General features: G+C 50.5%; 55 protein-coding genes, 2 pseudogenes and 1 other annotated feature (2 of these 58 cut by a window edge). Of the genes and pseudogenes, 34 read left to right on the top strand and 23 right to left on the bottom strand.

Features of this window, described 5'->3' with window-relative positions; translation table 11 throughout:
- The 4 genes from trpCF to trpL all read right to left on the bottom strand — a co-directional run.
- Positions 1–905, bottom strand: the 5' portion of a protein-coding gene (trpCF, locus tag C1192_RS05795; protein ID WP_077784526.1) for a bifunctional indole-3-glycerol-phosphate synthase TrpC/phosphoribosylanthranilate isomerase TrpF. It extends 457 nt beyond the left edge of the window; the window shows 905 of its 1362 coding nt (coding positions 1–905); it begins with the start codon at positions 903–905; its stop codon lies beyond the left edge, outside the window.
- Positions 906–2501, bottom strand: coding sequence for a bifunctional anthranilate synthase glutamate amidotransferase component TrpG/anthranilate phosphoribosyltransferase TrpD (gene trpD / locus C1192_RS05790; protein ID WP_000763504.1), 1596 nt, complete (start codon positions 2499–2501; stop codon positions 906–908). It lies immediately after the preceding gene.
- Positions 2501–4063 carry an anthranilate synthase component I gene (trpE, locus tag C1192_RS05785; RefSeq protein ID WP_038354652.1) on the bottom strand — a complete coding sequence of 521 codons (1563 nt, stop codon included), beginning with the start codon at positions 4061–4063 and terminating at the stop codon, positions 2501–2503. Before trpE ends, trpD begins: the two co-directional genes overlap by 1 nt.
- A 21-nt stretch (positions 4064–4084) precedes the next feature.
- Positions 4085–4178, bottom strand: a sequence feature (Trp leader region).
- Positions 4155–4199, bottom strand: coding sequence for a trp operon leader peptide (gene trpL / locus C1192_RS05780; protein WP_001700591.1), 45 nt, complete (start codon positions 4197–4199; stop codon positions 4155–4157). (Overlaps the previous feature by 24 nt.)
- A 137-nt stretch (positions 4200–4336) precedes the next feature.
- Here trpL and rnm point away from each other — a divergent pair, with 137 nt between their 5' ends.
- From rnm to C1192_RS05750, 6 genes and pseudogenes are all read left to right on the top strand, one after another.
- Positions 4337–5218 carry an RNase RNM gene (gene rnm, locus C1192_RS05775; RefSeq protein ID WP_001285652.1) on the top strand — a complete coding sequence of 294 codons (882 nt, stop codon included), beginning with the start codon at positions 4337–4339 and terminating at the stop codon, positions 5216–5218.
- Entirely contained in the window at positions 5215–5835 is a 621-nt protein-coding gene (locus C1192_RS05770) for an L-threonylcarbamoyladenylate synthase (protein WP_001516499.1), read from the top strand. The genes rnm and C1192_RS05770 overlap by 4 nt, the downstream gene beginning before the upstream one ends.
- Before the next feature lie 27 nt (positions 5836–5862).
- Positions 5863–7764 (top strand): annotated as a pseudogene (locus tag C1192_RS05765) (DUF2207 domain-containing protein).
- Positions 7765–7976: 212 nt separating this feature from the next.
- Entirely contained in the window at positions 7977–8852 is an 876-nt protein-coding gene (gene rluB, locus C1192_RS05760) for a 23S rRNA pseudouridine(2605) synthase RluB (protein ID WP_001291217.1), read from the top strand.
- Positions 8853–9016: 164 nt separating this feature from the next.
- The gene (locus tag C1192_RS05755) at positions 9017–10039 is read left to right on the top strand and encodes a hypothetical protein (RefSeq protein ID WP_038354651.1); all 1023 of its coding nucleotides are present in this window, start codon (positions 9017–9019) and stop codon (positions 10037–10039) included.
- A 10-nt stretch (positions 10040–10049) separates the two neighbouring features.
- Positions 10050–10358, top strand: coding sequence for a hypothetical protein (locus C1192_RS05750; protein ID WP_001516496.1), 309 nt, complete (start codon positions 10050–10052; stop codon positions 10356–10358).
- A gap of 52 nt (positions 10359–10410) precedes the next feature.
- Here the strand turns inward: C1192_RS05750 and cobO are convergent, their stop codons facing one another.
- Together cobO and C1192_RS05740 are read right to left on the bottom strand one after the other, a co-directional pair.
- Positions 10411–11001: a cob(I)yrinic acid a,c-diamide adenosyltransferase gene (gene cobO / locus C1192_RS05745; RefSeq protein WP_001516495.1), complete on the bottom strand. Its 591-nt coding sequence runs from the start codon at positions 10999–11001 to the stop codon at positions 10411–10413.
- Positions 10998–11756, bottom strand: coding sequence for a YciK family oxidoreductase (locus C1192_RS05740; RefSeq protein ID WP_038354650.1), 759 nt, complete (start codon positions 11754–11756; stop codon positions 10998–11000). The genes cobO and C1192_RS05740 overlap by 4 nt, the downstream gene beginning before the upstream one ends.
- A 217-nt stretch (positions 11757–11973) precedes the next feature.
- On the opposite strand from C1192_RS05740, the gene sohB reads away from it, so the two are divergent.
- Complete coding sequence (sohB, locus tag C1192_RS05735; RefSeq protein ID WP_000422073.1) at positions 11974–13023, top strand: protease SohB; 1050 nt, start codon at positions 11974–11976, stop codon at positions 13021–13023.
- 57 nt (positions 13024–13080) lie between these two features.
- Here sohB and C1192_RS05730 read toward each other — a convergent pair whose 3' ends face one another.
- Together C1192_RS05730 and C1192_RS05725 are read right to left on the bottom strand one after the other, a co-directional pair.
- Complete coding sequence (locus C1192_RS05730; RefSeq protein WP_103194764.1) at positions 13081–14289, bottom strand: IS256-like element IS1414 family transposase; 1209 nt, start codon at positions 14287–14289, stop codon at positions 13081–13083.
- Positions 14290–14381: 92 nt separating this feature from the next.
- Complete coding sequence (locus tag C1192_RS05725; RefSeq protein ID WP_001031530.1) at positions 14382–14633, bottom strand: YciN family protein; 252 nt, start codon at positions 14631–14633, stop codon at positions 14382–14384.
- Positions 14634–15012: 379 nt separating this feature from the next.
- Between C1192_RS05725 and topA the strand changes: the two genes are divergently transcribed.
- The 7 genes from topA (at position 15013) to acnA (ending at position 24339) form a co-directional block, all read left to right on the top strand.
- Complete coding sequence (gene topA / locus C1192_RS05715) at positions 15013–17610, top strand: type I DNA topoisomerase (RefSeq protein WP_001516492.1); 2598 nt, start codon at positions 15013–15015, stop codon at positions 17608–17610.
- Positions 17611–17819: 209 nt separating this feature from the next.
- Positions 17820–18794 carry an HTH-type transcriptional regulator CysB gene (cysB, locus tag C1192_RS05705; protein ID WP_000776256.1) on the top strand — a complete coding sequence of 325 codons (975 nt, stop codon included), beginning with the start codon at positions 17820–17822 and terminating at the stop codon, positions 18792–18794.
- A gap of 316 nt (positions 18795–19110) precedes the next feature.
- Positions 19111–19251, top strand: a complete 141-nt coding sequence (locus tag C1192_RS05700; protein ID WP_077784537.1) for a YmiA family putative membrane protein — start codon at positions 19111–19113, stop codon at positions 19249–19251.
- A 2-nt stretch (positions 19252–19253) separates the two neighbouring features.
- Complete coding sequence (locus tag C1192_RS05695; RefSeq protein ID WP_052463018.1) at positions 19254–19424, top strand: YciX family protein; 171 nt, start codon at positions 19254–19256, stop codon at positions 19422–19424.
- Between the two features lie 116 nt (positions 19425–19540).
- Positions 19541–19636, top strand: a complete 96-nt coding sequence (gene ymiC / locus C1192_RS25075; RefSeq protein WP_122983110.1) for a small membrane protein YmiC — start codon at positions 19541–19543, stop codon at positions 19634–19636.
- Between the two features lie 447 nt (positions 19637–20083).
- Positions 20084–21436: a group II intron reverse transcriptase/maturase gene (gene ltrA, locus C1192_RS05690; protein WP_103194782.1), complete on the top strand. Its 1353-nt coding sequence runs from the start codon at positions 20084–20086 to the stop codon at positions 21434–21436.
- Positions 21437–21663: 227 nt separating this feature from the next.
- A complete protein-coding gene (gene acnA, locus C1192_RS05680) occupies positions 21664–24339 on the top strand; it encodes an aconitate hydratase AcnA (protein WP_038354526.1) in 2676 nt (891 codons plus the stop codon).
- A 63-nt stretch (positions 24340–24402) separates the two neighbouring features.
- On the opposite strand, the gene ribA is transcribed toward acnA, so the two are convergent.
- Complete coding sequence (gene ribA, locus C1192_RS05675; protein ID WP_001176295.1) at positions 24403–24993, bottom strand: GTP cyclohydrolase II; 591 nt, start codon at positions 24991–24993, stop codon at positions 24403–24405.
- Positions 24994–25162: 169 nt separating this feature from the next.
- Between ribA and pgpB the strand changes: the two genes are divergently transcribed.
- From pgpB to yciH, 5 genes are all read left to right on the top strand, one after another.
- Positions 25163–25927 (top strand): phosphatidylglycerophosphatase B, encoded by a 765-nt coding sequence (pgpB, locus tag C1192_RS05670; protein WP_016262051.1) that lies wholly within the window; start codon positions 25163–25165, stop codon positions 25925–25927.
- Between the two features lie 148 nt (positions 25928–26075).
- Complete coding sequence (gene lapA / locus C1192_RS05665) at positions 26076–26384, top strand: lipopolysaccharide assembly protein LapA (protein WP_000876278.1); 309 nt, start codon at positions 26076–26078, stop codon at positions 26382–26384.
- Between the two features lie 6 nt (positions 26385–26390).
- Entirely contained in the window at positions 26391–27560 is a 1170-nt protein-coding gene (gene lapB, locus C1192_RS05660) for a lipopolysaccharide assembly protein LapB (protein ID WP_000891363.1), read from the top strand.
- Positions 27561–27752: 192 nt separating this feature from the next.
- Positions 27753–28490 (top strand): orotidine-5'-phosphate decarboxylase, encoded by a 738-nt coding sequence (pyrF, locus tag C1192_RS05655; protein ID WP_000176253.1) that lies wholly within the window; start codon positions 27753–27755, stop codon positions 28488–28490.
- On the top strand, positions 28490–28816 hold the full coding sequence (gene yciH, locus C1192_RS05650; RefSeq protein ID WP_038354525.1) for a stress response translation initiation inhibitor YciH: 327 nt from the start codon (positions 28490–28492) through the stop codon (positions 28814–28816). Before pyrF ends, yciH begins: the two co-directional genes overlap by 1 nt.
- A 127-nt stretch (positions 28817–28943) precedes the next feature.
- On the opposite strand, the gene osmB is transcribed toward yciH, so the two are convergent.
- The 3 genes from osmB to C1192_RS05635 all read right to left on the bottom strand — a co-directional run bounded on the left by osmB (position 28944) and on the right by C1192_RS05635 (position 30442).
- Entirely contained in the window at positions 28944–29162 is a 219-nt protein-coding gene (gene osmB / locus C1192_RS05645) for an osmotically-inducible lipoprotein OsmB (RefSeq protein WP_000498252.1), read from the bottom strand.
- Positions 29163–29430: 268 nt separating this feature from the next.
- Positions 29431–30180 carry a DNA-binding transcriptional regulator YciT gene (yciT, locus tag C1192_RS05640; RefSeq protein WP_001088603.1) on the bottom strand — a complete coding sequence of 250 codons (750 nt, stop codon included), beginning with the start codon at positions 30178–30180 and terminating at the stop codon, positions 29431–29433.
- Positions 30181–30268: 88 nt separating this feature from the next.
- Positions 30269–30442, bottom strand: a complete 174-nt coding sequence (locus C1192_RS05635) for a YciZ family protein (protein ID WP_001288366.1) — start codon at positions 30440–30442, stop codon at positions 30269–30271.
- Positions 30443–30480: 38 nt separating this feature from the next.
- Between C1192_RS05635 and C1192_RS25470 the strand changes: the two genes are divergently transcribed.
- Positions 30481–30609, top strand: a complete 129-nt coding sequence (locus C1192_RS25470) for a hypothetical protein (protein WP_214678595.1) — start codon at positions 30481–30483, stop codon at positions 30607–30609.
- On the opposite strand, the gene pdeR is transcribed toward C1192_RS25470, so the two are convergent.
- The gene (pdeR, locus tag C1192_RS05630) at positions 30591–32576 is read right to left on the bottom strand and encodes a cyclic di-GMP phosphodiesterase (RefSeq protein WP_038354524.1); all 1986 of its coding nucleotides are present in this window, start codon (positions 32574–32576) and stop codon (positions 30591–30593) included. The two genes, C1192_RS25470 and pdeR, sit on opposite strands and share 19 nt — an antisense overlap.
- Positions 32577–32629: 53 nt before the next feature.
- Here pdeR and C1192_RS05625 point away from each other — a divergent pair.
- Positions 32630–32751 (top strand): annotated as a pseudogene (locus C1192_RS05625) (hypothetical protein).
- 62 nt (positions 32752–32813) lie between these two features.
- On the opposite strand, the gene rnb reads toward C1192_RS05625, so the two are convergent.
- The 3 genes from rnb to fabI form a co-directional block, all read right to left on the bottom strand.
- Positions 32814–34748, bottom strand: a complete 1935-nt coding sequence (gene rnb, locus C1192_RS05620; RefSeq protein WP_038354523.1) for an exoribonuclease II — start codon at positions 34746–34748, stop codon at positions 32814–32816.
- A gap of 67 nt (positions 34749–34815) precedes the next feature.
- Complete coding sequence (locus tag C1192_RS05615) at positions 34816–35955, bottom strand: CMD domain-containing protein (RefSeq protein ID WP_038354522.1); 1140 nt, start codon at positions 35953–35955, stop codon at positions 34816–34818.
- A 142-nt stretch (positions 35956–36097) separates the two neighbouring features.
- Positions 36098–36886: an enoyl-ACP reductase FabI gene (fabI, locus tag C1192_RS05610; protein WP_000506507.1), complete on the bottom strand. Its 789-nt coding sequence runs from the start codon at positions 36884–36886 to the stop codon at positions 36098–36100.
- A 423-nt stretch (positions 36887–37309) separates the two neighbouring features.
- Here fabI and C1192_RS05605 point away from each other — a divergent pair, with 423 nt between their 5' ends.
- The 5 genes from C1192_RS05605 to C1192_RS05585 all read left to right on the top strand — a co-directional run bounded on the left by C1192_RS05605 (position 37310) and on the right by C1192_RS05585 (position 44802).
- Positions 37310–37876 (top strand): TetR/AcrR family transcriptional regulator, encoded by a 567-nt coding sequence (locus tag C1192_RS05605; protein WP_000202112.1) that lies wholly within the window; start codon positions 37310–37312, stop codon positions 37874–37876.
- A 148-nt stretch (positions 37877–38024) separates the two neighbouring features.
- Positions 38025–39146: an efflux RND transporter periplasmic adaptor subunit gene (locus C1192_RS05600; protein ID WP_038354521.1), complete on the top strand. Its 1122-nt coding sequence runs from the start codon at positions 38025–38027 to the stop codon at positions 39144–39146.
- Positions 39146–42253: an efflux RND transporter permease subunit gene (locus C1192_RS05595; protein ID WP_038354520.1), complete on the top strand. Its 3108-nt coding sequence runs from the start codon at positions 39146–39148 to the stop codon at positions 42251–42253. Before C1192_RS05600 ends, C1192_RS05595 begins: the two co-directional genes overlap by 1 nt.
- A 3-nt stretch (positions 42254–42256) precedes the next feature.
- Positions 42257–43630, top strand: coding sequence for an efflux transporter outer membrane subunit (locus C1192_RS05590; RefSeq protein WP_000946209.1), 1374 nt, complete (start codon positions 42257–42259; stop codon positions 43628–43630).
- A gap of 8 nt (positions 43631–43638) precedes the next feature.
- A complete protein-coding gene (locus tag C1192_RS05585; protein WP_016248748.1) occupies positions 43639–44802 on the top strand; it encodes a multidrug effflux MFS transporter in 1164 nt (387 codons plus the stop codon).
- 61 nt (positions 44803–44863) lie between these two features.
- Here the strand turns inward: C1192_RS05585 and sapF are convergent, their stop codons facing one another.
- The 7 genes from sapF to pspF all read right to left on the bottom strand — a co-directional run bounded on the left by sapF (position 44864) and on the right by pspF (position 51896).
- Positions 44864–45670: a peptide ABC transporter ATP-binding protein SapF gene (gene sapF / locus C1192_RS05580; RefSeq protein ID WP_000573415.1), complete on the bottom strand. Its 807-nt coding sequence runs from the start codon at positions 45668–45670 to the stop codon at positions 44864–44866.
- A 1-nt stretch (position 45671) separates the two neighbouring features.
- Positions 45672–46664, bottom strand: a complete 993-nt coding sequence (gene sapD / locus C1192_RS05575; RefSeq protein ID WP_001128856.1) for a peptide ABC transporter ATP-binding protein SapD — start codon at positions 46662–46664, stop codon at positions 45672–45674.
- Entirely contained in the window at positions 46664–47554 is an 891-nt protein-coding gene (gene sapC / locus C1192_RS05570) for a peptide ABC transporter permease SapC (RefSeq protein ID WP_001146144.1), read from the bottom strand. The genes sapD and sapC overlap by 1 nt, the downstream gene beginning before the upstream one ends.
- Positions 47541–48506 carry a putrescine export ABC transporter permease SapB gene (gene sapB, locus C1192_RS05565; RefSeq protein WP_000583280.1) on the bottom strand — a complete coding sequence of 322 codons (966 nt, stop codon included), beginning with the start codon at positions 48504–48506 and terminating at the stop codon, positions 47541–47543. Before sapB ends, sapC begins: the two co-directional genes overlap by 14 nt.
- Positions 48503–50146: an ABC transporter substrate-binding protein SapA gene (gene sapA / locus C1192_RS05560; RefSeq protein ID WP_001250188.1), complete on the bottom strand. Its 1644-nt coding sequence runs from the start codon at positions 50144–50146 to the stop codon at positions 48503–48505. The genes sapB and sapA overlap by 4 nt, the downstream gene beginning before the upstream one ends.
- Positions 50147–50446: 300 nt before the next feature.
- Entirely contained in the window at positions 50447–50692 is a 246-nt protein-coding gene (locus C1192_RS05550; RefSeq protein WP_001015094.1) for a YmjA family protein, read from the bottom strand.
- Positions 50693–50918: 226 nt separating this feature from the next.
- Complete coding sequence (gene pspF, locus C1192_RS05545) at positions 50919–51896, bottom strand: phage shock protein operon transcriptional activator (protein ID WP_001516479.1); 978 nt, start codon at positions 51894–51896, stop codon at positions 50919–50921.
- Positions 51897–52061: 165 nt separating this feature from the next.
- Here pspF and pspA point away from each other — a divergent pair, with 165 nt between their 5' ends.
- The 8 genes from pspA to tyrR all read left to right on the top strand — a co-directional run.
- Positions 52062–52730: a phage shock protein PspA gene (pspA, locus tag C1192_RS05540; protein WP_000511027.1), complete on the top strand. Its 669-nt coding sequence runs from the start codon at positions 52062–52064 to the stop codon at positions 52728–52730.
- A 54-nt stretch (positions 52731–52784) separates the two neighbouring features.
- Positions 52785–53009 (top strand): envelope stress response membrane protein PspB, encoded by a 225-nt coding sequence (gene pspB / locus C1192_RS05535; RefSeq protein ID WP_001274965.1) that lies wholly within the window; start codon positions 52785–52787, stop codon positions 53007–53009.
- A complete protein-coding gene (pspC, locus tag C1192_RS05530) occupies positions 53009–53368 on the top strand; it encodes an envelope stress response membrane protein PspC (RefSeq protein WP_038354519.1) in 360 nt (119 codons plus the stop codon). Before pspB ends, pspC begins: the two co-directional genes overlap by 1 nt.
- Positions 53369–53376: 8 nt before the next feature.
- Positions 53377–53598, top strand: coding sequence for a phage shock protein PspD (pspD, locus tag C1192_RS05525; RefSeq protein ID WP_038354518.1), 222 nt, complete (start codon positions 53377–53379; stop codon positions 53596–53598).
- A 74-nt stretch (positions 53599–53672) separates the two neighbouring features.
- Positions 53673–53987 carry a thiosulfate sulfurtransferase PspE gene (pspE, locus tag C1192_RS05520; protein ID WP_038354517.1) on the top strand — a complete coding sequence of 105 codons (315 nt, stop codon included), beginning with the start codon at positions 53673–53675 and terminating at the stop codon, positions 53985–53987.
- Positions 53988–54106: 119 nt separating this feature from the next.
- Entirely contained in the window at positions 54107–55504 is a 1398-nt protein-coding gene (locus C1192_RS05515; RefSeq protein WP_038354516.1) for a YcjX family GTP-binding protein, read from the top strand.
- Positions 55501–56562, top strand: coding sequence for a YcjF family protein (locus tag C1192_RS05510; RefSeq protein WP_000138736.1), 1062 nt, complete (start codon positions 55501–55503; stop codon positions 56560–56562). Before C1192_RS05515 ends, C1192_RS05510 begins: the two co-directional genes overlap by 4 nt.
- Positions 56563–56709: 147 nt before the next feature.
- Positions 56710–57671, top strand: the 5' portion of a protein-coding gene (gene tyrR, locus C1192_RS05505; RefSeq protein WP_001516475.1) for a transcriptional regulator TyrR. The gene runs 580 nt beyond the window's last position; 962 of the gene's 1542 nt are visible here — the first part of the coding sequence; its start codon is at positions 56710–56712; its stop codon lies off the right edge, out of view.

Here is a 57671-nt window from a genome sequence, read left to right as displayed (position 1 = left end):
GCTATCACTTCCAGCGCCTGTTCAACGCTGATATAGCGCGGTGATGTGGCAACAAAAATCAATCCGCCGTAAATAGCACCAGCGTCATAAGCCGCTCTGGCATCTTGCCCACGAGTCAGGCCACACACTTTATTCTCACCCAGTAACACCCGACGCACGGCGGCGTTCAAATCGTCATGGGCCATCAGCGCCGAACCAATCAGAAAGCCGTTAGCAAAGTGGCTCAACTCGCGCACCTGAGCATAAGTATTGATTCCGGATTCACTGATCACCGTCACGTTGTGCCCCAGTTTCGGCGCAAGCTCACGGGTACGGTTGAGATCAATCGACAAATCACGCAGATCGCGGTTGTTGATGCCAACGACTTTTGCTCCCAGCACAATGGCGCGTTCCAGTTCCTCTTCATTACTGACTTCGGTCAGCACGCCCATACCCAGACTATGGGCGACGGCGGAGAGCTGGCGATACTGTTCATTGTCCAGCACTGAAAGCATTAATAAGCAGGCATCAGCCTGATAATAGCGAGCCAGATAGATCTGGTAAGGGTCGATAATAAAGTCTTTACATAAAATTGGCTGTGGTGCGATTTGGCTGACAATAGGGAGGAAATCAAAACTCCCCTCGAAATATTTTTCATCAGTCAGCACCGAAATTGCTGAAGCGTAATGTTTATAAATGGAGGCAATACGTGCAGGATCGAAATCATCACGGATCACACCTTTTGACGGCGATGCTTTTTTGCACTCCAGAATAAACGCGGTGCGTGCGCCCTGCAGCGCATCATAAAAATGTCGCGTGCTCGGCTGAATTTCATTCTGGAAACTGGCCAGCGGTTGTTGCTGTTTGCGGGCTTCTACCCAAATCGCCTTGTCTGCGACAATTTTCGCTAAAACGGTTTGCATCATTTACCCTCGTGCCGCCAGTGCGGTGACTCTGTCGTAAGCGGAACCACTGCGCAGTACCGCAAGAACGGTTTGCGCATTGGCTTGCAGATCTTCATGGCCATGCAGGCGCATTAACATGGCGACATTCGCCGCGACGGCTGCTTCATGAGCGGCGTCACCTTTACCTTGTAACAAGCGTGTTAAAATGTCACGGTTTTCTTCCGGAGTCCCACCAGCCAGTTGCTCCTGGTGGTAGGGCGTCAGGCCAAAATCTTCAGCAGTCAGTTGATAACTTTTGATTTCTCCATCGTGCAATTCCGCAACAATCGTTGGCGCGTGCAAAGAAACTTCATCCATTCCGCCGCTATGCACCACTGCTGCACGTTGATACCCCAGTACGCGCAGGGTTTCGGCAATAGGCAGTACCAGTTCCGGGCTATAAACACCTATTAACGCCAGCGGCGGATGCGCCGGGTTAATCAATGGCCCCAGCACGTTAAACAGGGTGCGGGTTTTCAGTTGCTGGCGAACTGGCATCGCGTGGCGAAAACCGCTGTGGTACTTCGGCGCGAAGAGGAAACAGACACCTAACTCGTCCAGCGCCTGGCGCGATTTATCGGCATTCATATCCAGGTTAATACCAAATGCTGCCAGCAGATCGGACGAACCGGATTTACTGGAAACGCTGCGGTTGCCGTGTTTCGCAACTTTCAGTCCACAAGCAGCAGCGACAAAAGCACTGGCGGTAGATATGTTGATGCTGTTGCTGCCGTCACCGCCGGTGCCGACGATATCGGCAAACAGATAATCAGGTCGCGGGAACGGCGCAGCATTTTCCAGCAGGGCAGTTGCCGCCCCGGCGATTTCATTCGGGTGCTCGCCGCGAATTTTCATGCTCACCAGCGCCGCCGCCAGTTGTTCGGACTTCAGTTCGCCGCGAACTACGGCTGAAAACAACAGGTGGCTCTCCTGCTGGCTAAGCGTCTGTGCCTGATACAGCTTTTCCAGAATCGGTTGCAGCGTGTTGGCCGGTTCCAGCTTCTGTTGCGCCCACGCCAGCGTTTGCTCCAGCAGTTGTGCGCCCTGGGTGGTGAGAATCGATTCCGGATGGAACTGGAAACCGCAAACGCGATCTGCATCATGACGCACCGCCATCACCATGCCATTAAAATGGGCGTTGATGGTTAAACCGGCCGGAATGTTACTGCCAACCAGCGAGTGATAACGCGCCACCGGCAGCGGGTTGCTTAACCCGGCAAACATCGCCTGACCATCATGTTCAATACTGGAAGCTTTGCCGTGGAGTATTTCCCCCGCCTGGCCGACATAACCGCCGTAAGCCTCGACAATCGCCTGATGACCGAGGCAAATACCGATAATCGGCAGCTTGCCACGCAGACGGGTGAGTAGCTCCGGCATACACCCGGCTTCACTCGGCACACCGGGGCCGGGTGAAAGCATCAGCACCGGATTGCTCATCGTCGCCAGACGTTCAATTAAGGTTTGCGCCGGAATATGGTTGCGGTAAATCACCACGTTATGACCATTGCTGCGCAACTGATCTGCCAGGTTGTAAGTAAAAGAGTCGATATTATCGAGCAGCAGAATGTCAGCCATCAGAAAATCTCCTGTGCATGATGCGCGGTGGCGATAGCGCGCAGTACAGCGCGGGCTTTATTACGGGTTTCGTCGGCTTCCGACTGCGGAACAGAATCAAGCACCACGCCAGCACCGGCTTGCACGGTAGCGACGCCGTTTTCCACCAGCGCCGAACGGATGACAATGCAGGTATCGAGATCGCCGTGCGCGGTGAAATAACCTACCGCGCCGCCGTAGCTGCCGCGTCGACGACCTTCTGCTTCGGCAATTAACTGCATGGCGCGCACTTTCGGCGCACCGCTTAACGTGCCCATATTCATACAGGCGCGGTAAGCGTGCAGGGCGTCAAGGTCGTGGCGCAGTTCACCGACCACGCGGGAGACGAGGTGCATCACGTAGGAATAACGGTCAACTTTGGTGAGGTCGGCTACGTAGCGGCTGCCGGGGGTGCAAATGCGCGCGAGGTCGTTACGGGCGAGATCCACCAGCATCAGATGCTCGGAAAGCTCTTTATGGTCGGTACGCATCGATAGTTCAATCCGGCTGTCGAGGTCTCTGTCCAGTGAACCATCGGCGCGACGACCGCGTGGGCGTGTTCCGGCAATCGGGTAGATTTCAATCTGACGACTGATGGCGTCGTATTTGAGTGAACTTTCCGGCGACGCGCCGAACAGAGTGAAATCATCATCCTGCATAAAAAACATGTACGGGCTGGGGTTACTCTTTTTCAGCACGTAATAAGCTGCCAGAGGTGACGGGCAGGGCAGTGAGAAACGGCGAGATGGCACGACCTGGAAAATCTCTCCGGCGCGAATCGCTTTTTGCAACGAACGCACGACCCCGCCGAACTCTTCATCGCTCTGATTACATTCACAACGCATATGCGGCACGGAAACCACTGGCAGTGGCGGCGCGATTTCGGTGAGTTGCTGGCGAAGTCCGTTCAGGCGAGCAGTGAGGCGCTGTTTTTCTTCTTCATTCTGACCAAAAAGGCTGGCCTGGATGCGTGTGCTTTTCTTCTGATGGTCAATCACCATCAGCGTTTCAGCAAGATAAAAACAGAAATCAGGGCAGTTATTTTCAGCCGCCAGTTGCGGTAAATCTTCAAATCCTGCGACCAGGTCGTAAGAGAACAGGCCGCCAAAGAACATCGCTTCTCGTTCTTCCTTCGGCACATTCACCAGATCCTGCAACAAACGAAAAGTGTCAAAAACCGAAAGGGAGCATAAACGGGCATCTTCATCCAAAAGAGTGCTGACGGGCGGAAAACGCAGCACGCGACAATCTGGCGATTGTTCATTTTCTACGCCAGCAGGCAGAGTGCTATCCAGCAATGCAAGCAGAGATGTCCCATTGTCAGTTAGCGCTTTAATTGTGACAGTGTCACCTAATGCGGTAATACGCAGCGCACTATCCACTAACAGCAGACTTTTCAGATCATCTTTGCTGTCAATATCTGCCGATTCCAGCAGCAGCGTAGCAGAGCGTGCTCCGCACAACTGGTGAAAAAGCGCGGTCGGATTATCGCGATAAGCACCTGCGCAGGTTAACAGTTCGAGAGTCGGTTTTTGTGTTTGCATTGTTATTCTCTAATTTTGTTCAAAAAAAAGCCCGCTCATTAGGCGGGCTGGGTATCTGGTTGCTTTACGCATGGTGAATACACTGCCCGTTTCAGGAAGTGCGCCACCAACCTTTCAGTACGAAAATCGCTTTCATTGTCGATACCCTTTTTACGTGAACTTGCGTACTAGTTAACTAGTTCGATGGTTAATTGTCAACAGCTCATTTCAGAATATTTGCCAGAACCGTTATGATGACGACGCAAAAAACATTATCCAAAATGGGAGTGCGCCTTGAGCGACACGAATTACGCAGTCATTTATGACCTGCACAGCCATACTACGGCTTCCGATGGCTGCCTGACACCGGAAGCGCTGGTACACCGTGCCGCAGAAATGCGCGTCGGCACCCTGGCGATCACCGACCATGACACCACGGCAGGGATCTCGCCAGCAAGAGAAGAAATTTCACGTTCGGGACTGGCACTGAATCTTATTCCTGGCGTGGAAATTTCCACCGTATGGGAAAATCATGAAATTCATATTGTCGGGTTGAATATTGATATTTCTCATCCGGCAATGTGTGAATTCCTGGCACAGCAAACTGAACGGCGTAATCAGCGGGCGCAGTTAATCGCAGAAAGGCTGGAAAAAGCGCAAATACCGGGCGCGCTGGAAGGGGCGCGAAGACTAGCGCAGGGCGGCGCGGTAACTCGCGGACATTTTGCTCGTTTTCTGGTCGAGTGTGGCAAAGCCAGTTCAATGGCGGACGTCTTTAAAAAATATCTGGCGCGCGGGAAAACCGGATACGTTCCGCCACAGTGGTGTACAATAGAACAAGCTATTGATGTCATTCATCATTCTGGCGGTAAGGCGGTGCTGGCTCATCCAGGGCGGTACAATCTTAGTGCTAAATGGCTGAAAAGATTGGTTGCGCATTTTGCCGAACATCACGGCGACGCGATGGAAGTCGCGCAATGCCAGCAATCGCCCAATGAACGCACCCAACTGGCGACACTTGTACGCCAGCACCATTTATGGGCATCACAAGGCTCTGATTTTCATCAGCCGTGCCCGTGGATTGAACTGGGGCGTAAACTCTGGCTGCCCGCAGGCGTTGAAGGCGTCTGGCAGCTTTGGGAACAGCCACAGAACAAGACAGAGAGGGAAGTATGAGTCAGTTTTTTTATATCCATCCAGATAATCCGCAACAGCGTCTGATCAACCAGGCGGTGGAGATTGTGCGTAAAGGTGGGGTGATTGTTTATCCTACCGATTCAGGCTACGCACTGGGCTGTAAAATTGAAGATAAAAACGCGATGGAGCGTATTTGTCGCATTCGCCAGTTGCCGGACGGTCACAACTTTACCCTGATGTGTCGTGATCTTTCCGAACTCTCGACCTATTCCTTTGTTGATAACGTCGCGTTTCGCCTGATGAAAAACAACACGCCAGGTAACTACACCTTCATCCTGAAGGGAACGAAAGAGGTGCCGCGCCGACTGTTGCAGGAAAAACGTAAAACCATTGGTATGCGCGTGCCATCTAACCCCATCGCCCAGGCATTACTTGAGGTGCTGGGTGAACCGATGCTTTCTACCTCGCTGATGCTACCTGGCAGTGAATTTACCGAATCCGATCCGGAAGAAATTAAAGATCGTCTGGAAAAACAGGTAGATTTGATTATTCACGGCGGCTACCTCGGACAGAAACCGACAACGGTTATCGATCTCACCGATGACACACCAGTCGTGGTGCGTGAAGGCGTAGGTGATGTGAAACCTTTCTTATAAGAAATTGCGTTCCACGGATGGAAGATTATGGCAGGGATATATCGCTGCATTTTGCTGTTGATAGTTGGGCTTTTTTTCTCTTCGTTGAGTTATGCGAAAAACACGGAGATCCCTTCATATGAAGAAGGGATCTCGCTCTTTGATGTTGAAGCCACTCTGCAACCGGATGGGGTGCTCGACATCAAAGAGAATATTTATTTTCAGGCGCGAAATCAGCAGATTAAGCACGGATTTTCTCGTGATTTACCACGACTATGGATGCAGTCTAATGGGGACGCTGCACTGCTGAACTATCGTATTGTTGCCGTTACCCGTGACGGCGTTCCTGAACCCTGGCATCTTGACTGGCATATTGGGTTAATGAGTATTGTCGTGGGCGATAAACAACGTTTCTTGCCTCAAGGCGACTATTATTATCAAATTCATTATCAGGTTAAAAATGCTTTCCTGCGTGAGGGAGATTCTGACCTGCTAATCTGGAACGTGACCGGTAGCAACTGGCCGTTTGAAATCTATAAGACCCGATTTTCACTCAAGTTCTCTAATATTGCGGGTAATCCATTTAGTGAAATCGATATCTTTACCGGAGATGAGGGCGACACATATCGAAATGGCCGCATCCTTGAGGACGGAAGAATTGAATCTCGCGATCCGTTTTATCGAGAAGACTTCACGGTTCTCTACCGTTGGCCTCATGCCTTGCTGGATAATGCCCCGGCACAACACACGACGAATATTTTTAGCCATCTTTTTGGACCCTCAACATCGTCTCTTATCATTTGGTTACCGTGTTTGCTCCTGGCGTGTGGATGGTTATATCTCTGGAAGCGCAGGCCGCAATTTACGCCGGTAGATGTGATTGAAACCGATGTCATTCCGCCAGATTACACGCCCGGAATGTTACGTCTCGATGCGAAGCTGGTTTACGACGATAAAGGTTTTTGTGCCGATATCGTAAATCTGATTGTGAAAGGAAAAATTCATCTGGAAGATCAGTATGACAAAAATCAGCAAACCCTGATCCATGTTAATGAAGGCGCCACCAGAAATAATGCGGTATTACTGCCCGCAGAGCAGTTATTACTGGAAGCGTTATTTCGTAAAGGCGATAAGGTCGTTCTCACGGGGAGGCGCAACAGCGTCTTACGCAGAGCATTTTTACGGATGCAGAAATTTTATCTGCCGCGTAAAAAGTCTTCCTTTTACCGACCTGATGCGTTTTTGTAATGGGGGGGAATGGCGATATTGGCGGTCATTCTCTACGGTAATCTGAGTCCCATAGGTTGGGCAGGAATGAGTCTGGTGGGCGATATGTTTATTATGATCTGCTGGCTTCTTCCTTTTTTATTTTGTTCCCTTGAGCTTTTGTTGGCCCGCGATGATGACAAGCCTTGCGTTAATCGTGTAATAATCACTTTGTTTTTACCACTGATTTGTTCAGGCGTGGCCTTCTATTCTCTCTACATCAATGTCGGAGATGTATTCTTTTACTGGTATATGCCAGCGGGTTATTTTAGCGCTGTTTTCCTGACCGGTTATCTCACTGGCATGGGGTATATTTTTCTGCCAAAGTTTACCCAAACTGGGCAGCAACGTTATGCCCACGGTGAAGCTATCGTTAACTATCTTGCGCGTAAAGAGGCGGCAACGCACAGTGGGCGGCGGCGGAAAGGGGAAACACGGAAACTGGATTACGCTTTGTTAGGTTGGGCTATATCGGCAAATTTGGGGAGGGAATGGGTGTTACGCATCGCCCCTTCGCTCTCTTCGGCTATTCGCGCTCCAGAGATTGCCCGTAACGGCGTTTTATTCTCATTACAGACGCACCTGAGTTGCGGGGCCTATACCAGTTTGTTGGGGCGGAGCTATTCCGGTGGTGGTTCTGGCGCTGGTGGCGGTGCGGGAGGTGGAGGCGGTGGTGGTTGGTAACCAAACCGATGTTAATCGAAACAAGCTTTAACCATAAAGATAGTGTAGTATGTTGCGCCTCAAAGCCAGGCCAGTTAAAACGTCGAGTCGTTTACTTAAGGCCTGAAGAGTTCAAACAGACTTTACTATCAGTGAGTCAGATGTAAGTTCTGACTCATTGTTGCACAAAAGCATATCAGACGCCTGGGAAGGCGACACCAAAAGGAAGCTCTATGAGCGAAAAGCTACAGAAAGTGCTGGCGCGTGCCGGCCACGGTTCTCGCCGTGAAATTGAATCTATTATTGAAGCCGGTCGTGTGAGTGTTGATGGCAAAATTGCTAAACTCGGCGATCGCGTTGAAGTTACCCCTGGGCTGAAAATCCGTATCGATGGTCACCTGATTTCGGTACGCGAGTCCGCTGAACAAATTTGTCGCGTTCTGGCCTATTACAAGCCAGAAGGCGAGTTGTGTACTCGTAATGACCCGGAAGGGCGTCCTACCGTGTTTGATCGTCTGCCGAAGCTGCGTGGGGCGCGCTGGATTGCCGTTGGCCGTCTCGACGTTAACACCTGTGGTCTGTTGCTGTTCACCACCGATGGTGAACTGGCAAACCGCTTAATGCACCCAAGCCGTGAAGTTGAACGTGAATATGCCGTGCGTGTATTTGGTCAGGTTGACGACGCGAAACTGCGTGATTTGAGTCGCGGCGTGCAACTGGAAGATGGTCCGGCAGCCTTTAAAACCATCAAGTTTAGTGGCGGTGAAGGGATCAACCAGTGGTATAACGTCACTCTTACCGAGGGCCGTAACCGTGAGGTTCGTCGTCTTTGGGAAGCGGTTGGCGTGCAGGTTAGCCGCCTGATTCGTGTGCGTTACGGTGATATCCCACTGCCGAAAGGTCTGCCACGTGGTGGCTGGACGGAGCTGGATCTCGCCCAGACTAACTATCTGCGTGAGCTGGTGGAACTGCCGCCAGAAACCAGTTCTAAAGTTGCCGTAGAAAAAGATCGTCGTCGTATGAAGGCGAATCAAATTCGACGTGCGGTGAAACGTCACAGTCAGGTGAGCGGCGGTCGTCGTTCTGGCGGACGTAATAATAACGGTTAAGTTAAGTATAAAATAAAGGCCCTGCGGGGCCTTTTCTTCATTTGAAGCATGATAAATAGTCGCAGCATTTTAATTTAATTTCATACTTGCTTATGAATAATGCCCGGAAATAGCCACATTACTATTTAATTATCTGAGATAAACTCAACGTCAAGAGGTGGGTTATGATTAGATATAGTGGAGTATTTCTATCGCTGTTAATGATTTCAGGTTGTGCAACCGATGCTTTGAAAAATGAACAAGCTGAAACTGTTATTACTGCGGGTAACAAGGCGGTGGCGGCGAATGCAAGTTTCTTTAAACAATACTATGCTTCTCGTGAAAACTTTCTTGTTAATTTTTATGCGACTAATCCGGAGTGTGCACCCCGACCAGATTATGAGGTAGTTATTGAAAACAGTACCAGTAATGAGTCATTGTGTCAGCAACCTGGAGATAAGCACAAAAAATCTCAAGAAGATCTTTTTACTACAAAGATAGTCGCTACTGAAAAAGAAAGATTGCTGGCTTCTATGGAAATCATTAGCAGTATGAGTTCTTATGTCGAACTTTTGAATGAGGATTTAGATGTTAAAGACAGCAAACAGTTCATATTGCTTAAACAAGCTCTGGATCACGCGAATAATGCGGGGGCACTTCTGGGCATCAATGATGGTGGAACATTAACAAAATCTGCAGCAGCGGTTAAAGATTTAGTGGTTTATTTCAATGGGTTGTATAATACAAGGGTAAGCGCAGGGAATATAGGTAGTACGGTAAATAATCATTGGCAAAGAATAAAAAATGATCTAGCTGATATACGAAACGATATCGCGACAAAAGGTAAACAAACCAGAAGAAATACCTTTGCGACGGTACATAATAATCTCGTTTATTACAATACCTCCTTAAAAAAAGGAGGAGGTAATGAATTTAAGACATTGAAGAGCAGACAAGAATTCCTGGCTGCGATTATCAGCATTAATGAAACACGTCTTCGTGCAGCAGATCCAGCAATTCCAGCAATACAAGCACTGAACTCATTTCTTGACGAGGGGAATCACCTTAAGGATTTATACACTAATAAAACACGCACAGCGGCTGAACAAAAAAGGCTAAATGAAATATTACGTGCACAAGTAATTAGTGGGTTAAAGGCGTCTGAGGGGCTGGCAAAACTACTTATTGCTAGCGGAATAATGTTATAGGAGGCTTTTTATGAACGATGTACAAAATCGTAGAATACTGGCATTACTCGACATGCTGTATAATACACTGGGCAATAAAACCACATGTAAGGTTTGTCATAAATATTTTATCCTTATCCTCTCGATTATGAACAACCTGACGATTAACTATGGTTCTGAAACCTCACCAGAGTTAAGCGGAATTAGTTATGAAGATGCGAATGCGTTAATTACTGAACTGATATTATTTATTGAAGATGTTGACGCTGAGAATCATGAAGCATATCCGGGACATTTGAATGAGATTAAACGCATTCTGAATTTCGCTATTGCCGCTTGAATATAATTATGATTAAAGCACCTCAAGAGGCAATCTTTTGAGGTGCTTTCACTTAATAATCAATCCCGATTTGTGCTTTAACTCCTGCATCAAACGCATGTTTGACGGGGCGTAATTCACTGACGGTATCTGCCAGTTCAAGTATATCCCGATGACAGCCACGACCCGTGATAATCACCGTTTGCTGATGTGGACGCTCATTTAAGGCTTGCACCACTTCTTCCAGTGGCAAATAGTCATACGCCACCATATACGTCAGCTCATCGAGCAAAACCATATCCAGCGAGGAATCAGCCAGCATTCGCTTTGCATGTTGCCAGACTTCACGGCAGGCAGCGGTATCAGCTTCGCGGTTTTGCGTATCCCAGGTAAAACCTGTTGCCATCACCTGAAACTCGACGCCGTGTGGTTCCAGTAGATTGCGCTCGCCGTTAGGCCAGGTGCCTTTAATAAACTGCACGACGCCCACTTTTTTTCCGTGACCTACCGCGCGTGTTGCCGTACCAAATGCCGCAGTGGTTTTGCCTTTTCCATTGCCAGTAAAAACAATAATAATGCCGCGCTCATCCTGGGCCTGCGCCACGCGGGCATCCACTTTTTCTTTAACACGTTGCTGACGCTGTTGGTAGCGTTCGTCACTCATTGGGAAATTCCTGGTTTACGGCCCGGTTGGGCGTCAAAGGTCATACCGGTTTTACGGCGGCTGCCATCGCCCATCAGCCAGAGGTATAGCGGCATGATATCGGCGGGTGTTTTGAGCTTCAGCGGATCTTCCGTAGGGAAGGCACTGGCACGCATGGCGGTGCGCGTACCGCCCGGGTTAATGCAGTTCACACGCAGACGCTGCTGATATTCATCGGCCAGTACCTGCATCATCCCTTCGGTGGCAAATTTAGAGGCAGCATATGCGCCCCAGTTGGCACGCCCCTGACGTCCAACGCTTGATGAGGTAAAGACCAGCGAACCGGCGTCCGATTTGAGTAATAAAGGAAGAAGTGCCTGGGTCAGCATAAAGGTAGCATTTACGTTGACCTGCATGACATCCTGCCAGACCTGCGGATTTTGTTCGCTCATCGGGCAAACTTCGCCAAGCAATCCGGCATTATGCAGAACGCCGTCCAGACGCGGATAATTAACGGCAATGCGCTGTGCCAGTTGATGGCAATCTTCGGATGTGCAGGTCAGCAAATCGAGAATAAACCACTGTGGCTGGTGTCCGGTCTCTTCGAACATACGCCGGGCGACCTGACGTAATTTTTCTTCGTTACGACCCAGTAAAATCACCGTCGCGCCATAACGCGCATAAGTCTGAGCGGCTTCACGACCAATTCCGTCGCTGGCACCGGTCACCAGGATAATACGATCATTGAGTAAATCTTGTTTTGGTTGGTAATTCATGGCTACTCCTCAACGACATTATCCGTCGCGTTGCCAGTGTACTTATGACTTTGAGGGGTTATGTCTTAAACAGAGGCGCATTTCAATCAGCCAGGAGCGATAACGCCGCAAAATGAATACTTTGTCATACTTTCTCGTCAAGAATATCTCTGCGAGACGGCTTAACATGCCTGTTGTAAACTGTGAAGCAAAGCGTTGTTTAACCAAGGTGGGACTCGTGGAATTGTTGTCTGAATATGGTTTGTTTTTGGCGAAAATTGTCACTGTTGTGGTGGCGATTGCGGCTATTGCCGCCATTATTGTCAATGTTGCCCAACGTAATAAGCGCCAGCGTGGCGAGTTACGGGTTAATAATCTCAGCGAACAATATAAGGAGATGAAAGAAGAACTGGCCGCAGCGCTGATGGATACACATCAGCAAAAACAGTGGCATAAAGCGCAGAAGAAAAAGCACAAGCAAGAAGCGAAAGCAGCGAAAGCGAGAGCCAAACTGGGCGAGGTGGTGACTGACAGTAAGCCCCGTGTCTGGGTGCTGGATTTCAAAGGCAGCATGGACGCGCATGAAGTGAACTCGCTGCGTGAAGAGGTCACTGCGGTACTCGCGGCATTTAAGCCGCGTGACCAGGTGGTTTTGCGTCTGGAAAGCCCCGGCGGTATGGTTCATGGTTACGGTCTGGCAGCCTCGCAGTTGCAGCGTCTGCGCGATAAAAACATTCCTTTAACCGTTACGGTAGACAAAGTGGCTGCCAGCGGCGGCTACATGATGGCCTGTGTTGCGGATAAAATTGTTTCCGCACCGTTTGCCATTGTTGGCTCCATCGGTGTGGTGGCGCAAATGCCCAACTTTAACCGCTTCCTGAAAAGTAAAGATATTGATATCGAACTGCATACTGCCGGGCAATATAAGCGGACGTTGACATTGCTGGGTGAAAACACCGAAGAAGGGCGTGAGAAATTCCGTGAAGAACTGAACGAAACACATCAGCTATTTAAAGCTTTTGTAAAACGTATGCGTCCGTCTCTGGATATTGAAGAGGTGGCTACTGGCGAACACTGGTACGGGCAACAGGCGGTAGAGAAAGGTCTGGTTGACGAAATAAACACCAGTGATGAAGTGATTCTGAGTCTGATGGAAGGCCGTGAAGTGGTTAACGTGCGTTATATGCAGCGTAAACGGTTAATAGACCGATTTACCGGCAGTGCGGCAGAGAGCGTCGACCGATTGTTGTTACGCTGGTGGCAGCGCGGGCAAAAGCCTTTGATGTAAAAGACAAACGCGAGGTTCAGGCCGAGCCTGTTTAAGATTCTGTGTAAATGCCTTTTCTCAGAAGTGACCGTCCAGGCGGTCACCGAACTCGATAATAAAGCGGCTCATTGCCATTCGCCAGTCCTTCAACGGCATCGTCCATTTCTGGGACGCAGACTGGATTGCCAGCCACACCACTTTTTTCACCGAGTCGTCTGTCGGGAACACTTTACGCTTTTTGAGCGCATGGCGGATCACGCTGTTTAGCGACTCGATGGCATTCGTCGTATAGATCACTTTGCGGATGTCCGTTGGATAAGCGAAGAACGTGGCAAGATTCGGCCAGTTAGCCTGCCAGCTTCGGCTTATCTGAGGATAGCGACAGTCCCAGGCCGCAGCGAACGCTTCCAGTGCCTGCTGGCCTGCCTCTTCCGTGGGAGCCTGATAAATCGCTTTCAGGTCGCGAGTGACGGCTTTGTAGTCCTTCCATGACACGAAGCGCAGGCTGTTGCGCACCATATGCACGATGCATAACTGGATGCGGGCCTTCGGATATACTGTGTTGATGGCATCCGGGAAGCCTTTCAGGCCATCCACACAGGCGATGAGGATATCGTTCAGACCGCGGTTTTTCAGTTCAGTCAGCACATTGAGCCAGAACTTCGCCCCTTCATTTTCGGCCAGCCACATACCCAGCAGTTCTTTCTGACCTTCGATATTGATGCCCAGTGCCAGGAACACCGATTTGTTGATGACGCGACTGTCCTGCCGAACTTTCAGGACGATACAGTCAAGATAAACAATGGGGTAAACAGCATCCAGTGGTCGGTTTTGCCATTCTACAACCTGCTCCATCACGGCATCGGTAACCTTTGATATCAGTGCCGGTGAAACATCTGCGTCATACAGTTCTTTGAACGCAGCAGCTATCTCACGGGTGGTCATCCCTTTGGCATACAACGAGAGGATCTGGTTATCCATCCCGGTAATACGGGTCTGATTTTTCTTTACCAGTTGTGGTTCGAAGGTACCGTCACGATCGCGCGGAGTACGCAGTTCCAGTGGACCGTCGCCTGTGATAACGGTCTTTGTGGAAAAACCGTTGCGGGAGTTAGCTCCTGGTCTGGACTGATTTTTCTCATACCCAGGATGGTGTGTCATCTCTGCATTGAGAGCGGCTTCAACGCTGAGCTTTTTCAGCAGCCGATCAAACTGACTGAGGTCTTCAGGGGTTTTGAGGTTTTTGGCCAGTTCGTTAGCCAGAGCCTGTAACTGTTTTTCGTCCATAAATTAACCTTCATTTGATGCTGGATTGAACATATCAAAATCAGGCAATTACACAAATCTATGTACAGGCTCTTCAGGCCTCGCGTTTTGCTTTAATCTACCAGATGATATTTTTCCGAGAGCACGTGAGCCAGGTGTTTAAACATATTAAACACCGCGGTGCTTTTCGCAGTCGGCAATCCTTGTTCATCTAAAAAGTAATCGCCGGTAAACACCAGTACGCCATTACGCTGCGTAACGCCGGTGGCTTCAATTCCTGCGAGCGTATCCTCATGCTCACGAATGATTTTGTTGGCCTCTTTCAACAGCGTTTCGCGGTCGATGGGTTGTGTCTCTTTGTTCATTATTTACTCCTTAAACAAGGACATTAGTCTACGCCAGGCATGGCTTGCAGACAAATATACCACGCTGGCGTCAGGTGCGCCTTACTGGCAACTTTGGATTTTGCATGCTAATAAAGTTGCGTAACGGATTTTATCAGGTACAGTGTGACGCTTTCGTCAATCTGGCAATAGATTTGCTTGACATTCGACCAAAATTCCGTCGTGCTATAGCGCCTGTAGGCAAAGACCTGCTAACTCAGTCACCTGAATTTTCGTGAACAGAGTCACGACAAGGGGTTGATATCCGCAGAGAGCGAGTCCATATCGGTAACTCGTTGCCAGTGGAAGGTTTATCAATGTGCGACGCATTCCTGGAAGAATCAAATTAGGTAAGGTGAATATGGGTAAAGCTCTTGTCATCGTTGAGTCCCCGGCAAAAGCCAAAACGATCAACAAGTATCTGGGTAGTGACTACGTGGTGAAATCCAGCGTCGGTCACATCCGCGATTTGCCGACCAGTGGCTCAACTACTAAAAAGAGTGCCGACTCTACCTCCACCAAGACGGCTAAAAAGCCTAAAAAGGATGAACGTGGCGCTCTCGTCAACCGTATGGGGGTTGACCCGTGGCACAATTGGGAGGCGCACTATGAAGTGTTGCCTGGTAAAGAGAAGGTCGTCTCTGAACTGAAACAACTGGCGGAAAAAGCCGACCACATCTATCTCGCAACCGACCTTGACCGCGAAGGGGAAGCCATTGCATGGCACCTGCGGGAAGTGATTGGTGGTGATGATGCGCGCTATAGCCGGGTGGTGTTTAACGAAATTACTAAAAACGCGATCCGCCAGGCTTTCAACAAACCTGGCGAGCTGAATATTGATCGTGTTAATGCCCAGCAGGCGCGTCGCTTTATGGACCGTGTGGTGGGTTATATGGTTTCTCCGCTGCTGTGGAAAAAGATTGCTCGCGGTCTTTCTGCCGGGCGTGTGCAATCAGTGGCGGTTCGCCTGGTGGTCGAGCGTGAACGAGAAATTAAAGCGTTCGTACCGGAAGAGTTCTGGGAGGTGGATGCCAGCACGACCACACCATCAGGCGAAGCGTTGGCCTTGCAGGTGACCCATCAGAACGACAAACCGTTCCGCCCGGCGACTAAAGAACAAACTCAGGCAGCGGTAAGTCTGCTGGAAAAAGCGCGCTATAGCGTGCTGGAACGTGAAGACAAACCGACAACCAGTAAACCTGGCGCGCCTTTTATTACTTCCACATTGCAACAGGCTGCCAGTACCCGTCTTGGTTTTGGCGTGAAAAAAACCATGATGATGGCGCAGCGTCTGTATGAAGCTGGCTATATCACTTACATGCGTACCGACTCCACTAACCTGAGTCAGGACGCAGTAAATATGGTTCGTGGATATATCAGCGATAATTTCGGTAAGAAATATCTGCCGGAAAGCCCGAACCAATACGCCAGCAAAGAAAACTCTCAAGAAGCGCACGAAGCGATTCGTCCTTCTGACGTCAATGTAATGGCAGAATCGCTGAAAGATATGGAAGCGGATGCGCAGAAACTGTACCAGTTAATCTGGCGTCAGTTCGTTGCATGTCAGATGACCCCGGCGAAATATGACTCCACCACGCTGACCGTTGGCGCAGGTGATTTCCGCCTGAAAGCGCGCGGACGTATTTTGCGTTTCGACGGTTGGACGAAAGTGATGCCCGCGCTGCGTAAAGGCGATGAAGATCGTATTTTACCGGCTGTCGATAAAGGTGACTCACTGTCGCTTGTTGAGCTGACACCTGCTCAGCACTTTACCAAACCGCCAGCCCGTTTCAGTGAAGCTTCGTTGGTTAAAGAACTGGAAAAACGCGGTATTGGTCGTCCTTCCACCTATGCGTCGATCATTTCGACCATTCAGGATCGTGGTTATGTGCGCGTAGAAAACCGTCGTTTCTATGCGGAAAAAATGGGTGAGATCGTAACTGATCGCCTGGAAGAAAATTTCCGTGAGTTAATGAACTACGACTTTACCGCGCAGATGGAAAACAGCCTCGACCAGGTGGCGAATCACGAAGCAGAGTGGAAAGCCGTACTGGATCACTTCTTCTCGGATTTCACCCAGCAGCTCGATAAAGCGGAAAAAGATCCGGAAGAGGGCGGTATGCGGCCGAACCAGATGGTTCTGACCAGTATCGATTGCCCGACCTGTGGCCGCAAAATGGGTATTCGTACTGCCAGTACCGGGGTATTCCTCGGCTGTTCCGGCTATGCGCTACCGCCGAAAGAGCGTTGCAAAACCACCATCAACCTGGTGCCGGAAAACGAAGTGCTTAACGTGCTGGAAGGCGAAGATGCTGAAACCAACGCGCTGCGCGCCAAACGTCGTTGCCAGAAGTGTGGCACGGCGATGGATAGCTATCTCATCGATCCGAAACGTAAATTGCATGTCTGTGGTAATAACCCAACCTGCGACGGTTACGAGATCGAAGAGGGCGAATTCCGCATTAAAGGTTATGACGGCCCGATCGTTGAGTGTGAAAAATGTGGTTCTGAAATGCATCTGAAAATGGGGCGTTTCGGTAAATACATGGCCTGCACTAACGAAGAGTGTAAAAACACGCGTAAGATTTTACGTAACGGTGAAGTCGCGCCGCCGAAAGAAGATCCGGTTCCGCTGCCAGAATTACCGTGCGAAAAATCGGATGCTTATTTCGTGCTGCGTGATGGTGCTGCCGGTGTGTTCCTGGCTGCCAATACCTTCCCGAAATCACGTGAAACGCGTGCACCGCTGGTGGAAGAGCTTTATCGCTTCCGCGACCGTTTACCGGAAAAATTGCGTTATCTGGCCGATGCGCCGCAGCAGGATCCGGAAGGTAATAAGACAATGGTTCGCTTTAGCCGTAAAACCAAACAGCAATATGTCTCTTCGGAAAAAGATGGAAAGGCAACTGGCTGGTCAGCATTTTATGTAGATGGCAAATGGGTTGAAGGGAAAAAATAACCTTTAACTTTTTCCGGTTTTTATAAACAAAGGGTCGCGAAAACGGCCCTTTTTTATTACATATTATTTTTTCTGCACACCTATACACTAAAGCTATAAATGATATAGTGGTTATAGTTATCGCTTTTTTTATTATTAAATCGTATTAGTCACCCGCCAGGTGTGACGAAAAAACGATGTTCAGATGGCGTCTAAGTGGATGGTTTAACATGAAATTACAACAACTTCGCTATATTGTTGAGGTGGTCAATCATAACCTGAATGTCTCATCAACGGCTGAAGGACTTTACACATCACAACCTGGGATCAGTAAGCAAGTCAGAATGCTGGAAGATGAGTTGGGCATTCAAATTTTTTCCCGCAGCGGCAAGCATTTGACGCAGGTTACTCCAGCCGGGCAGGAAATAATTCGTATTGCTCGTGAAGTCCTGTCGAAAGTAGATGCCATTAAATCGGTTGCCGGAGAGCACACCTGGCCAGATAAAGGCTCATTATATATTGCCACTACTCACACTCAGGCACGCTATGCGTTACCAAACGTCATCAAAGGTTTTATTGAGCGTTATCCTCGCGTTTCTTTGCATATGCACCAGGGATCACCGACACAAATTGCCGATGCAGTCTCTAAAGGTAATGCCGATTTCGCTATTGCCACGGAAGCACTTCATTTGTATGAAGATTTGGTGATGCTGCCATGCTATCACTGGAACCGGGCTATTGTGGTGACCCCGGACCACCCACTGGCAGGCAAAAATGCAATCACCATTGAAGAACTGGCGCAGTATCCGTTGGTGACGTATACCTTCGGTTTTACCGGACGCTCTGAACTGGATACCGCTTTTAACCGCGCAGGGTTGACGCCGCGTATCGTCTTCACGGCAACGGATGCTGATGTCATTAAAACCTACGTCCGGTTGGGACTGGGGGTAGGGGTGATTGCCAGCATGGCGGTCGACCCGGTTGCTGACCCTGACCTGGTTCGTGTCGATGCACACGACATTTTCAGCCATAGCACAACCAAAATTGGTTTTCGTCGCAGTACGTTTTTACGCAGTTATATGTATGATTTCATTCAGCGTTTTGCCCCGCATTTAACGCGAGACGTCGTTGATGCCGCTGTGGCACTGCGTTCTAATGAAGAAATTGAGGTCATGTTTAAAGATATCAAGTTGCCTGAAAAATAATTACCTGCGTTATTTCCGGCACCTTTATGTTACCAGGGGGCCGGAATATATTCTCTGCTCCTTCTTATTCGTACGCACCCACAATATAATTACCCCTGAAATCTTTATGGTAAATCGATCATAAAGTAGTGCCTAATTACCCGCCTCGCAAACTTCAATCTTCAAATATCTATATCAGGTCAAAAGATTGAATTATTCACTGGATATGATTCGTAAATTAGCTGGATTTTTGGCTAAAGTTTCATTAGGATTTGTCTTATCGTTTGATTAATTTTACCAATTGGTTAACGTCTTACTGATAAGTGATGGCGATCATATGAGGTTAGCAATGCCTTCTGGAAATCAGGAACCCCGCCGGGACCCTGAATTAAAACGCAAAGCCTGGCGTGCAGTATTTATTGGTTCTGCACTCTTCTGGGTGGTTGTCGCACTACTGATATGGAAAGTGTGGGGATAACGATGGTTGTTCAGGAGCAGCATCAGGGATCGTCACCATTATGTCAGCATAGTGACAACGAAATGGAAACGAAACGAGAATGTTCCGTCGTTATTCCAGATAACTGGAAACTAACGTCGCAGCAGCAAGCCTTTATAGAGATGTTTGCTGAAGATGATCAGCAGAAACAATAATTATCATCATTCTTATTATCCGATATATTCGTGAATTAAACGCTTTTTAATACACCACTGCAATAAAAGGTTGAGTAATTTCAACATAAAGTAATAACAAATAAAGGGTGTAGCCTATGATCATCACAAATACGAAATACTGGTCCTGGATGGGCGCATTTTCTCTGTCGATACTCTTCTGGTCCGAACTCATCTGGATAGTTGCTCACTAATCTCTGACCTCGCTGCGGCGAGGTTTTTCTTTGTGTGCCGGGCATGTTCAGCAGCTCGGGGGTGAAAGTCCCCTGTCCAGCCTGATGGTGGCGAAGGACTAGCGAAGCGCAAGGGCGTCGTCGTGAGGCGGGGTCTGAAGGAAGCGTGAAGCAAATCCATGACCTGACGAACAGAAATCCGATACGAGGCCTACCCGGTTGGCGGAGCAAGCAAAGAATTGCGAAGGCCATAACCATCAAGAACCGGGGTGGTAAATCGGACAGGTGTGTGGTGAAGGCGGCTGAACTTACCCCGGGAGGCCTGTCCGTCGTTCTGTATCCAGAACTGAGCGTACCGTAAGGGGCGCTGACCGGCGGACAGGAGTCAGCAGAGGGCATAGTAGGGCATGACACCCGAAGGCCCGAACGGTAATGAGTGACGAGTATCAACGGAGGTTCTGAACGGTCATGCAGCAGAAAACGCATCGCGACCCTGAGGCCGGGGAACGGGGTGAAGCCCCGAACGCCGCCCTTCCGGGGGCTGAAACCGTGCAGGCACCGACGAACAGAGAAAGTCCGTCGTCAACAGTGTGGCTGATGGAAGCCATTTGTGAACCAGTCAATCTCAGGCAAGCCCTGAAAAGAGTTAAAGCCAACAAAGGTGCAGCGGGAGTCGATGGTATGCGCGTAAGCGAACTGCCGGACTACCTGAGGCACCACTGGCCAGAGCTGAAAGCGCAACTGCTGTCCGGCAGATACCGCCCATCTCCTGTGAGAAGAGTGTCCATACCGAAGCCCGGCGGCGGCGAACGTCTGCTGGGCATCCCGACGGTGGTGGATCGCTTCATCCAGCAGGCGATGATGCAGGTATTGCAGGCACAGTGGGATAGCTCGTTCAGCGACAACAGCTACGGGTTCCGTCCCGGTCGTTCGGCCCACCAGGCAGTGATACAAGCCCGGGAACATATCGGGGCCGGGTATCACTGGGTGGTCGACCTCGATCTGGAGAAGTTCTTCGACCGGGTAAATCACGATGTGCTGATGAGCCGGATAGAGAAACGAGTATCGGATAAACGGGTGTTGTCACTTATCCGCAGGTTCCTGAATGCAGGGGTGATGGACGCAGGTCTGGTAAGGCCGGTGACAGAAGGAACGCCGCAGGGCGGCCCACTGTCGCCGCTGCTATCGAACCTGCTGCTTGACGACCTCGACAAGGAACTGGAGAAACGTGGTCTGAAGTTCGTGCGGTACGCAGACGACTGTAATGTCTACGTGAAAAGCGAACGGGCAGGCAACCGGATCATGGCGGGGTTGACGCACTGGCTGAGCCATAAACTGAAGCTGAAGGTCAACGCGAAGAAGAGTGCTGTAGCACGCCCTGAAACGCGCAAGTTCCTTGGATACAGCTTCATAAGGGGGCGGAAGGTATGGTGCGTGGTATCGCCGGAGTCGATAAAACGGTTCAAAATGCGGATAAGAGCACTGACCGGACGCAACACAGGGAGAAGCCTTGAACAGCTAACTCAGCCGCTAAGACGATATCTGACGGGCTGGAAAAGTTACTACGGGCTGAACCAGAGGCCATCGCTGATGCGAGAGCTGAACGGATGGATAAGGCGCAGGCTGCGAAGCATACTCTGGAAACAGTGGAAAACGGGCCGCAACCGCTTCAGGGAGTTGCGCAGTCGAGGCGTAAGCAAGGACCTTGCGGCGCAAACAGCAGGAAGCTGCCATAAAGAGTGGCGGATAAGCTGTAGTCCGGCACTGAATATAGCACTCCCCAATAAGCTGTTCTCCAGACTGGGCCTGCCAGAAGTATAGGCAGGCGACGATCAACATAACCGAACCGCCGTATACGGCCCCGTACGTACGGTGGTGTGGGAGGAAGCTGATCGTGAGATCAGCTCCTATCCCGATTTATCCCTGTAAGGCCTCTCCTCTTTTATCAATTTGGGTTGTTATCAAATCGTTACGCAGTGTTTGTGTTATCTTTAATATTCACCCTGAGGAGAATCAGGGCATCGCAACCCTGTCATTAAGGAGGAGCTATGTCGTCAACCCTACGAGAAGCCACTAAGGACACGTTGCAGGCTAAAGATAAAACCTACCACTACTACAGTCTGCCGCTTGCTGCCAAATCACTGGGCGATATTACCCGTCTGCCTAAGTCACTCAAAGTTTTGCTCGAAAACCTGCTGCGCTGGCAGGATGGCAACTCTGTTACCGAAGAAGATATACATGCGCTGGCAGGATGGCTGAAAAATGCCCATGCTGACCGTGAAATCGCTTACCGTCCGGCAAGAGTGCTGATGCAAGACTTTACCGGCGTGCCTGCTGTCGTTGACCTTGCGGCGATGCGTGAAGCGGTAAAACGTCTCGGCGGCGATACCGCGAAGGTGAACCCGCTCTCACCCGTCGATCTGGTGATTGACCACTCGGTGACCGTCGATCGGTTTGGTGATGATGAGGCCTTCGAGGAAAACGTGCGCCTGGAAATGGAGCGCAACCACGAACGTTATGTATTCCTGAAATGGGGACAGCAGGCATTCAGTCGTTTTAGGGTGGTGCCGCCAGGCACTGGGATTTGCCATCAGGTTAACCTCGAGTATCTCGGTAAAGCGGTGTGGAGCGAATTGCAGGGCGGTGAGTGGATTGCTTACCCGGATACGCTTGTCGGCACCGACTCGCACACCACGATGATCAACGGTCTTGGCGTGTTGGGGTGGGGTGTTGGTGGGATCGAAGCGGAAGCAGCAATGTTAGGTCAGCCGGTTTCCATGCTTATCCCGGATGTTGTGGGCTTTAAACTTAGCGGAAAATTACGTGAAGGTATCACCGCCACAGACCTGGTTCTTACCGTCACTCAGATGCTGCGTAAACATGGCGTAGTGGGTAAATTCGTCGAATTTTACGGCGATGGACTGGATTCGCTGCCGCTGGCAGATCGCGCGACAATTGCCAACATGTCACCGGAGTACGGCGCGACCTGTGGCTTCTTCCCAATAGATTCGGTTACCCTCGATTACATGCGTTTAAGTGGACGCAGTGAAGAACAGGTCGAACTGGTCGAAAAATACGCCAAAGCGCAAGGAATGTGGCGTAACCCGGGCGATGAACCGATTTTTACCAGTACATTAGAACTGGATATGAATGACGTTGAAGCCAGTCTTGCCGGACCAAAACGGCCGCAGGATCGCGTTGCGCTGGCAGATGTACCAAAAGCTTTTGCCGCCAGTAACGAACTGGAAGTGAATGCCACGCATAAAGATCGCCAGCCCGTCGATTATGTTATGAACGGGCATCAGTATCAGTTGCCTGATGGCGCAGTGGTTATTGCCGCAATAACATCGTGTACCAACACGTCTAACCCCAGCGTGTTGATGGCTGCCGGGTTGCTGGCGAAAAAAGCCGTAACTCTGGGGCTGAAACGACAACCGTGGGTTAAAGCGTCGCTGGCTCCCGGCTCGAAAGTGGTTTCTGACTATCTGGCAAAAGCCAAACTGACACCGTATCTCGATGAACTTGGCTTTAATCTTGTAGGCTATGGCTGTACAACCTGTATCGGTAACTCTGGCCCATTACCCGATCCTATCGAAACGGCGATCAAAAAAGGTGATTTAACCGTTGGAGCGGTGCTGTCTGGTAACCGTAACTTTGAAGGGCGTATTCATCCACTGGTTAAAACCAACTGGCTGGCCTCGCCGCCGCTGGTTGTTGCTTATGCGCTGGCGGGCAATATGAACATCAACCTCGCTTCCGATCCACTTGGACATGATCGCAAAGGCGATCCGGTATATCTGAAAGATCTCTGGCCATCAGCACAAGAAATTGCTCGCGCGGTTGAGCAAGTCTCAACAGAAATGTTCCGTAAAGAATATGCGGAAGTTTTTGAAGGCACGGCGGAGTGGAAAGAGATTAACGTTGCGCGATCAGATACCTACGGATGGCAGGATGATTCGACCTATATTCGGTTATCGCCTTTCTTTGATGAGATGCAGGTAACACCAGCGCCAGTGGAAGACATTCACGGTGCGCGAATCCTGGCAATGTTGGGGGATTCGGTTACCACTGACCATATTTCTCCGGCAGGCAGTATTAAGCCCGACAGCCCGGCAGGGCGATATTTGCAGGGTCGTGGCGTTGAGCGTAAAGACTTTAACTCCTACGGTTCGCGGCGTGGTAACCATGAAGTGATGATGCGCGGCACGTTTGCCAATATTCGCATTCGTAACGAAATGGTGCCTGGCGTTGAAGGAGGGATGACGCGCCATTTGCCTGCCAGCGAGGTTGTCTCTATTTACGATGCAGCGATGCGCTATAAGCAGGAGAAAACACCGCTGGCGGTGATTGCCGGGAAAGAGTATGGATCTGGTTCCAGCCGTGACTGGGCAGCAAAAGGTCCGCGTCTGCTCGGTATTCGTGTGGTTATTGCCGAATCGTTTGAACGTATTCACCGTTCGAATCTAATTGGTATGGGTATTCTGCCGCTGGAGTTCCCTCCAGGCGTGACGCGTAAAACGTTAGGGCTGAGCGGGGAAGAAAAGATTGATATTACCGATCTACAAAGTCTACAACCGGGCGCGACGGTTCCGGTGACGCTAACGCGAGCGGAGGGGAGTCAGGAAGTTGTGCCGTGCCGTTGTCGTATCGACACCGCGACGGAATTAACCTATTACCAGAACGACGGTATTTTGCATTATGTCATTCGTAATATGTTGAAGTAACTGTGCTTTACTTGCCGGATGAGGGGCATCCGGCAAGCAGGCCGAATTTGCATTAAACGAGGATTATTTGTTCAGCAAATGGCCCATTTTTTCCGCTTTGGTATCGAGATAATGCTCGTTATTTGGGTTACGACCGACAATCAACGGCACGCGTTCAACAATGTTAATCCCTGCTTCGGTCAGAATTTCGACTTTTTTCGGGTTGTTGGTTAACAGACGGACTTCGTTGACACCAAGTAACTTGAACATATCGGCGCAAAGAGTGAAATCGCGTTCATCAGCGGCGAAGCCTAACTGGTGATTAGCCTCTACGGTATCGTAGCCTTGATCCTGCAACGCGTAAGCGCGAATTTTATTCAGCAGACCAATGTTACGTCCTTCCTGACGGTGATACAGCAAAATACCACGGCCTTCTTCGGCTATTTGTGTCAGTGCCGCTTCAAGCTGGAAGCCACAATCGCAGCGCAAGCTGAACAGGGCGTCACCGGTCAGACATTCGGAATGGACGCGCGCAAGTACCGGGGTATGCCCGGAAATGTCGCCATAGACTAGCGCGACATGATCGTGTCCGGTTGCCAGTTCTTCAAATCCCACCATCAGGAAATCGCCCCAGGGGGTTGGCAGTTTAGCTTCTGCCACACGTTTAAGCTGCATGAAATTCTCCAGATAATGCTGGTTCTGTATCGGCTTATTTTGCCATAACGCGAAGGTGTTCACCTAATCACGACGCGTCAATCGTTCACTGAATGGCACAAATCTGTCAATTTTTCCAGGTCAGAGCATTTTCAGTTATGATTGTGAGACTTATAAGGAAGGAGAGACCATGCGTTCGATTGCCAGACGTACCGCAGTTGGAGCAGCACTATTACTTATCATGCCGGTAGCGGTATGGATTTCTGGCTGGCGTTGGCAACCTGGAGATCAAAGTTGGCTGTTAAAAGCGGCCTTTTGGGTCACTGAAACCGTCACTCAGCCCTGGGGCGTCATTACGCATCTTATTTTATTCGGCTGGTTTCTCTGGTGTCTGCGTTTTCGCCTCAAAGCCGCAGTTATGTTATTTGCTATTCTGGCAGCGGCAATTCTTGTCGGACAGGGAGTTAAATCCTGGATCAAAGGTAAAGTTCAGGAGCCACGCCCTTTTGTTATCTGGCTGGAAAAAACACATCATATTCCGGTTGATGAGTTCTACACTTTAAAGCGAGCAGAGCGCGGTAATTTAGTGAAAGAACAGTTGGCTGAAGAAAAAAATATCCCGCAATATTTACGTTCTCATTGGCAGAAAGAGACGGGGTTTGCCTTTCCTTCCGGCCACACGATGTTTGCCGCCAGTTGGGCCTTGCTCGCCGTTGGGCTGTTGTGGCCACGTAGGCGAACTTTAACCATTGCGCTCTTGCTGGTCTGGGCAACGGGAGTAATGGGAAGCCGCTTGCTGCTGGGGATGCATTGGCCGCGCGATCTGGTGGTGGCTACGTTGATTTCGTGGGCGCTGGTGGCGGTGGCAACCTGGCTCGCGCAACGTATTTGTGGGCCATTAACACCACCGCCGGAAGAAAATCGTGAGATAGCGCAGCGAGAACAAGAAAGTTAAAACTGGTTGAATTTCCGAATTTAACCCTCAAATCATCAACAATGATTGTGGCTACCATTTCGCAGACGTCGTGAAAATGGTACTTTAAAGGGCTATTGCGGTAAGTTGACCATAATTTATTCGCTCTAACCACATAACGGGAAGTAATGTGAAATATTTACTCATTTTCTTACTGGTGTTAGCGATTTTTGTGATTTCTGTCACGTTAGGTGCGCAGAATGATCAGCAGGTAACGTTTAATTATCTGTTAGCGCAAGGGGAGTATCGTATCTCTACTTTGCTGGCGGTATTGTTTGCTGCGGGGTTTGCTATCGGTTGGTTGATTTGCGGCCTGTTCTGGCTGCGAATTCGTGTTTCTCTGGCACGCGCTGAACGTAAAATAAAGCGACTGGAAAACCAGCTTTCACCTGCGACTGGCGTGGCGGTAGCGCCTGATTCGTCAGTAGCGAAGGAATAACTTTCTATGCTGGAGTTGTTGTTTCTGCTCTTGCCTGTAGCCGCTGCCTATGGCTGGTATATGGGCCGCAGAAGTGCGCAACAAAACAAGCAAGATGAAGCCAACCGCCTGTCACGTGATTACGTAGCAGGGGTTAACTTCCTGCTTAGTAATCAACAGGACAAAGCGGTGGATCTGTTCCTCGATATGCTGAAAGAGGATACAGGCACCGTTGAAGCCCACCTTACGCTCGGAAACTTATTCCGTTCGCGTGGCGAAGTCGATCGCGCTATTCGTATTCATCAAACCTTAATGGAAAGTGCCTCGTTGACCTATGAGCAGCGTCTGCTGGCAATTCAGCAACTGGGGCGTGATTACATGGCGGCGGGTTTATACGATCGCGCGGAAGATATGTTTAATCAACTGACTGATGAAACCGACTTCCGAGTTGGCGCATTGCAACAACTGTTGCAAATCTATCAGTCCACTAGTGAATGGCAGAAAGCAATTGATGTTGCAGAACGCCTGGTGAAGCTTGGTAAAGATAAACAGCGAGTCGAAATCGCCCATTTCTACTGTGAATTAGCCCTTCAGCACATGGCCAGTGACGATCTCGATCGCGCTATGGCCTTGTTGAAAAAAGGGGCGGCAGCCGACAAAAACAGCGCCCGCGTGTCCATTATGATGGGACGTGTTTTCATGGCAAAAGGGGAGTACGCAAAAGCGGTCGAGAGCCTGCAACGCGTTATCTCCCAGGACAGAGAGCTGGTCAGCGAAACGCTGGAAATGCTGCAAACCTGCTATCAGCAACTGGATAAAACTGCCGAATGGGCAGAGTTTCTCCAGCGTGCGGTGGAGGAGAATACGGGGGCAGATGCTGAACTGATGCTTGCCGACATCATTGAAGCGCGCGATGGCAGCGAAGCCGCACAGGTCTATATTACGCGCCAGCTACAACGCCATCCGACGATGCGCGTGTTCCACAAGTTGATGGATTACCACCTTAACGAAGCGGAAGAAGGGCGCGCCAAAGAGAGCCTGATGGTGTTGCGTGACATGGTGGGCGAGAAGGTGCGTAGTAAGCCGCGTTACCGCTGCCAGAAGTGTGGTTTTACTGCATACACGCTTTACTGGCATTGTCCGTCCTGCCGTGCCTGGTCAACCATTAAACCGATTCGTGGCCTGGATGGACTGTAATTTATAAAAAAAACTATCTTTAGTTACAACATACTAATGGTTATTTTTACAAATAGCTTCGGTAACGCCTGAGCAGAAAAAGACTGGCAGGGGGAAAATCGTAACTGTTAATTTTTTATTTCCACGGGTAGAATGCACGCCGTTTACCTGTTTTGCGCCACTTCCGGTGCCCATCATCAAGAAGGTCTGGTCATGACGTTAACTGCTTCATCTCCTTCCCGCGCTGTTACTCATTCTCCTGTTGTTGTTGCCCTTGATTATAATAATCGTGACGCTGCGCTGGCGTTTGTCGACAAGATCGACCCACGCGATTGCCGTCTGAAAGTAGGCAAAGAGATGTTTACCCTGTTTGGGCCGCAGTTTGTTCGTGAACTGCAACAACGTGGTTTTGATATCTTCCTCGACCTGAAATTCCACGATATTCCCAATACCGCAGCGCACGCCGTGGCAGCGGCGGCTGACTTAGGCGTGTGGATGGTAAACGTTCATGCCTCTGGCGGCGCACGTATGATGACCGCAGCACGTGAGGCGTTGGTTCCGTTTGGCAAAGATGCGCCGCTATTAATCGCTGTGACTGTACTCACTAGTATGGAAGCCAGCGATCTGGCCGATCTTGGTGTGACACTGTCACCGGCAGATTATGCAGAACGTCTGGCGGCGCTGACGCAAAAATGCGGCCTTGACGGTGTTGTGTGTTCAGCCCAGGAAGCTGTGCGGTTTAAACAAGCATTTGGTCAGGATTTCAAACTGGTGACGCCGGGTATTCGCCCGCAGGGGAGCGACGCTGGCGATCAGCGCCGCATCATGACCCCGGAACAGGCGCTGGCGGCAGGCGTTGATTATATGGTGATTGGTCGCCCGGTAACGCAATCGGCGGCCCCGGCGCAAACGCTGAAAGCGATCAACACCTCGTTACAACGGAGTGCATGATGAGTGATTCTAACAGCCGTCTGGTCTACTCAACGGAAACTGGACGTATTGATGAACCCAAAGCGCCCCCTGTACGACCAAAAGGCGACGGAGTGGTGCGCATCCAACGGCAAACCAGTGGGCGTAAAGGTAAGGGCGTATGCCTGATTACCGGCGTCGATCTCGATGATGCCGAACTGATAAAGCTGGCGGCTGAACTGAAGAAAAAATGCGGCTGCGGCGGGGCAGTAAAAGATGGAATTATCGAAATCCAGGGGGATAAGCGTGATTTATTAAAATCACTGCTTGAAGCGAAAGGGATGAAGGTAAAACTCGCAGGCGGTTAACAAAAAAAGCCACGGAAATATTTTCGTGGCTTTCGTTTATTTCACTGTGTGTATTATTCAGTTATTTCGTACTGAACAGAGTCAAGCGTATTATAATAGCGAGTTGCTAATCGACATTTATTTACGATTATTTACCGACCTGGTGACCGATAATACCACCAACTGCTGCACCACCTAATGTACCCAGCGTGCTGCCATCAGTCAGTACTGCACCGCCTAAAGCCCCTGCACCTGCACCGATTGCGGTGTTTCGGTCCCGTTTAGACCAGTTAGAACAGGCACTTAGAGACATTGCCAGTGTAATTGCCAGAACAGCCGCGGTCATTTTTTTGCTCGTTACAAACATAATACTCTCTCCTGAATTTATGATTCACGGAAGTAAGCTCTCTATAACTATAATAGTTCAGAATAGGCCATGTAAAATTATTCCGTGAAATCCTCTCGCGCGCAGGGTTATATCACGCAGGTGATAGTGACTTCCTGTTATATCGCTGATAATAAGTTTATAACGTTAGGGTGTTAATAACAGGTAAATAGTCTTAATTATCAACCAGGAATCATCTTAGTGCGGATGATTTGCGTTAGAGCAAATCATCCGTAAGGAAGGAAAGTGATTATATGTCAACGACGTGAACGATTAATTTACTGTGTTCCAAAGACATCAGATCGCTGGCGCTAATCTTTGAATCGGTTATAACGCGTTTGATTCTCTCAACAGGGCCGATGGAGTAAGAATGTACGGCACCAAACTTTGAGCTGTCAGTCAGGACAATGGTTTCGCACTCTTTTTCCAGTACAGCATTGACCACATCGGTACGCATCATGTCGCGACCTGTAAACCCGGTTTCAGGTTGCCAGCCATCGATACCAATAAATGCCTTACTGAAATGCACCTGTTGGATACACTGACGTGTCAGAGGACCAACCATACTTTCGCTTTTTTTCTGGTACACACCGCCAAGTAAAATGACTTCACAAGGGGCGTCTTTCAATAAATGCGCTATATAGCTGCTGACCGTAATGATGGTGACATTTTTCTTTTGCTCACCCAATGTGCGGGCCAGAAGGGCATTACTGCTGCCATTCTCGATAAAGATGGTTTCTCCCGCTTGAACCAGTGAGGCGGCAAACTCAGCGAGTTCACGTTTCAGCGTATAATTATTCATCATACGGGTTTCGACATCATCGCTATCAAGCGAAACAGCAAAACCATGTGCACGGCGTAGATAGCTAAGTTTTTCGAGGGTGTTGAGATCCTGGCGGATAGTAACTTCGGAAACTCCAGTGGCTTTCGCCAGATCGGTTACGCTAACCTGACCCTGGTCAATGACCATCTGTAGAATAGTTTGTTGTCGGGAATTCATCGCTGTAATTCTTATAACGTTATAATACTCAATAAAAAATGCTGACGCGCCGGGCATCCTTAAATAGGGAAAACTGAAAGCACGATTGTTAAATCTCCCATGGTGCCTTCGGGATGTCTGGCGTAGATGCAGCAACCTGGCGCAAGAGTTCTGCTTTAAGTATCTCAAGATTATGGATCGCAGAGTGGTAATCGCCTGCCACAAGGATATCTAACACAATATCAATACGTTCGGCAACGCGCTGGGCATCAAATTCAGACATCAAGGGTATCCTTAAGGCAAAAAAGGTGAAAATAAATAATGCAAAAATTGCCGCTAAAAGAGAAGTGCTTAACGGCAAAGGTTAATTATCATTCACGAATACGATATGTAATGGAATTATATACCGTTAAATATATATATTCGTCTCTTTATGCGCGTTTCAGATAACGTTTATACCAGCGTTCAAACGCTACGGCGGGCATCGGTTTGGCAAACAAGAATCCTTGTCTCTCATTGATGCCGTTTTTGGTTAAAAAAGCATCTTCTTTTGCGCTTTCTACGCCTTCGGCAATAACCTGCAGGTTCAAGGCCTGAGCTACGGCGACAATTGCCCGTACCAGCGACTGTGAGACAGTTTGTTTGTGAATATCACGGACAAAAACCTGGTCGAGTTTAATGGCATCGATAGGAAATCGTGCCAGTTGAGAAAGGGAAGAGTAGCCAGTGCCGAAATCATCCAGGTGAACCTGTGCGCCTAATTGACTGAATTGCTGAATAACGGAAAGCGCCAGCTCGTCGTTTTCAATCAGGCAGCTTTCAGTCAGCTCGACATCAATAGGGCAATACTCAAATTTAAGTTCCTGGAGTACCTGTTTCAGGTCAGTGAAAATAGTTTGATCAGCGAGTTGGCGTGCTGAGACATTGACTGCCACCCGAAGATTGATGCCTTTATCTCGCCATTTTGCCACCTGGCGAACGACGTCAAGAATAACCCAACGACCCAGAGGCACAATCAGACCGGACTCTTCCGCATAGGAAATAAAGTCCAGTGGGGGAATTAGTCCGTGTTCGGGCGACTGCCAGCGCACCAGAGCTTCCAGACTGCGCACTTCACCGCGCCAGGTGATTTTCGGTTGATAGTGAATAACTAACTGATCGTTTTCCAGTGCTTTACGCAGGTTGGTATCCAACCACAGATATTCAAATACCCGTTGATTCATTTCCGGTGAAAAAACGCAAAATTGCCCTCGACCGCCTTCTTTGGCACTGTACATTGCCGTATCGGCGTGGCGAATAATTGCCGCACTGTCTGGGCCATGTTGCGGTGAAAGTGAAATACCGATCGAACAGCCAGTATAAACTTCGATTAAACCAATGCGAAAAGGCTGACGCAGGCGGGTCAAAATCCGCGATGCCATTGCTTCCAGGGCACTTTGTGAGGTGTTTGGTGCGAGTACCAGAAATTCATCGCCGCCAGAGCGCGCCAGTACCTGATCCGGCTCAAGACAGCTTAAAATGGCCAGTGAAACCTCGCGTAACAACTGGTCGCCAAACAAATGCCCGTAGGCATCGTTCACTTTTTTAAAATTGTCTAAATCGAGATAAACCACGCCGACTTTACTTTCATCCACCTGATTAATGGCGTGATCGATTAATTCCTGCATAGCGTTACGATTCGGCAGCCCTGTAATGCTGTCGGTGTTAGCCAGAATTCGCAAGCGCTCCTGGGCGTGGCGTTCTTCGGTGATATCGGTGCCGGAGCAGATTAAATAGATCTCATTTTTGCCGCTGCCGCTATGCACGAATTTGTTGCGAAACAGAAACAGCCGCTGGCCTTTACGCGTGGGTATCCAGATTTCTACCTCATATGCATTGCCGTTTCGAAAAAATCCACGGTTATTGCGCATGGATGCCGCAGCTTCACGACGACTCATAAACAGTTTAAACACACTTTGCCCGATGACATCGTGTTCTTTCAGCCCCGTGTACTCTTCACATAACCGGTTAAAACGCTGGATATTTCCCCGACTGTCCAGAATCACTATTGCAGAGTGGGCTTCAGAAACCACTTGTTCTGCAAAGGACAGTCCGTGTGATAAATCACGAGCTACCGCCGGTGTGTCATGCCATGCTGACGCGTTTCCACCCCATTCACGCTTATTGATTTTTCGTCCCACCAGATGAACAGAAAGATCACTCTCATCGACTGTCAGGCTCATCATCAGGCTGGAGGTGATAACCGTCATTTCCCGGATACGAGCAGCCTGTTCGGCAGATAACTGCAGAGTACGTTCAGGTTCCGTTGTTTCGGTGGCGGAAAAACGCAAAACATCACTGTTTTCCGACAACCGCCAGTATGGGTTGTGCGATCCGAGAAAGTTGTACAACGTTGTGGACTCCCTAATGGTTTTCATGATGCATACCCTCCGGTTAACAGCGGAGTCCCGCAGTTAAATGAACGGTTCATATGGCTTACATGAAATTAATGGCGGTTAAACGTATTGTTTTTTTATATATTTATTTGTAATCCAGTTTTGGGAAAACGCCAGTTTTCAAACGGATGTCATTAAAAAAAATCTGCTGAGATAAACGAATGTGGGGGAAGGGAAAGGCAAACGGCCCATCCGTAATGAATGGGCCGTAAAAAGAGATTACGCGACAGGGCGCGCAATAATGCTGCGGGTTTCCATGCGTACTTCGGCAATGGTGACGTCGATAACGTCGGTTACTTTGTAAACTGTTTCACCTTTAATTTGTACGGTGCCGTTTTCCTGACTGCAAACCAGCTCATCGCGCACGGCGTGTAAGAACGGTGCAGGGATAAAGGCGATAGCGCCGTTATCGACCAGACGCACACGCATACCGCCCCGGCTGATATCGACGATTTCTGCCGCAAAACGGGTGTCAGTGCCCGCTTTGTCTTTCAGGAAACGCGCGTACAACCAGTCCCCGACATCACGTTCTGCCATCCGGTTGAGACGACGACGCTCTGCCATTTGGGTGGTGATCTCATCCTGCGGACGCGTCGCCGTTTCGCCTTTGATGATCGCTTTCAGCAGACGATGGTTGATCATGTCGCCATACTTACGAATTGGTGAAGTCCAGGTGGCATACGCTTCCAGACCGAGGCCAAAGTGAGGACCCGGTTCGGTGCTGATTTCCGCAAAAGACTGAAAACGGCGAATGCGGCTGTCGAGGAAGCCAGTCGGTTGCGCATCCAGCTCACGACGCAGTTTGCAGAAACCGTCCAGTGTGAGCACTTCTTCGGCATCAACATGCAGGCCATGCGTTTTCAGCAATGCTGCCAGCGCCTCGGCATTTGCCGGATCAAAGCCCATATGCACGTTATAGATACCGAAACCGAGCTTATCGCGCAGCACGCGGGCCGCACAAATGTTAGCGGCGATCATCGCTTCTTCGACAATACGGTTAGCAATACGGCGTGGTTCAGCGACGATATCCAACACTTCACCTTTTTCACCGAGAATAAAACGGTAATCCGGGCGATCTTTAAACACCAACGCATGGTTATTACGCCATTCGCCGCGACGCTGGCAAATTTGCGCTAACAGGCGGATTTGTCCGGCAATCGCATCACTTTCTGGCTGCCAGTCGCCGGTGTTTTCCAGCCAGTCGGAAACCTGGTCATAAACCAGTTTGGCTTTGGATTCGATGGTAGCAGCAAAAAATTCGATGTTGTCTTCAATGATGCCATCAGCAGACAACGTCATCCGACATGCCAGTACCGGGCGCACTTCATTGGCACGCAGTGAGCAGAGATCGTCAGAAAGCTCGCGCGGCAGCATCGGGATGTTGAAGCCCGGCAGATAGTTGGTGAATGCGCGAATTTTCGCTGCTTTGTCCAGCTTGCTGCCTTCGGCAATCCACGCGGTTGGATCGGCAATTGCGACAATTAACTGCAGTTTGTCATCCGGTAACGCCTTCGCGAAGAGGGCATCATCCATATCTTCCGTGCTGGCACTGTCGATGGTGACAAAGTCCAGCGCGGTGAGATCTTCACGAACCAAACCCTCATCGAGCATTTCGGTGGCGACGCCATCTGGTGCTTCTTTTTCCAGGTTATGGCGCGCCAGGGTTACCCACCAGGGCACGAAGTGGTCATCACCAAAAGTGATGTATTGAGTCAGGTCGGCATAGAAAGAACGATCGCCTTTCAGCGGATGGCGGCGCATTTCGGCAACCGCCCAGTCGCCTTCTTTAAACTCATGATTCAGCCCGCGGGCAGCGCGGCAAGGAATAGCGTCTTTTAAGAGTGGATGATCAGGCACGATGGCCAGACGGTCATTCTTGCCCTGAACTTTACCCACGAAACGAGTCAGAAACGGTTCAACCAGTTCTTCTGGCTCTGCGGATTCACGATCTTTTTCACTGTGGATCACCGCGATAATTCGGTCGCCATGCATGACTTTTTTCATCTGCGGCGGCGGAATGAAATAACTTTTCTGTGCGTCGACTTCCAGGAAGCCAAAGCCTTTTTCAGTGGCTTTTACCACCCCTTCAGCGCGGGGCGTCTGGGAGTGCAGTTGCTGTTTAAGCTGCGCTAGCAGCGGGTTGTCCTGAAACATAATTGTCTATTTTGGTGGCCATTAGAGCGGCTGACAGTTTTACGCGATTCTGCCTGACGCAGCAAGGTTAATGTGTCTCACCCAACGCGATTTTTAAGCGATTTATCCAACCACAAAACCCGCTCCATACCAGCAGATTGATAACCTGCGCTGATGATGTTTCATGTTCGAGTAACGGGCTAAACTGGGCGGCGCTAAAGCGATCGGGTGCTCGTGTCAGCCATTGTATCGCCTGAACCGTGGCACGCTCAACAAAATGGCAGTCAGCCCACTGGTTTATTTCGTTTTCGCCCTGACGCAGAATGGATATTGCTTCTTTATATTCAAATGTTGAATGTATGAGAGAGGTGAAACAGGCAGCACTGCCGTTAATTCGTGCGCTGAGTAAAGCAGCAAGTTGATGGCTGGATTTTGTTGCTACCAACGGGCTGGATAACAACGCCACAAAGAGTGAAAACGAGGCAGGATGCAGATTCAGGATTGCTGCCAGTTGGCGAAGTTCAGAGCCTGGCAACAGGAGAGCATTCGTCTCTTGCTCTCCAGAGAATTTTTCCCCTTCGTAGCAGGCACGCCATCCGGTTGATACTTCAGCAAAAAATGAGCTGTCAGCGTAGCTTTGCACGTCCAGACCGGGTAACCAGCGTACAGGTTGTCCAAGATAAGCCTGAAAAGTCGCAATTGCTCGCGCCTGAAAACCAACAAAACCAATAATTTGATTAATAATTACACAGTCCCAGGCGGTAAGCCCGACATCGTGAAGATGCTGGCGCGATCGGTTGTCGATAATCGATGGAGAGCCGGCCAGTTGACGGGCATATTGCGTGATTTGTGCCAGACGATGATTACTATCCCTGGAGGAGTCTGGTCCGGGAAGCGGTGTCAGACGCGCGGAATAGTAGTTGCATAAACGCTGGACGCCGCAGACCTGAGCAACGGTCAGAGCGGTCGACAGGCGTTCATAGGCGGTGAATGTCTGTAAACGGGTCACCGCAAGCTGATTGGGAAATAGCTCTACAGCAAGAGTACGCGCCGGGATCAGCCACGAATGAAAGGGATCAAGTGTTTCTTCGTCAAGGATCACGTCGAGCAGAAAAGGATCGGTAACCTGTGCAGCTTCCGGAACCAGAGGCAGAACGTCATGTTCTGCAGTGCTGGATTGCGTTTCGTGATACCAGTGGCTTTTGCCTGAACTGTGGCGTTGTTCCATGGGCGTTCCTTGGTCATAACGGAAATCGTTATCCTGACGCAAGGCGGAGAGGGGAGAAAGACGGATCGGTGATAACAAATATCAGAAAGGTATAACAGAGAAATGGGCGGCGTAACGCCGCCCATCATTACCCACAGAACGATTATTTCAGTTCCAGCTCGTTCATTGCAGCGATGCTGAAACCGCCGTCAACGTGAACCACTTCACCGGAGATACCGGCAGAGAGATCGGAACACAGGAACGCTGCGGAGTTACCCACATCCTCAATGGTAACCGTACGACGAATCGGAGTAACCGCTTCGCAGTGTGCCAGCATTTTACGGAAGTCTTTGATGCCAGAAGCGGCCAGAGTGCGGATCGGGCCAGCAGAGATGGCGTTAACACGCACACCTTCCGGACCCATCGCGTTAGCCATATAGCGCACGTTCGCTTCCAGAGACGCTTTCGCCAGACCCATAACGTTGTAGTTCGGGATAGCGCGCTCAGCGCCCAGATAGGAAAGAGTCAGCAGGGCAGAACCCGGATTCAGCATAGAACGGCAAGCTTTTGCCATTGCAACGAAGCTGTAAGAGCTGATGTCGTGGGCAATTTTGAAGCCTTCACGAGTCACGGCGTTAACATAGTCGCCATCCAGCTGATCGCCAGGTGCAAAACCAATAGAGTGTACGAAACCGTCAAATTTCGGCCAGACTTTACCCAGTTCTGCGAACATGGTGTCGATGCTGGCATCTTCGGCAACATCGCACTGCAGAACGATGCTGGAACCTAATTGAGCGGCAAATTCTTCTACGCGGCCTTTCAGTTTATCGTTCTGGTAGGTGAATGCCAGTTCAGCTCCTTCGCGGTGCATCGCCTGAGCGATACCGTAGGCGATGGACAGTTTACTGGCAACACCGGTTACCAGAATGCGCTTACCGGAAAGAAAACCCATAGCTTTAATCCTTATTGTTGATGCTTGTTGTGCCTGAAAATCAGGCGATTCGTCGTTTTAGTAAACAGTACGAACAGATAAACGGTTATTATAATCAACCTGGCTGTGGGTGGCTATAGTTGCGCTTTCTGTACGGGGGAGAAGCTACAGTACAGAACATTTTGTTCTATCTGATCCTGGCATCTTCAGGGGCAGGTTATGGGAATATCTCATAGAATCTGGCGACAACACGTCGCTGCCTTTCTCTGATGAACTGACATCAACGTAATATTTCAACCATCTTCACAGAATCTCCACAATCTCTTCATTATCAGAATATGCATCATGAATAAGATAAAAATACTTTCCATTACTTTGGAGAAACGTATAATTAGCCAAAATGAGAATGATCATTCTCGCTAAGTGGAAGGCCAGGAGACAGAAATGACGAGCAAGCTGGAGATACGTCACAAACAGCGCCAGGATGAAATCATCAACGCCGCCCGTCGGTGTTTTCATCGCTGCGGTTTTCATGCCGCCAGTATGTCGCAAATTGCCAGCGAAGCTCAGCTTAGCGTCGGGCAGATCTACCGTTACTTCGCCAATAAAGACGCCATTATTGAAGAGATGGTTCGCCGTATCATCGACTTTCGTATTGCTCAGATGGACATTGACGCGCGTACCGATCGCTTCCCGGAAGTCCTTGCCTTGCGGAAATCCTTAAATGAAGACGACGACGCGTTGATGCTGGAAGTGGCCGCAGAAGCAACACGCAACCCGCGGGTGATGGCAATGCTCGAGGAAGCTGACGCCAGAATGTTCGCTAACGGTTGTGCGCATATGAAAAGAATGCATCCCCATCTTAGCGATGAGCACATTCGTTGTTGCGTTGAGGTGCTCGCCACTATGATGGAAGGTACGGTTTATCGTCGTTTAACACCGCAAAAAAGCGATCCACAACGTCTGCAGGAAATATATCAGGATATTATTAGTATGTTGATAAATAAATAAGAACAGAATTAACCGATAGCGGGGGATATTAATCCCCCTTATTTCATTGCGAAATTTATTTCGCGATGCGGGTTCGTTATATCTGAATATCCCTGACATATCCTCATTAATTTTAATGAGGAGGGTATTGTTCACCCTGGAGAAAATAATGAAGTATATAGCAACGTCTGTAGTGGCAATGCTGCTCTTATCTGGTTGTGATAATACGCAAAATAACAATTCATCCCCGTCGGAAACAGAGGTGGGCGTTGTTACGCTCAAATCTCAACCGGTTTCTGTAGTCAGTGAATTAACCGGGCGCACCAGTGCGGCACTCAGTGCTGAAGTACGTCCGCAGGTTGGGGGAATTATCCAGAAACGCTTATTTAAAGAAGGTGATCTGGTTAAGGCCGGACAGCCGCTCTACCAGATTGATTCGGCCAGTTATCGGGCGGCATGGAATGAAGCCCATGCTGCGTTGCAACAGGCGCAGGCACTGGTAAAAGCCGATTGCCAGAAAGCGCAGCGTTATGCCCGACTGGTGAAAGATAGCGGCGTGTCACAACAGGATGCTGATGATGCTCAGTCTACCTGTGCACAAGATAAAGCCAGTGTAGAAGCGAAAAAAGCTGCGCTGGAAACCGCGCGCATTAATCTTGACTGGACCACGGTCACCGCGCCGATTTCCGGGCGCATAGGCATTTCGTCGGTGACGCCTGGCGCACTGGTGACCGCGTCGCAGGATACGGCGTTAACGACTATTCGTGGTCTGGAAACGATGTATGTTGATCTCACTCGCTCCAGTGTCGATTTACTGCGTCTGCGCAAACAGTCGCTGGCAACCAACAGCGATACCATGAGCGTCTCACTTATCCTGGAAGATGGTACAACGTATAGCGAAAAAGGTCGGCTGGAACTCACCGAAGTGGCCGTTGATGAATCTACCGGTTCGGTGACATTACGGGCGATTTTCCCTAATCCACAGCAGCAGTTGTTACCGGGTATGTTTGTTCGCGCTCGTGTCGATGAAGGCGTGATGGAAAACGCTATTCTCGCGCCGCAACAAGGTGTTACGCGTGATGCTAAAGGTAATGCTACCGCGCTGGTGGTGAATAAAGACAATAAAGTAGAGCAGCGCACGCTCGAAACGGGAGAAACCTACGGTGATAAATGGCTGGTGTTGAACGGCCTGCACAACGGTGACCGACTGATTGTCGAAGGTTCCGCCAAAGTAACTTCAGGGCAGACCGTCAAGGCCGTTGAGGTTCAGGCTAATGGAGGCAATGCCTGATGTTTTCGCGTTTTTTTGTTCGCAGACCCGTCTTTGCCTGGGTTATCGCCATTTTGATTATGTTGGCGGGGATTCTGGCCATTCGCACATTACCCGTCGCGCAATATCCTGATGTTGCGCCGCCGACCATCAGAATTTCAGCTACTTATACCGGTGCTTCTGCCGAAACGCTGGAAAACAGCGTAACTCAGGTTATCGAACAACAACTTACCGGGCTGGATAATTTGCTCTACTTCAGTTCCACCAGTAGTTCGGATGGCTCAGTCAGTATTAACGTGACGTTTGAACAAGGCACTGACCCTGATACCGCGCAGGTGCAGGTACAAAATAAAATACAGCAGGCGGAGTCACGTTTACCGAGCGAAGTACAGCAAACCGGTGTCACGGTGGAGAAATCACAAAGCAACTTTTTGCTGATTGCTGCCGTATATGACACTACCGACAAAGCGACCAGTTCCGATATTGCTGACTGGCTGGTGAGTAATCTTCAGGACCCGCTGGCGCGTGTTGAAGGCGTAGGGAGTCTGCAAGTTTTTGGGGCTGAATATGCGATGCGCATCTGGCTTGATCCAGCCAAACTGGCCTCATACTCGCTGATGCCATCCGATGTACAAAGTGCAATTGAAGCGCAAAACGTGCAAGTTACTGCCGGGAAAATCGGTGCTTTACCGTCATCGAACACGCAACAATTGACGGCAACAGTCCGTGCTCAGTCACGCCTGCAAACCGTTGAGCAATTTAAAAATATTATTGTTAAAAGCCAGTCAGACGGCGCGGTTGTTCGCATCAAGGATGTGGCTCGCGTTGAGATGGGTAGCGAAGATTATAACGCCATCAGTAAGTTGAACGGTCATCCGGCCGCAGGGGTAGCCGTGATGCTCTCACCGGGAGCGAATGCGTTAAATACGGCGACGCTGGTAAAGGATAAAATCGCAGAATTTCAGCGCAACATGCCACAGGGATACGGCATCGCTTACCCAAAAGACAGCACTGAATTTATTAAAATCTCCGTAGAGGACGTAATTCAGACGCTGTTTGAAGCCATCGTACTGGTGGTTTGTGTGATGTATTTATTCCTGCAAAACCTGCGCGCTACGCTGATCCCGGCGTTAGCCGTGCCGGTCGTCTTGCTGGGGACGTTTGGCGTTCTTGCGTTGTTTGGCTATTCGATTAATACCCTGACGTTATTTGCAATGGTACTGGCGATCGGCCTGTTGGTGGACGATGCCATTGTGGTGGTGGAGAACGTCGAACGTATTATGCGTGACGAAGGACTGCCTGCGCGTGAAGCAACGGAAAAATCAATGGGCGAAATTTCTGGCGCTCTGGTTGCTATTGCTCTGGTACTGTCTGCCGTATTTCTGCCAATGGCGTTCTTTGGGGGATCTACGGGGGTAATTTATCGTCAGTTTTCGATAACCATTATTTCCGCCATGCTGCTTTCCGTGGTGGTCGCATTAACGCTGACTCCTGCGCTTTGTGGTTCTGTCCTCCATCATGTTCCACCGCATAAAAAAGGTTTTTTCGGCGCATTCAACCGCTTTTACCGTCGTACTGAAGAAAAGTACCAGCATGGCGTCCTTTATGTTTTGCGTCGTGCGGTGCGGGCTATGGGTGTCTATGTCGTGCTGGGCGGTGGAATGGCTCTGATGATGTGGAAACTGCCGGGCAGTTTCTTACCCACTGAAGACCAGGGCGAAATCATGGTGCAGTACACGCTGCCAGCCGGAGCGACCGCAGCTCGTACAGCAGAAGTAAACCGCCAGATTGTTGACTGGTTCCTGGTAAACGAAAAAGCAAACACTGATGTCATTTTTACCGTTGATGGTTTTAGTTTTAGTGGTAGCGGGCAGAACACCGGGATGGCGTTTGTCTCGTTGAAAAACTGGTCACAACGTAAGGGTGCAGAAAATACCGCCCAGGCCATTGCCTTACGGGCAACCAAAGAGTTGGGGGCAATTCGTGATGCTACGGTATTTGCCATGACTCCACCTGCGGTTGATGGTCTGGGGCATAGCAATGGCTTTACGTTTGAATTAATGGCAAGTGGTGCTACTGACCGTGAAACCTTACTTCAAATGCGTAACAAGTTGATTGAACAGGCTAATCAAAGCCCTGAGCTGATTTCTGTACGTGCCAATGACCTGCCGCAAATGCCGCAATTGCAGGTAGATATTGATAACAATAAAGCTGTATCGCTGGGTTTGAGTTTAAGTGATGTCACCGATACGCTGGCCAGCGCGTGGGGCGGTACTTATGTGAATGACTTTATTGACCGTGGCCGTGTGAAAAAAGTCTACATTCAGGGCGACAGTGAGTTTCGTTCTGCGCCGTCAGACTTAGGGAAATGGTTTGTGCGCGGTAGCGATAACGCCATGACGCCATTCTCTGCTTTTGCTACTACGCGCTGGATCTATGGCCCGGAAAAACTGGTGCGTTACAACGGCTCCGCGGCTTATGAAATTCAGGGGGAAAACGCGAGTGGTTTTAGTTCTGGCGACGCGATGGCAAAAATGGAAGCTCTGGCAAACAACCTTCCGGCAGGGACAACCTGGGCCTGGAGTGGCTTGTCATTGCAGGAGAAACTGGCCAGCGGTCAGGCACTGAGTCTGTATGCGGTCTCTATTCTGGTGGTTTTCCTCTGCCTTGCAGCACTGTACGAAAGTTGGTCAGTTCCGTTCTCGGTCATTCTGGTGATCCCGCTGGGGCTGCTCGGTGCGGCGCTGGCGGCCTGGATGCGTGATTTAAACAACGACGTTTACTTCCAGGTGGCGCTATTAACCACTATCGGTTTGTCGTCGAAAAACGCCATTCTGATTGTGGAATTTGCCGAAGCGGCGGTTGCTGAGGGCTATTCCCTGAGTCGTGCGGCATTACGCGCGGCGCAGACCCGTTTACGTCCAATCATCATGACCTCGCTGGCGTTTATTGCGGGGGTTATGCCGCTGGCGATGGCGACCGGTGCAGGTGCGAACAGCCGCATCGCCATTGGTACGGGCATTATTGGCGGTACGCTGACCGCTACATTACTGGCCATCTTCTTCGTTCCTCTGTTTTTTGTGCTGGTTAAACGTTTGTTTGCCGGTAAACCGCGCCGTCAGGAGTAAGTTATGTTGCGTCGTTCTCTAATTTTTCTGGTGCTGTTGAGTGCGGGATGTGTCTCGCTCGATCCCCACTACAGCACGCCCGAATCCCCAATCCCGGCGAGCTTGCCGGGAGCACAGGGGCAGGGGAAGGCAATCAGCCATGACTGGCAACAGGTGATCCACGATCCCCGATTGCAGCAAGTGGTGACCATTGCACTGAACAGTAACCGCGATGTGCAAAAAGCGATTGCTGATATTGACTCAGCGCGGGCGCTCTATGGGCAAACTAATGCGTCGTTATTCCCGACGGTGAATGCAACCTTAAGTTCGACCCGCAGTCGTTCGCTGGCGAATGGCACGGGGACCACTGCTGAGGCTGACGGTACGGTGTCCAGTTTTACGTTAGATCTGTTTGGTCGTAATCAGAGCTTGTCACGGGCGGCGCGAGAAACCTGGCTTGCCAGTGAATTTACAGCCCAGAACACCCGTTTAACGCTGATTGCCGAAATCAGCACCGCCTGGCTGACCCTGGCGGCCGATAACAGCAACCTAGCTCTGGCAAAAGAAACGATGGCCAGCGCAGAGAACTCATTGAAAATTATCCAGCGCCAGCAGCAGGTTGGCACGGCGGCAGCGACAGATGTCAGCGAGGCGATGAGTATCTATCAGCAGGCGCGCGCCAGCGTTGCCAGCTATCAGACGCAAGTGATGCAGGATAAAAATGCCCTGAACTTACTGGCGGGTACAACACTTACGGAAAATCTGCTACCGGGAACACTGGAAAGCCTGCCGGAGCAGATGATAAGCCTGGTTCCTGCGGGAGTGTCATCTGACGTTTTGCTGCGTCGCCCGGATATCCAGGAAGCGGAACATAATCTGAAGAGCGCCAATGCTGATATTGGTGCCGCGCGGGCTAACTTTTTCCCGACGATTTCGCTGACTGCAAGTGCTGGCGTCGGCAGCGACGCATTATCGTCGCTGTTCAGCCACGGAATGCAGGTCTGGTCATTTGCGCCCTCGGTAACATTACCGCTGTTCACCGGCGGTAGTAATCTGGCGCAGCTTCGTTACGCAGAAGCACAAAAGCGCGGGCTTATTGCCACCTATGAGAAAACCGTTCAGAGCGCTTTCAAAGATGTTGCTGACGCGCTGGCTCGTAGAGCAACAGTTGAAGAACAACTGGATGCACAGCGTCAGTATGTTAAAGCTGAACAACAAACGGTCGATATTGGCCTGCGCCGCTATCAGGCCGGTGTCGGTGATTACCTGACCGTGTTGACGGCACAACGCACTTTGTGGAGCGCACAGCAGGCGTTACTGGCATTGCAACTGACTGATTTCACAAACCGGGTAACACTCTGGCAGTCGCTGGGCGGCGGCATGTCATCACTTAAGTAAGGAATAGTATGGCTAGAGTCTCTCTTTCATGGGCATTGATTCTTGGTCTTTTAGCCGGTATCGGCCCGATGTGTACTGACCTTTATTTACCCGCATTACCTGAGATGTCGGAGCAACTGGCGACAACTACGACCATAACGCAATTGACGTTGACCGCGTCACTAATCGGTCTTGGCGTAGGGCAACTGTTATTTGGCCCTCTGAGCGACAAAATAGGGCGTAAACGCCCGTTAATCTTGTCGTTACTATTGTTTATTGTCTCCTCCATTTTGTGCGCGACAACTAACAATATTTACTGGCTGGTGGTCTGGCGTTTTATTCAGGGGATCGCGGGGGCAGGTGGTTCGGTGCTCTCTCGTTCTATTGCTCGTGACAAATATCAGGGGGTAACGCTGACCCAGTTCTTTGCTCTGTTAATGACGGTGAATGGCCTGGCTCCGGTATTGTCGCCAGTGCTGGGAGGTTACATTGTCAGCACCTTTGACTGGCGCACTTTATTCTGGGTAATGGCTGAAATTAGCACCGTACTGTTGCTGGGCTGCCTGTTATTTATCCATGAGACATTGCCAGAAAATAAAAGGGGCTCATCATTACTATTAACCGGACGAAGCGTGGTGCAGAACCGCCGTTTCATGCGTTTTTGCCTGATTCAAAGTTTTATGCTGGCTGGCTTGTTTGCGTACATCGGTTCTTCGTCTTTCGTATTACAGAAAGAATTTGGCTTTAGCCCAATGCAATTCAGCCTGGTGTTTGGCCTTAACGGCATCGGGCTTATCATCGCTTCATGGATCTTCTCACGACTGGCCCGACGACTTAACCCGATGAAATTGTTGAGAGTCGGCCTGGTAGCGGCGATTCTGTGTGCATTGCTCACTGTCTTATGTGCATGGTTGCAGTTACCCATTCCGGCACTGGTGGCATTATTTTTCACCATCGCATTTTGTAGCGGCATAGGCACTGTTGGTGGGGCTGAGGCAATGAGTGCTGTAGGGACGCAAGAATCAGGAACGGCATCTGCGCTGATGGGGATGAGTATGTTTGTCTTTGGCGGTATAGCTGCGCCGTTATCGGGAGTAGGTGGGGAAACTCTGTTAAAAATGAGTCTGGCGATTACGGTGTGTTACACGTTGGCATTGCTGGTTGCTCTCACCAGAATCGACAGTCAGAAGTAATGGATTAATGAATGCCTCATTCTGACGGGGATTTCCCCCTGTCAGAATGAGGCGCCGAAGATTAACGATCTTTGCGCCACGCATCTGCCGTCAACGCTTCGCCAAAGTGCCCGGAAATGAGCCGCTTGGTGAGTTCATGTAGCGGCGATGCCAGCACGTCAGCCGTACTGCCGCGCTCGACCACTTCGCCCTGATGCATGACCAGAACCTGGTCGCTGATATGCTTCATCATCCCGATGTGTTGGGTAACATAAATATAAGAAATGCCCTGTTTTTCTTGTAACTCCAGCATCAGGTTAATCAACTGCGAACGCATCGACATATCCAGCGAGGCGAGAGCTTCATCCGCGATAATGACTTTAGGGCGCAATATTAGTGCGCGAGCCAGACCCAGACGCTGTTTTTGCCCTGGTGCCAACATATGCGGATAGTAACTGACGTGATCCGGCAGCAGTCCGACCATACGCATCGTTTCAATAATCTGTTTGCGCCGCTGCTCAGGCTCGAGGTCAGTGTTCAGGCGCAGCGGAAAATCCAGGATCTGCGAGATACGCTGACGTGGATTCAACGAGGTCGACGGGTCCTGAAAGATCATGCGAATCCGCTGGCTGCGGAAAGAGTAATCGCCAAAATGCAGCGGATGATCGTCAATCAATAACTCACCGCTGGTTGGCTCAATCATTCCCGCCAGCATTTTCGCCAGCGTCGATTTTCCGGAACCGTTCTCGCCAATAATCGCCAGCGTCTGGCGTTCACGCAGCGTAAAGCTCAAGGGTTTTACGGCTTCTACGGTCTGACGACGAAACCAGCCGGTTCGGTAGCGGAACGTTTTGCTTAAATTACGCACTTCGAGCAGGGTTTCTATCATCTCACTCTTTCTCCATGTTCAGCGGGAAATGACAGGCATAGAGATGATTTTTCGCCCCCGTCAAACGCGGCGTCACAATACATTCTCGTTGTGCATACGGGCAACGTGGTCCCAGACGACAGCCAATCGGTAATTGTTCCAGCAGAGGGATGGCACCGGGCAGCGTATTGAGGCGACTTTTATGCGGCATCGCGCTGCCGAAGTCCGGTATCGCGCGGATCAACGCCTGGGTATAAGGATGATGCGGCATCGTCACCAGCTCCTTACTTGGCGCGGATTCCACCGTTTGGCCACAGTAAAGCACGTTAATTTTATCCGCCCATTGGCTAAGCATTTGTAAGTCATGGCTGATAAGCAAAATGGTGGTGTTACTGTTCTGATTCAGACGCGTCAGCAGGCGAAAAATTTGCGCCTGGGTGGTTGGCTCCATCGAGTTTGTCGGTTCGTCAGCTATCAGCAGACGTGGTTGATTTGCCAGCGCGATGGCAATCATCACTTTCTGGCATTCACCTTCGGTTAACTCATACGGAAAGCTGCGCATCGCATCTTTGTGATCTTTAATCCCCACACGGTGCAGCAGCTCAATGGCACGGCGTTTGCGCCAGCCAAAACGCTGCCACCAACGCCCTTTGTAGGTCCAGGCCGGGATATTTTGCATCAACTGACGACCCACACGTTCAGAAGGGTCGAGACACGATTGCGGTTCCTGAAAGATCATCGATACATTGTGCCCAACCAGCTTGCGCCGTTCGCGCGCGGAGAGACGCAACAGATCGATATCATCAAAACGCATACGGTCAGCGGTAACACGCCAGTTATCTTTATTAACGCCACAAATCGCTTTCGCAATCAAACTTTTGCCGGAGCCAGACTCGCCAACAAGGCCACGGATTTCACCTTCGGTTAAGGTCATACTCACGCGGTCAACGGCTTTAACCCACTCATCACCGGTTTTAAATTCAATGGTCAGGTTACGAATATCCAGTAACGGCATTATTCCACCCCCGCAATAATCGCACGACGTACACCATCGCCAAGGAGGTTAACCAACAACACGCTGATCATAATTGCCGCTCCAGGCAGCATCACGGTCCACGGGGCGACATAAATCAGCTCCAGTGCATCGCCAAGCATCGCTCCCCATTCAGGCGAGGGGAGTTGCGCGCCGAGATCGAGAAAGCCCAGCGCGGCGATATCAAGAATTGCCATCGACAGTGCGCGGGTGATCTCTGTGACCAGTCCGGCGGTAATGTTCGGCAACACGGCAAACCAGAGAATATTCAGCGTCGTTGCGCCATCCAGACGGGCAGCAATAACGTACTCTTTTTCCAGCTCATCATGCACCATGCTGTAGACCGAACGCACCATACGCGGCAGTAACGCCAGCCAGACGGCAAACATTGCGTGCGACAAACTCGGCCCGGCAAACGCGACGACGATAATCGCCAGCAGCAGGGACGGGATCGCCAGTAAAGTATCCAGAATATGGTTAAGCACCGCTGACCGTAAACCATGCGTAGCACCGGCGAAGGTGCCGAGCACAAGACCACAGATTGTCGCGGCAAGCGTCACCACAAATGCGCCGCCGACGGTAGGCGCAGCACCGCTCAGTAAACGGCTTAAAACATCGCGACCAAGGTCATCGGTGCCGAGGAAAAAAGAGACTTCTCCGTAGCGCGACCATGACGGCGGCAACAATTGATAACCGAGAAATTGCTGGTCGATGTCGTAAGGCGCAAACCAGCCGCCAAAAATACACAACACAGCCAGCCCCGCGCAGCCGTACAGGCCGACCATTGCAGCGGCATCACCATAGAATTTGCGCCAGGCGGTACGCAGCGTGCCGGGCGGGCGCTTCTCGCTGTATACGCTATCGTAAGGCATACCATTCCTTATGTTTCAGAGGGTTAGCCATGGCACCCAAAATATCAGAAATCACGTTAACAATAATGACCAGTGAACCGCAGACCATCACTCCGGCGGAAATGGCTGCGTAATCCTGCTGGCGGATGGCGTTAATTAACCAGCGGCCAAGTCCAGGCCAGCTAAAGACCATTTCGGTGATCATCGCCAGTGTCAGCATGGTGGAGAACTGTAATCCCAGGCGAGGGATGACAGGAGGTAACGCGTTATGTAACACGTGGCGACGCAAAATAGTAAAGCGCGACAAACCGCGGGTTGCCGCTGCTTTCACATAGTTCTGGTCATACACTTCGATGGTGCTGATACGCATCAGACGGATCACTTCGGTAGTCGGTGCAACCGACAGGGTGATGACTGGCAATACCATATGACGCATTGCGCTCATGATCATTTCATCCCGCCACGGTGAGTCCGAAAGCCAGGCATCAATCAACGCAAAACCGGTAATCGGTTTCACTTCGTAGAGCAGATCGAAACGCCCTGAAACGGGCAGCCAGCCTAATGTAAGCGAACAAAACAGCGTCAACAGAAGTGCCAGCCAGAAAACAGGGATTGAAAAGCCCAATAACGCGATGGCGTTGATCAAATTATCCTGCCACTTATGGCGTGTAATTCCGGCAATCATCCCCACGGGGATCCCAACAATCAGCGCAAAACCGAAGGCGAGAATGCACAGCTCCATCGTCGCCGGGAAGACCTCTTTTAACTGCTCGGCAATCGGCTGACCGTTAATGCTGGAAACGCCAAAATCCCAGTGGATCAGGCCGTTAAACCAGAACACCCATGCATTCCACAGCGACGCGCCTTGTAACGGCGCATGTGGCGTGAAATAGCTCAAACTGAAGCCAACAAAGGTCAGCAGGAACAAGGTCACGATCAATAACAAAATGCGGCGTAAGGTGAAGATAATCATGGTTTTTTCACCTCATTTTGCTTTTCGCGGTACACCCCTGCGAAGGAGGCGTTACCAAACGGGCTAAGAACCAGCCCTTTGATATCGTAACGGTAGGCCTGCAAGCGCAGTGACGAGGCCAGCGGCAGAATGGGCAACTCCTGCGCCAGAATACTTTGCGCTTCGTCATAGGCTTCAATACGCGCAGCCAGTTGCTGCGAGGAGAGCGCCTTACGCAATACGCTGTCAAATTTCGGATCGCACCAGTGGGCAAGGTTGGTCTGGGAGTGAATGGCCGCACAGCTTAGTAACGGACGGAAGAAACTGTCCGGATCATTACTGTCCGTCGCCCAACCGGATAACGTCAGATCATGGCTCATATCCATCAATCGCGCCTCCTGAAAACGACCTTCTACCGGTACAATCACCACTTTCACGCCGACCTGCGCCATATCCGCCTGAATGAGTTCGGCGGTCTTCAGCGGGCTGGGGTTCCACGCCTGTGAGCGCGTCGGCACCCACAGTTTCAGCGTTAAGTTTTCCAGCCCCAACGCCTTCAACTGTTCGCGTGATTTCGCTGGATTGTATTCGGTAATTTTAGCCTCGTTGTCATAAGCCCACGAGGCGCGCGGTAAAATTGAGGCCGCAGTTTCAGCCGTACCGTAATAGATAGATTGCATCAGGCGCTGGTTATTGATCGACAACGCCAGCGCGTGGCGGACTGCTGGATTATTTAGCGGCGGTTTGGCGGTGTTAAACGCCAGATAGGCAACGTTCATCCCCGGACGCAGCGTTAAACGCAAACGCGGGTCATCGCGCAAAATAGATAGCTGACTGGCAGCGGGCCAGGCCAGAACGTCACATTCACCGGTCAAGAGTTTCGACAGCCGTCCGGTGCCGCCAGAGCCTAAATCCACCACCACCTGCGGCATCAACGGCTTGCCTCGCCAGAATTCATCATGACGTTGTAAGCGAATATATTGCCCCGTGCGATTTTCCGACAGTTTATACGGTCCGGTGCCGACGGGCTGGCGGTCGAGTTGCTCCTGGCGATCTTCTTGCTCTAACTTCTGGGCGTATTCGGCAGACATTACCGACGCATAGTGGGTTGCCAGGTGCCATAAAAAGGAGGCGTCAGGCTGGGACAGACGGAACTCAACGGTGTGATTATCCAGCTTGCGGACGCTTTTAACGTTGTCGGCAAATTGCAGACTGTCGAAATAGGGGAAGTTGCTACCGTTGACGTTATGCCACGGGTTGCTGCGGTCAAAAATTCGCTGGAAGGTAAACACCACATCATCGGCATTCATTTTGCGTGTGGGAGTAAACCAGGCCGTTTTTTGAAACGGGACATCGCGGCGCAGGTGGAAGCGATAGGTCGCGCCGTTGTCGAGCACTTCCCAGCTTTCGGCAAGTTCCGGCATCAGACGATAGGTATAAGGATCGACATCCAGCAGTCGATCATAAAACTGGGCGGCAAGGGTATCGACAATTAACCCACTGCTCGCTTTGGATGGGTTAAAGGTGTTGACTTGTCCGCTGACGCAATAGACAAAACCGCTGTCGCGGATATCAGCGTGCGGGGCGGGTTCAGGCGCGGCTATTGCCTGACCACTCACAAGTCCAGCAATCACCAAAAGAGACGATAATACCTGGCGCATAATATTAAGGGATTTTATGTAAAGAGGCTATCTTACTAATATTTAATGACATTTGCCATTACCGTTTGTGTTCAGGGGTCGTAATGAGGGCCGTGTGGTTGGTCGTTGAACAGGTGGCGTCGCCATCTGTTCAACATTCGTACCCGTGATTTCTTTATAACTATAACTCACAGAACAACTTAGCGAGGTGTAGACAGGCGCGATCGTGAGACTGACTGCAGATTGCTGACAAGGTGTGTCTCATTTTTAGCCGGATGCGGTACGGCCTACAATCCTGGCCGGGCGTCCACTATTAAATGATTACTCATTACCCCATTGATTCAAGAACTCTGCGATCTCATCAATGTGCGCGGGATTAATCCCTGCTTCAGCGGCCATTTCATGCTGGGCTTCTTCGCTGATCTCTTCATTGTTCATCAAACGGGTGAGCAGTAACTGGAAGTAGTGGGCCAGCGCCGTGCGCTCAGATTCTGCGACAGATTTTGCGCATTCGCTCGCGTATTCATCGGCAATATCGAAATATTTCAGTGGGATATCGTGGTTCATGGTTTACCCTGGGGTTAATGCGTTAAGCATAGGGGCGGATGATAGCACTCGTGATCCGGGTCATACATCTTTTTATAGATAACGGCGCTGCGCACCGCCAGTGCGCCAGGCTGCGTCTGGCGAAACCCGTATCATGCACTAGCTGACAGTATATTGAATTTAAACGGTTTTGTTGGTCGAACAGGACGTTTACGCCGCATCCGGCAAGTGACATTGCCTAACCCCGCTAAATCTGGTGCTTTTTCAACAATGCGCGGAACTGATGATAGGTTAATCCCAGTAATTCAGCCGCGCGTTTCTGGTTATATTTCCCCTGTTGCAAACTGAGCTGAAGTAACTCTTTTTCCTGCAGCATCTGAAATTCGCGCAAATCCACCGGCAACGCCGGAAGTGATGTCGTTTCTGAAACGGCGATAGCTTCTTCCGGTGGACGCTGTTTAAAGGGATCAATAATGATGTCATCAAGCGGATAATCGCTGGTGCCGTGGCGATATACCGAACGTTCCACCACGTTTTTCAATTCACGAATATTTCCCGGCCAGCGATAATTTAGCAGCGTTTCTCTGGCGCGTTCCGTAAAACCCGGGAATAGAGGCAGTTTGATTTCCCGACACATTTGGATGGCAAAGTGTTCCGCCATCAGCATAATATCGCCTTCACGCTCACGCAGCGGCGGCAGTTGCACCACGTCGAAAGCCAGACGGTCGAGCAGGTCGGCGCGAAAAGTGCCTTCATTGACCATCGCCGGAAGGTCGGCGTTCGTGGCACATACCAGCCGCACATTGACCTGTAATGGCTGACTACCGCCGACGCGTTCCAGTTCACCATACTCGATCACGCGCAACAATTTTTCCTGCACCATCATCGGTGCCGTAGCGAGTTCATCAAGAAACAACGTGCCGCCGTCTGCGCGTTCAAATCGTCCCGGATGACGTTTTTGCGCGCCGGTAAACGCGCCAGCTTCATGGCCAAACAGTTCGGAATCCAGCAGATTTTCATTTAACGCCGCGCAGTTAAGAGAAATAAACGGCCCTTGCCAACGCGAAGAAAGGTAGTGCAGGCGGCTGGCGATCAACTCTTTACCGGTGCCGCGCTCGCCAATAATCAACACTGGTTTGTCCAGCGGCGCGAGATGCGAAACCTGTTCCAGCACTTCGAGAAAGCTGTTCGCTTCACCGAGTAAGTTATCTTTGTATTCAGCCATGATGAAATTCGCCACTTGTTAGTGTAATTCGCTAATTCATCCTGGCATGTTGCTGTTGAATCTTCAATCAGATCTTTATAAATCAAAAAGATAAAAATTGGCACGCAAATTGTATTAACAGTTCAGCAGGACAATCCTGAACAAAGAAATCAAGAGGACAACATTATGGGTATTTTTTCTCGCTTTGCCGACATCGTGAATGCCAACATCAACGCCCTTTTAGAGAAGGCGGAAGACCCGCAGAAACTGGTGCGTCTGATGATCCAGGAGATGGAAGACACTTTGGTTGAAGTGCGTTCTACTTCGGCGCGTGCGCTGGCGGAAAAGAAACAACTGACTCGCCGGATTGAACAAGCGTCGGCTCGTGAAGTTGAGTGGCAGGAAAAAGCCGAACTGGCACTGCTGAAAGAGAGAGAAGATCTGGCGCGTGCAGCGTTAATTGAAAAACAGAAACTGACCGATCTGATTAAGTCCCTGGAACATGAAGTGACGTTGGTGGACGATACGCTGGCGCGCATGAAGAAAGAGATAGGCGAACTGGAAAACAAGTTGAGCGAAACCCGCGCTCGCCAGCAGGCATTAATGCTGCGTCATCAGGCGGCGAATTCGTCGCGCGATGTGCGCCGTCAGTTGGATAGCGGAAAACTTGATGAAGCGATGGCGCGTTTCGAATCTTTCGAACGTCGTATCGACCAGATGGAAGCAGAAGCAGAAAGCCACAGCTTTGGTAAACAACGATCGCTGGATGAGCAATTTGCTGAACTGAAAGCCGATGACGCAATCAGCGAGCAACTGGCGCAATTAAAAGCCAAAATGAAGCAAGATAATCAATAATAACACCCCAGGCGGCGTCTGAACGCGCCGCCGCTCATCGTCTAAGGAGTATTTATGAGCGCGCTATTTCTGGCTATTCCGTTAACCATTTTTGTGCTGTTTGTTTTGCCTATCTGGTTATGGCTGCATTACAGCAACCGCTCCAGCCGCGGTGAATTGTCGCAAAGTGAACAGCAGCGATTAGCGCAACTGGCAGATGAGGCAAAACGGATGCGTGAGCGTATTCAGGCGCTGGAGTCCATTCTTGATGCAGAACATCCGAACTGGAGGGATCGCTAATGGCGGGTATTAATCTCAATAAAAAATTATGGCGCATCCCACAACAGGGCATGGTGCGTGGTGTCTGCGCAGGGATTGCCAATTATTTTGATGTGCCCGTAAAACTGGTGCGTATTCTCGTGGTGCTGTCGATATTCTTCGGCCTGGCGCTGTTTACCCTGGTCGCTTACATCATCTTGTCATTTGCCCTTGACCCGATGCCGGACAACATGGCGTATGGTAAACAACAACCTTCCAGCAGCGAATTGCTGGATGAAGTCGACCGTGAACTGGCGGCCAGTGAAACGCGTTTACGCGAGATGGAACGTTATGTCACTTCCGACACTTTCTCGCTACGTAGTCGTTTCCGTCAACTGTGAGGAAAGTCATGAATATTCGCTGGCAACAGGCCGGGCAAAAGGTGAAGCCTGGTTTCAAATTAGCAGGCAAGCTGGTACTTCTTACCGCACTGTGCTACGGCCCGGCGGGCGTTGCTGGTTGGGCGATAAAATCTGTTGCTCGTCGGCCGCTGAAAATGTTGCTGGCTGTGGCGCTGGAACCGCTGTTAAGTCGGGCCGCTAATAAACTGGCACAGCGCTATAAAAGGTGAGGGGAGTTTCGCAAAAATTGTTAAATCTCAGGCGTATAATGGATAGCAATTTTCATCCATAGAAGGACGCTTACATGTTTAAAAAATGGTTACTAGCGCTGACGCTGGCGTTTTCACTGCCTGTTTTTGCCGCTGAACACTGGATCGATGTTCGTATTCCAGAACAGTATCAGCAAGAGCACGTTCAGGGAGCCATCAATATTCCCCTGAAGGAAGTGAAAGAGCGTATTGCCACCGCCGTTCCGGATAAAAACGACACCGTTAAAGTGTATTGCAACGCAGGGCGTCAGTCCGGACAGGCAAAAGAAATCCTCAGCGAAATGGGGTACACCCACGTTGAAAACGCCGGTGGTCTTAAAGATATTGAGATGCCGAAGGTCAAAGGTTAAAAGAATTACTCATTGAGCGGTGTAAATAACACCGCTTATTTATTTGATAAATCAAAATTAACCCACATTATTACCTCCAGCATCTCATCCTTTCTACAGCTTTCTGGCACAGGACAGCAATGAAGCGACTCAAAAATGAACTTAATGCGCTGGTGAATCGTGGTGTCGACAGGCACTTGCGACTGGCCGTAACCGGTCTTAGCCGCAGTGGGAAAACAGCGTTTATCACCGCGATGGTTAATCAGTTGCTCAATATTCATGCCGGAGCACGTTTGCCGCTATTAAGTGCGGTGCGTGAAGATCGTCTGCTGGGCGTAAAACGCATTCCCCAGCGTGACTTTGGCATTCCGCGCTTCACCTATGATGAAGGTCTGGCGCAATTATATGGCGATCCTCCGGCCTGGCCGACGCCAACGCGCGGCGTCAGCGAAATCCGCCTGGCATTGCGTTATAAATCGAATGATTCGCTGCTGCGTCATTTCAAGGACACCTCCACGTTGTATCTGGAGATTGTTGATTATCCCGGCGAGTGGCTACTCGATTTGCCAATGCTGGCACAGGATTATTTAAGCTGGTCGCGGCAGATGACGGGCTTGCTTAATGGTCAGCGTGGCGAGTGGTCGGCAAAATGGCGGATGATGTGCGAAGGGCTGGACCCGTTAGCTCCTGCCGACGAAAATCGTCTTGCGGATATTGCCGCCGCGTGGACCGATTATCTCCACCATTGCAAGCAGCAGGGGCTGCACTTTATCCAGCCTGGTCGCTTTGTCTTGCCTAGCGATATGGCGGGAGCGCCTGCGTTGCAGTTCTTCCCGTGGCCGGATGTTGACGCCTGGGGTGAGTCCAAACTGGCACAGGCCGATAAACACACCAACGCCGGGATGCTGCGTGAGCGGTATAACTATTACTGCGAGAAAGTGGTGAAAGGTTTCTATAAGAATCACTTTCTGCGCTTCGACCGCCAGATTGTACTGGTGGATTGCCTGCAACCGCTCAACAGTGGTCCGCAGGCTTTTAACGATATGCGCCTGGCGCTGACGCAACTGATGCAGAGTTTTCATTATGGGCAGCGCACGCTGTTCCGGCGCTTGTTCTCGCCGGTTATCGACAAATTACTGTTTGCTGCGACGAAAGCGGACCATGTGACCATCGATCAGCACGCCAATATGGTTTCATTACTGCAACAACTGATTCAGGACGCCTGGCAAAATGCGGCGTTTGAAGGGATCAGCATGGATTGTCTGGGGCTGGCCTCAGTTCAGGCGACCACCAGCGGCATTATCGACGTTAACGGTGAGAAAATTCCGGCGCTGCGCGGCAATCGATTGAGCGATGGCGCACCGCTCACTGTTTATCCTGGCGAAGTTCCCGCACGTTTGCCCGGTCAGGCGTTCTGGGATAAGCAAGGTTTCCAGTTTGAGGCGTTTCGTCCGCAGGTAATGGATGTCGACAAACCGCTGCCGCATATTCGTCTTGATGCCGCGCTGGAATTTTTAATAGGAGATAAATTGCGATGACCGAACCGTTAAAACCACGTATTGATTTCGACGGTCCGCTGGAGGTCGATCAGAACCCTAAATTCAGGGCGCAGCAGACCTTTGACGAAAGTCAGGCGCAAAATTTTGCACCGGCGACGCTCGACGCAGCACAGGAAGAAGAAGGGCAAGTTGAAGCGGTGATGGATGCCGCATTACGCCCGAAACGCAGTCTGTGGCGCAAAATGGTGATGGGCGGGCTGACGCTGTTTGGCGTGAGCGTTGTTGGTCAGGGGGTGCAGTGGACGATGAATGCCTGGCAAACCCAGGACTGGGTGGCGCTGGGCGGTTGTGCCGCTGGGGCATTGATCATCGGTGCTGGCGTTGGCTCTGTGGTGACGGAGTGGCGGCGGTTATGGCGCTTGCGCCAGCGTGCTCATGAGCGTGATGAAGCGCGAGATTTGCTGCATAGCCACGGTACTGGAAAAGGGCGAGTTTTTTGTGAAAAGCTGGCGCAGCAGGCGGGGATCGATCAGTCGCATCCGGCGCTGCAACGCTGGTATGCCTCGATCCATGAAACGCAGAACGATCGCGAAGTCGTCAGTTTGTATGCCCATCTGGTTCAGCCGGTGCTGGATGCGCAGGCGCGCCGCGAAATCAGCCGTTCAGCGGCAGAATCTACGCTGATGATTGCCGTCAGTCCGCTGGCGCTGGTGGATATGGCGTTTATTGCCTGGCGCAATCTGCGGTTGATTAATCGCATCGCCACGCTGTATGGCATTGAACTGGGTTATTACAGCCGTTTGCGTCTGTTTAAACTGGTGCTGCTGAATATCGCTTTCGCCGGGGCCAGTGAACTGGTGCGCGAAGTGGGGATGGACTGGATGTCGCAGGATCTCGCAGCACGCTTGTCGACGCGCGCTGCCCAGGGAATTGGTGCCGGGCTACTGACTGCGCGTCTGGGAATTAAAGCTATGGAACTTTGCCGTCCGTTGCCGTGGATTGACGATGACAAACCCCGTCTGGGTGATTTCCGTCGTCAGCTTATCGGTCAGGTAAAAGAGACGCTGCAAAAGGGCAAAACGCCCAGCGAAAAATAACGCAATATCGGGTACTGATCGGATATCTTTACGCCGAAGTGCCCGTTTATTCGTCTTTGTGTCAATGTTTGTTGACAGAAACCTTCCTGCCACTCGAATAGTGTCATATCATCATATTAATTGTTCTTTTTTCAGGTGAAGGTTCCCATGCGTCTGGAAGTCTTTTGTGAAGACCGACTCGGTCTGACCCGCGAATTACTCGATCTACTAGTACTAAGAGGCATCGATTTACGCGGTATTGAGATTGACCCAATCGGGCGGATTTACCTTAATTTTGCCGAGCTGGATTTTGACAGTTTCAGCAGCCTGATGGCGGAAATTCGCCGTATAGCAGGTGTTACCGATGTACGCACGGTGTCGTGGATGCCTTCCGAGCGTGAACATCTGGCGCTGAGCGCATTGCTTGAGGCATTGCCTGAACCCGTGCTTTCTGTCGATATGAAAAGCAAAGTGGACATGGCGAATCCCGCGAGTTGTCAGCTATTTGGTCAGAAACTTGAGCGTTTACGCAATCATACCGCTGCGCAATTGATTAACGGATTTAATTTTTTACGTTGGCTGGAGAGTGACCCGCAGGATTCGCATAACGAACATGTGGTGATCAACGGGCAGAATTTCTTGATGGAGATAACGCCGGTCTATCTTCAGGATGAAAATGACCAGCACGTTTTGACTGGTGCTGTGGTGATGCTGCGTTCGACGATTCGTATGGGGCGTCAGTTGCAAAATGTGGCTGCGCAGGACGTCAGCGCCTTTAGCCAGATTGTCGCCGTTAGCTCGAAAATGAAACACGTTGTCGAGCAGGCGCAAAAACTGGCGATGTTAAGCGCGCCGCTACTGATCACGGGTGACACGGGTACAGGCAAAGATCTCTTTGCTTATGCCTGTCATCAAGCCAGCCCTCGTGCCGGTAAACCTTATCTGGCGCTGAACTGTGCATCTATTCCGGAAGATGCCGTTGAGAGCGAACTGTTTGGGCATGCCCCGGAAGGGAAGAAAGGGTTCTTTGAGCAAGCGAACGGCGGTTCGGTGCTGCTGGATGAGATTGGTGAGATGTCGCCACGGATGCAGGCTAAACTGCTGCGTTTCCTCAATGATGGCACCTTCCG

The sequence above is a fragment of the Escherichia marmotae genome, assembly GCF_002900365.1.
Lineage (GTDB): Bacteria > Pseudomonadota > Gammaproteobacteria > Enterobacterales > Enterobacteriaceae > Escherichia > Escherichia marmotae.
Note: the sequence above shows the minus strand (reverse complement) of the source record. Positions and strands in the feature narration are given on the sequence as shown.

Coding starts and splice junctions, on each gene's coding strand:
- sapA (WP_001250188.1), bottom strand. CDS start 50,146: ATGCGCCAGGTATTATCGTCTCTTTTGGTGATTGCTGGACTTGTGAGT.
- pdeR (WP_038354524.1), bottom strand. CDS start 32,576: ATGAAAACCATTAGGGAGTCCACAACGTTGTACAACTTTCTCGGATCG.
- C1192_RS05600 (WP_038354521.1), top strand. CDS start 38,025: ATGAAGTATATAGCAACGTCTGTAGTGGCAATGCTGCTCTTATCTGGT.
- cobO (WP_001516495.1), bottom strand. CDS start 11,001: ATGAGTGACGAACGCTACCAACAGCGTCAGCAACGTGTTAAAGAAAAA.
- C1192_RS05635 (WP_001288366.1), bottom strand. CDS start 30,442: ATGTCTGAATTTGATGCCCAGCGCGTTGCCGAACGTATTGATATTGTG.
- C1192_RS05730 (WP_103194764.1), bottom strand. CDS start 14,289: ATGGACGAAAAACAGTTACAGGCTCTGGCTAACGAACTGGCCAAAAAC.
- cysB (WP_000776256.1), top strand. CDS start 17,820: ATGAAATTACAACAACTTCGCTATATTGTTGAGGTGGTCAATCATAAC.
- yciT (WP_001088603.1), bottom strand. CDS start 30,180: ATGAATTCCCGACAACAAACTATTCTACAGATGGTCATTGACCAGGGT.
- sapD (WP_001128856.1), bottom strand. CDS start 46,664: ATGCCGTTACTGGATATTCGTAACCTGACCATTGAATTTAAAACCGGT.
- pgpB (WP_016262051.1), top strand. CDS start 25,163: ATGCGTTCGATTGCCAGACGTACCGCAGTTGGAGCAGCACTATTACTT.
- fabI (WP_000506507.1), bottom strand. CDS start 36,886: ATGGGTTTTCTTTCCGGTAAGCGCATTCTGGTAACCGGTGTTGCCAGT.
- pspA (WP_000511027.1), top strand. CDS start 52,062: ATGGGTATTTTTTCTCGCTTTGCCGACATCGTGAATGCCAACATCAAC.
- trpD (WP_000763504.1), bottom strand. CDS start 2,501: ATGGCTGACATTCTGCTGCTCGATAATATCGACTCTTTTACTTACAAC.
- C1192_RS05695 (WP_052463018.1), top strand. CDS start 19,254: ATGGTTGTTCAGGAGCAGCATCAGGGATCGTCACCATTATGTCAGCAT.
- ymiC (WP_122983110.1), top strand. CDS start 19,541: ATGATCATCACAAATACGAAATACTGGTCCTGGATGGGCGCATTTTCT.
- C1192_RS05590 (WP_000946209.1), top strand. CDS start 42,257: ATGTTGCGTCGTTCTCTAATTTTTCTGGTGCTGTTGAGTGCGGGATGT.
- yciH (WP_038354525.1), top strand. CDS start 28,490: ATGAGTGATTCTAACAGCCGTCTGGTCTACTCAACGGAAACTGGACGT.
- pspE (WP_038354517.1), top strand. CDS start 53,673: ATGTTTAAAAAATGGTTACTAGCGCTGACGCTGGCGTTTTCACTGCCT.
- osmB (WP_000498252.1), bottom strand. CDS start 29,162: ATGTTTGTAACGAGCAAAAAAATGACCGCGGCTGTTCTGGCAATTACA.
- C1192_RS05725 (WP_001031530.1), bottom strand. CDS start 14,633: ATGAACAAAGAGACACAACCCATCGACCGCGAAACGCTGTTGAAAGAG.
- sapC (WP_001146144.1), bottom strand. CDS start 47,554: ATGCCTTACGATAGCGTATACAGCGAGAAGCGCCCGCCCGGCACGCTG.
- pyrF (WP_000176253.1), top strand. CDS start 27,753: ATGACGTTAACTGCTTCATCTCCTTCCCGCGCTGTTACTCATTCTCCT.
- pspC (WP_038354519.1), top strand. CDS start 53,009: ATGGCGGGTATTAATCTCAATAAAAAATTATGGCGCATCCCACAACAG.
- pspD (WP_038354518.1), top strand. CDS start 53,377: ATGAATATTCGCTGGCAACAGGCCGGGCAAAAGGTGAAGCCTGGTTTC.
- C1192_RS05605 (WP_000202112.1), top strand. CDS start 37,310: ATGACGAGCAAGCTGGAGATACGTCACAAACAGCGCCAGGATGAAATC.
- C1192_RS05750 (WP_001516496.1), top strand. CDS start 10,050: ATGAACGATGTACAAAATCGTAGAATACTGGCATTACTCGACATGCTG.
- C1192_RS05515 (WP_038354516.1), top strand. CDS start 54,107: ATGAAGCGACTCAAAAATGAACTTAATGCGCTGGTGAATCGTGGTGTC.
- C1192_RS05595 (WP_038354520.1), top strand. CDS start 39,146: ATGTTTTCGCGTTTTTTTGTTCGCAGACCCGTCTTTGCCTGGGTTATC.
- lapB (WP_000891363.1), top strand. CDS start 26,391: ATGCTGGAGTTGTTGTTTCTGCTCTTGCCTGTAGCCGCTGCCTATGGC.
- trpE (WP_038354652.1), bottom strand. CDS start 4,063: ATGCAAACACAAAAACCGACTCTCGAACTGTTAACCTGCGCAGGTGCT.
- C1192_RS05700 (WP_077784537.1), top strand. CDS start 19,111: ATGAGGTTAGCAATGCCTTCTGGAAATCAGGAACCCCGCCGGGACCCT.
- C1192_RS05615 (WP_038354522.1), bottom strand. CDS start 35,955: ATGGAACAACGCCACAGTTCAGGCAAAAGCCACTGGTATCACGAAACG.
- C1192_RS05770 (WP_001516499.1), top strand. CDS start 5,215: ATGAGTCAGTTTTTTTATATCCATCCAGATAATCCGCAACAGCGTCTG.
- ltrA (WP_103194782.1), top strand. CDS start 20,084: ATGCAGCAGAAAACGCATCGCGACCCTGAGGCCGGGGAACGGGGTGAA.
- C1192_RS05510 (WP_000138736.1), top strand. CDS start 55,501: ATGACCGAACCGTTAAAACCACGTATTGATTTCGACGGTCCGCTGGAG.
- C1192_RS05755 (WP_038354651.1), top strand. CDS start 9,017: ATGATTAGATATAGTGGAGTATTTCTATCGCTGTTAATGATTTCAGGT.
- sapF (WP_000573415.1), bottom strand. CDS start 45,670: ATGATAGAAACCCTGCTCGAAGTGCGTAATTTAAGCAAAACGTTCCGC.
- ribA (WP_001176295.1), bottom strand. CDS start 24,993: ATGCAGCTTAAACGTGTGGCAGAAGCTAAACTGCCAACCCCCTGGGGC.
- C1192_RS05585 (WP_016248748.1), top strand. CDS start 43,639: ATGGCTAGAGTCTCTCTTTCATGGGCATTGATTCTTGGTCTTTTAGCC.
- C1192_RS05740 (WP_038354650.1), bottom strand. CDS start 11,756: ATGAATTACCAACCAAAACAAGATTTACTCAATGATCGTATTATCCTG.
- pspB (WP_001274965.1), top strand. CDS start 52,785: ATGAGCGCGCTATTTCTGGCTATTCCGTTAACCATTTTTGTGCTGTTT.
- rluB (WP_001291217.1), top strand. CDS start 7,977: ATGAGCGAAAAGCTACAGAAAGTGCTGGCGCGTGCCGGCCACGGTTCT.
- pspF (WP_001516479.1), bottom strand. CDS start 51,896: ATGGCTGAATACAAAGATAACTTACTCGGTGAAGCGAACAGCTTTCTC.
- rnb (WP_038354523.1), bottom strand. CDS start 34,748: ATGTTTCAGGACAACCCGCTGCTAGCGCAGCTTAAACAGCAACTGCAC.
- C1192_RS25470 (WP_214678595.1), top strand. CDS start 30,481: ATGCAAAAATTGCCGCTAAAAGAGAAGTGCTTAACGGCAAAGGTTAAT.
- topA (WP_001516492.1), top strand. CDS start 15,013: ATGGGTAAAGCTCTTGTCATCGTTGAGTCCCCGGCAAAAGCCAAAACG.
- C1192_RS05550 (WP_001015094.1), bottom strand. CDS start 50,692: ATGAACCACGATATCCCACTGAAATATTTCGATATTGCCGATGAATAC.
- sapB (WP_000583280.1), bottom strand. CDS start 48,506: ATGATTATCTTCACCTTACGCCGCATTTTGTTATTGATCGTGACCTTG.
- acnA (WP_038354526.1), top strand. CDS start 21,664: ATGTCGTCAACCCTACGAGAAGCCACTAAGGACACGTTGCAGGCTAAA.